The organism is Nonomuraea sp. NPDC050404 (assembly GCF_040655495.1).
GTDB lineage: Bacteria > Actinomycetota > Actinomycetes > Streptosporangiales > Streptosporangiaceae > Nonomuraea.
Genome location: NZ_JBFAKB010000017.1, coordinates 78718 through 136388 on the forward strand (window position 1 = coordinate 78718; position 57671 = coordinate 136388).

Annotated in this window: 36 protein-coding genes (1 of these 36 running past the window's edge); 8 read left to right on the top strand and 28 right to left on the bottom strand. The window is 71.6% G+C overall.

Features of this window, described 5'->3' with window-relative positions:
• Nucleotides 1-327 (top strand): tetratricopeptide repeat protein (locus AB0I81_RS38905; protein ID WP_360667837.1); only part of this gene is annotated, 327 nt, incomplete at its 5' end.
• 25 nt (nucleotides 328-352) lie between these two features.
• Here AB0I81_RS38905 and AB0I81_RS38910 read toward each other — a convergent pair.
• The gene (locus tag AB0I81_RS38910) at nucleotides 353-760 is read right to left on the bottom strand and encodes an SAM-dependent methyltransferase (protein WP_360667840.1); all 408 of its coding nucleotides are present in this window, start codon (nucleotides 758-760) and stop codon (nucleotides 353-355) included.
• Between the two features lie 83 nt (nucleotides 761-843).
• Here AB0I81_RS38910 and AB0I81_RS38915 point away from each other — a divergent pair, with 83 nt between their 5' ends.
• Nucleotides 844-2082, top strand: a complete 1239-nt coding sequence (locus AB0I81_RS38915) for an MFS transporter (protein WP_360667843.1) — start codon at nucleotides 844-846, stop codon at nucleotides 2080-2082.
• A gap of 3 nt (nucleotides 2083-2085) precedes the next feature.
• Here the strand turns inward: AB0I81_RS38915 and AB0I81_RS38920 are convergent, their stop codons facing one another.
• The 3 genes from AB0I81_RS38920 to AB0I81_RS38930 all read right to left on the bottom strand — a co-directional run bounded on the left by AB0I81_RS38920 (nucleotide 2086) and on the right by AB0I81_RS38930 (nucleotide 6411).
• Nucleotides 2086-4407, bottom strand: a complete 2322-nt coding sequence (locus AB0I81_RS38920; protein WP_360667846.1) for a transglycosylase domain-containing protein — start codon at nucleotides 4405-4407, stop codon at nucleotides 2086-2088.
• 251 nt (nucleotides 4408-4658) lie between these two features.
• Nucleotides 4659-4964, bottom strand: a complete 306-nt coding sequence (locus AB0I81_RS38925) for a hypothetical protein (RefSeq protein ID WP_360667849.1) — start codon at nucleotides 4962-4964, stop codon at nucleotides 4659-4661.
• A gap of 553 nt (nucleotides 4965-5517) precedes the next feature.
• The gene (locus AB0I81_RS38930; protein WP_360667851.1) at nucleotides 5518-6411 is read right to left on the bottom strand and encodes a helix-turn-helix domain-containing protein; all 894 of its coding nucleotides are present in this window, start codon (nucleotides 6409-6411) and stop codon (nucleotides 5518-5520) included.
• A gap of 77 nt (nucleotides 6412-6488) precedes the next feature.
• On the opposite strand from AB0I81_RS38930, the gene AB0I81_RS38935 reads away from it, so the two are divergent.
• The 3 genes from AB0I81_RS38935 (at nucleotide 6489) to AB0I81_RS38945 (ending at nucleotide 10816) form a co-directional block, all read left to right on the top strand.
• Nucleotides 6489-7289: an alpha/beta fold hydrolase gene (locus AB0I81_RS38935; protein ID WP_360667853.1), complete on the top strand. Its 801-nt coding sequence runs from the start codon at nucleotides 6489-6491 to the stop codon at nucleotides 7287-7289.
• A gap of 238 nt (nucleotides 7290-7527) precedes the next feature.
• A complete protein-coding gene (locus AB0I81_RS38940; RefSeq protein ID WP_360667856.1) occupies nucleotides 7528-9330 on the top strand; it encodes a BTAD domain-containing putative transcriptional regulator in 1803 nt (600 codons plus the stop codon).
• A gap of 100 nt (nucleotides 9331-9430) precedes the next feature.
• Nucleotides 9431-10816 carry an NB-ARC domain-containing protein gene (locus AB0I81_RS38945; RefSeq protein ID WP_360667859.1) on the top strand — a complete coding sequence of 462 codons (1386 nt, stop codon included), beginning with the start codon at nucleotides 9431-9433 and terminating at the stop codon, nucleotides 10814-10816.
• Here AB0I81_RS38945 and AB0I81_RS38950 read toward each other — a convergent pair.
• The 5 genes from AB0I81_RS38950 to AB0I81_RS38970 form a co-directional block, all read right to left on the bottom strand.
• On the bottom strand, nucleotides 10791-11462 hold the full coding sequence (locus AB0I81_RS38950; RefSeq protein WP_360667862.1) for a response regulator transcription factor: 672 nt from the start codon (nucleotides 11460-11462) through the stop codon (nucleotides 10791-10793). The genes AB0I81_RS38945 and AB0I81_RS38950 overlap by 26 nt on opposite strands.
• Nucleotides 11459-12550, bottom strand: a complete 1092-nt coding sequence (locus tag AB0I81_RS38955; protein WP_360667864.1) for a histidine kinase — start codon at nucleotides 12548-12550, stop codon at nucleotides 11459-11461. Before AB0I81_RS38955 ends, AB0I81_RS38950 begins: the two co-directional genes overlap by 4 nt.
• Before the next feature lie 21 nt (nucleotides 12551-12571).
• Nucleotides 12572-13651, bottom strand: a complete 1080-nt coding sequence (locus tag AB0I81_RS38960; protein ID WP_360667867.1) for an acyltransferase family protein — start codon at nucleotides 13649-13651, stop codon at nucleotides 12572-12574.
• The gene (locus AB0I81_RS38965; RefSeq protein WP_360667870.1) at nucleotides 13641-14588 is read right to left on the bottom strand and encodes an alpha/beta hydrolase; all 948 of its coding nucleotides are present in this window, start codon (nucleotides 14586-14588) and stop codon (nucleotides 13641-13643) included. The genes AB0I81_RS38960 and AB0I81_RS38965 overlap by 11 nt, the downstream gene beginning before the upstream one ends.
• Nucleotides 14589-14822: 234 nt before the next feature.
• Complete coding sequence (locus tag AB0I81_RS38970) at nucleotides 14823-15824, bottom strand: LuxR C-terminal-related transcriptional regulator (RefSeq protein WP_360667875.1); 1002 nt, start codon at nucleotides 15822-15824, stop codon at nucleotides 14823-14825.
• A 333-nt stretch (nucleotides 15825-16157) separates the two neighbouring features.
• Here AB0I81_RS38970 and AB0I81_RS38975 point away from each other — a divergent pair, with 333 nt between their 5' ends.
• Both AB0I81_RS38975 and AB0I81_RS38980 read left to right on the top strand, forming a co-directional pair.
• Nucleotides 16158-16307 (top strand): hypothetical protein, encoded by a 150-nt coding sequence (locus AB0I81_RS38975; protein WP_360667877.1) that lies wholly within the window; start codon nucleotides 16158-16160, stop codon nucleotides 16305-16307.
• 78 nt (nucleotides 16308-16385) lie between these two features.
• The gene (locus AB0I81_RS38980) at nucleotides 16386-17732 is read left to right on the top strand and encodes a helix-turn-helix domain-containing protein (protein ID WP_360667880.1); all 1347 of its coding nucleotides are present in this window, start codon (nucleotides 16386-16388) and stop codon (nucleotides 17730-17732) included.
• A gap of 103 nt (nucleotides 17733-17835) precedes the next feature.
• Here AB0I81_RS38980 and AB0I81_RS38985 read toward each other — a convergent pair whose 3' ends face one another.
• The 17 genes from AB0I81_RS38985 to AB0I81_RS39065 form a co-directional block, all read right to left on the bottom strand.
• Entirely contained in the window at nucleotides 17836-18642 is an 807-nt protein-coding gene (locus tag AB0I81_RS38985) for an SDR family oxidoreductase (protein WP_360667883.1), read from the bottom strand.
• A gap of 14 nt (nucleotides 18643-18656) precedes the next feature.
• Nucleotides 18657-19640: a ketoacyl-ACP synthase III gene (locus AB0I81_RS38990; RefSeq protein WP_360667886.1), complete on the bottom strand. Its 984-nt coding sequence runs from the start codon at nucleotides 19638-19640 to the stop codon at nucleotides 18657-18659.
• A 1-nt stretch (nucleotide 19641) separates the two neighbouring features.
• Nucleotides 19642-20565, bottom strand: a complete 924-nt coding sequence (locus AB0I81_RS38995; RefSeq protein ID WP_360667889.1) for an LLM class flavin-dependent oxidoreductase — start codon at nucleotides 20563-20565, stop codon at nucleotides 19642-19644.
• Nucleotides 20562-22241: a non-ribosomal peptide synthetase gene (locus tag AB0I81_RS39000; protein WP_360667892.1), complete on the bottom strand. Its 1680-nt coding sequence runs from the start codon at nucleotides 22239-22241 to the stop codon at nucleotides 20562-20564. Before AB0I81_RS39000 ends, AB0I81_RS38995 begins: the two co-directional genes overlap by 4 nt.
• The gene (locus AB0I81_RS39005; RefSeq protein ID WP_360667895.1) at nucleotides 22238-23254 is read right to left on the bottom strand and encodes a TauD/TfdA family dioxygenase; all 1017 of its coding nucleotides are present in this window, start codon (nucleotides 23252-23254) and stop codon (nucleotides 22238-22240) included. Before AB0I81_RS39005 ends, AB0I81_RS39000 begins: the two co-directional genes overlap by 4 nt.
• Before the next feature lie 8 nt (nucleotides 23255-23262).
• Entirely contained in the window at nucleotides 23263-24015 is a 753-nt protein-coding gene (locus AB0I81_RS39010; protein WP_360667898.1) for an alpha/beta fold hydrolase, read from the bottom strand.
• Between the two features lies 1 nt (nucleotide 24016).
• The gene (locus AB0I81_RS39015; RefSeq protein ID WP_360668283.1) at nucleotides 24017-24235 is read right to left on the bottom strand and encodes an MbtH family protein; all 219 of its coding nucleotides are present in this window, start codon (nucleotides 24233-24235) and stop codon (nucleotides 24017-24019) included.
• Between the two features lie 89 nt (nucleotides 24236-24324).
• Complete coding sequence (locus AB0I81_RS39020; protein WP_360667901.1) at nucleotides 24325-25215, bottom strand: tryptophan 2,3-dioxygenase family protein; 891 nt, start codon at nucleotides 25213-25215, stop codon at nucleotides 24325-24327.
• Nucleotides 25212-26354, bottom strand: a complete 1143-nt coding sequence (gene vioD, locus AB0I81_RS39025; protein ID WP_360667904.1) for a capreomycidine synthase — start codon at nucleotides 26352-26354, stop codon at nucleotides 25212-25214. Before vioD ends, AB0I81_RS39020 begins: the two co-directional genes overlap by 4 nt.
• A complete protein-coding gene (locus AB0I81_RS39030) occupies nucleotides 26335-27303 on the bottom strand; it encodes a TauD/TfdA family dioxygenase (protein ID WP_360667907.1) in 969 nt (322 codons plus the stop codon). The genes vioD and AB0I81_RS39030 overlap by 20 nt, the downstream gene beginning before the upstream one ends.
• Nucleotides 27304-27341: 38 nt before the next feature.
• Nucleotides 27342-48350 carry a non-ribosomal peptide synthase/polyketide synthase gene (locus AB0I81_RS39035; protein WP_360667910.1) on the bottom strand — a complete coding sequence of 7003 codons (21009 nt, stop codon included), beginning with the start codon at nucleotides 48348-48350 and terminating at the stop codon, nucleotides 27342-27344.
• A gap of 21 nt (nucleotides 48351-48371) precedes the next feature.
• The gene (locus tag AB0I81_RS39040; RefSeq protein ID WP_360667913.1) at nucleotides 48372-49883 is read right to left on the bottom strand and encodes a tryptophan halogenase family protein; all 1512 of its coding nucleotides are present in this window, start codon (nucleotides 49881-49883) and stop codon (nucleotides 48372-48374) included.
• Nucleotides 49880-50413, bottom strand: a complete 534-nt coding sequence (locus AB0I81_RS39045) for a flavin reductase family protein (RefSeq protein WP_360667916.1) — start codon at nucleotides 50411-50413, stop codon at nucleotides 49880-49882. The genes AB0I81_RS39040 and AB0I81_RS39045 overlap by 4 nt, the downstream gene beginning before the upstream one ends.
• Before the next feature lie 67 nt (nucleotides 50414-50480).
• Nucleotides 50481-51794, bottom strand: a complete 1314-nt coding sequence (locus AB0I81_RS39050) for a glutamate synthase-related protein (RefSeq protein ID WP_360667920.1) — start codon at nucleotides 51792-51794, stop codon at nucleotides 50481-50483.
• Nucleotides 51791-52783: an asparagine synthetase A gene (locus tag AB0I81_RS39055; protein WP_360667923.1), complete on the bottom strand. Its 993-nt coding sequence runs from the start codon at nucleotides 52781-52783 to the stop codon at nucleotides 51791-51793. Before AB0I81_RS39055 ends, AB0I81_RS39050 begins: the two co-directional genes overlap by 4 nt.
• Nucleotides 52780-54087: a methylaspartate mutase gene (locus AB0I81_RS39060; RefSeq protein ID WP_360667926.1), complete on the bottom strand. Its 1308-nt coding sequence runs from the start codon at nucleotides 54085-54087 to the stop codon at nucleotides 52780-52782. Before AB0I81_RS39060 ends, AB0I81_RS39055 begins: the two co-directional genes overlap by 4 nt.
• On the bottom strand, nucleotides 54084-54530 hold the full coding sequence (locus tag AB0I81_RS39065; RefSeq protein ID WP_360667928.1) for a cobalamin-dependent protein: 447 nt from the start codon (nucleotides 54528-54530) through the stop codon (nucleotides 54084-54086). The genes AB0I81_RS39060 and AB0I81_RS39065 overlap by 4 nt, the downstream gene beginning before the upstream one ends.
• Nucleotides 54531-54702: 172 nt before the next feature.
• On the opposite strand from AB0I81_RS39065, the gene AB0I81_RS39070 reads away from it, so the two are divergent.
• A complete protein-coding gene (locus AB0I81_RS39070; protein WP_360667931.1) occupies nucleotides 54703-56043 on the top strand; it encodes an MFS transporter in 1341 nt (446 codons plus the stop codon).
• Here the strand turns inward: AB0I81_RS39070 and AB0I81_RS39075 are convergent.
• Complete coding sequence (locus tag AB0I81_RS39075) at nucleotides 56018-56716, bottom strand: hypothetical protein (protein ID WP_360667934.1); 699 nt, start codon at nucleotides 56714-56716, stop codon at nucleotides 56018-56020. The two genes, AB0I81_RS39070 and AB0I81_RS39075, sit on opposite strands and share 26 nt — an antisense overlap.
• Nucleotides 56717-56785: 69 nt before the next feature.
• A protein-coding gene (locus AB0I81_RS39080; protein WP_360667937.1) for a hypothetical protein crosses the window boundary here: on the bottom strand, nucleotides 56786-57671 show its 3' portion. Its footprint extends 125 nt past the window's final position; the window shows 886 of its 1011 coding nt (coding positions 126-1011); its start codon lies beyond the right edge, outside the window — the gene reads right to left on this strand; it ends in the stop codon at nucleotides 56786-56788.

Here is a 57671-nt window from a genome sequence, read left to right on the forward strand (position 1 = left end):
CCGGTGGCTGAGGAAGCCGTGGCCATCCTCCGGGAGCTGGCGGCGGCCTACCCCGACCGCTACCGCCCCGACCTCGCCACCTCCCTGACCAACCTCGGCAACCGGTTCTTGGAGCTGGGCCGCCCGGCCGATGCGCTGCCGGTGGCTGAGGAGGCCGTGGCCATCCTCCGGGAGCTGGCGATGGCCTACCCCGACCGCTACCGCCCCGACCTCGCCACCTCCCTGACCAACCTCGGCGTGACCTTCGCGGAGCTCGGCCGCCCCGCCGAAGCAGAAGAGATGCAACGAGGAGCCGAACAGATCCGCGCGGATTATGGCGATTCCTGACGGCAGGTCTACAGACGATGGAGTACTACCGAGCAGGGCATCGACCTGGTGGGATGTTTGGGCTGTGCCTACGCGCCCGGTAGGCGTGCACACAACTCGACTTGTAATGGTCGTTGTCGACGTAGACGACCTCGGACTCGGGGCGCGCCTTCTGCGCCACCTCGTGGACGTTCTCCATCGTCGGCAGCCCGGCCCCCAGGTCCAGGAACCGCCCGATGCCGGCCTCGCCGGCCAGGAACCGCACCACCCGGCGCATGAACAGCCGGTTGTGGTACGCCATCAGCGGTATCTCGGGTACGACAGCCTTGACCCGGTCGCCCATCTCCCGGTCGGCCGCGAAATTGTCCTTGCCGCCGAGCCAATAGTCGTACACACGAGCGATACTCGGGACAGTGGGATCGACACCATTGGAGGGCTTCACATCGGGGTCCATGATCACGTACCCTAACAACCCTTTAGGCCGGTTGTGGCCGTTATGACTTGTTGAATTTCGCGGTCAAACCCCAAGATCTACACGTGCACATTCGATCGGACGGGGACGAGCGGCGGATGCCCGCCGGGTTGGTCGCGCTCGCGCTGGGCAGTTTCGGGATCGGCCTTACTGAGTTCGTGATCGCGGGCCTGCTGCCTCAGGTGAGCCAGAGCCTGGAGGTCTCCGAGGCCGCGGCCGGCTGGCTCATCTCGGGATATGCCCTGAGCGTCGCCATCGGCGCGATCCTGCTGACCGCCGCCACCAACCGCCTGCACCGCAAGACCGTCCTCGTCGCCCTGGTGGGCCTGTTCGTCCTGGGCAACCTGCTGTCCGCGATCGCGCCCACCTACGCCGTGGCGCTGCTCGGCCGCGTCATCGCCGCCCTGTGCCACGGCTCCTTCTTCGGCATCGGCTCGCTCGTCGCCCGCCGCATGGTGGCTCCCGAGCGGGCCTCGCGGGCAGTCGCGATGATGTTCGCCGGGCTGACGGTCGCCAACGTGCTGGGGGTTCCGTTCGGCGCCCTGGTCGGCGAGCGCTGGGGCTGGCGGGTCACCTTCTGGGCGATCGCCGGCATCGGCGTGCTGGCCCTGGCCGCCATCGCCGTGTGGGTCCCGGCCTGGGCGGGAACCGTGGACGAGGCTTCGCGGAGCACCGTGGACCCGGCTCGCCAGGGCACGGGCCTGCGCTCGCAGGTGCGTGCCTTCCGCTCCTGGCAGGTCTGGCTGACCCTCGCCGCCACCGCGCTCGGATACGGGGGCATGTTCGGCGCGTTCAGCTACATCGCCTACACCTTCACCGAGGTCACCGGCTTCTCCCGGGCCGACGTCGCCTGGCTGCTCGTCGTCTACGGCGCCGGCCTGGTGATCGGCAACGTCGCGGGAGGCCGGGCGGCCGACCGCGACCGGGACCGCACGTTGATCTGGTCCCTGGCGGGCCTGACCGCCACGCTGGCGGCGTTCGGGCTGCTGGCCGACGGTCGGGCCGCGTCGGTGGTCCTGGTCTTCCTGATGGGCGTCTTCGGGTTCGCCGCCGTCCCCGGCATGATCACCCGCGTCACGGACGCCGCCGGCGGCGCGCCGCTCGCCGCCAGCGCCAACGTCTCGGCCTCCAACGTCGGCAACGCCCTGGGCGCCTGGCTCGGCGGCCTGACGATCAGCGCGGGGCTGGGCTACACCTCACCGCTGTACGCGGGCGCGGTGATCGTGGCGCTCGGCCTCGCCGTGATGGTGATCGCCGCGCGCACCACTGATCGCACCCGCGAGGACGGGCTGGTGTCCAGGTAGCGCTCAGCCGTCCTCGAACGGCTGGGTGTCATCGGCGATGGCGCTGTCGTCGGGGATGCCTTCGTTGTCGGCCGTCTCCTCCTCGCCGGTGTCGATGTCGCCCGTGTCGATGTCCCCGGTGTCGATGTCGCCGTCCGGACTGGCGCAGGCAGGGTCGGCGGCGCAGTCCGGGGCGTCCCCGAGGTCGTCGCCGAGCTCCTCGGACGGATCCTTGGTCGGCTTGGGCGCCGGCTTGCGCACCAGGTCGTGCGTCTCACCGCCGAAGACGGGCGCGGGGAACGGTTCGACCGGCTTGCCCTCCATCGCGATCGCCATGAAGTCGCGCCAGATCTTGGTGGGCGTGCCGGCTCCCTCGATGCTGCCGAGGGAGACCTCCTTGTTCAGGGTGTAGCCGTTGGCGTCCTTGAGCACCTTCCCGGTCTTCGGGTTGGTCTGCGGGACCTCCTTGTACATCCCGACGGCCGAGGAGAGTTGCGGGGTGTAGCCGACGAACCAGGCTTCCTTGTTCTCGTTGTTGGTGCCGGTCTTGCCGGCGATCGGCCGCCCGCCGGGCAGCGCGGTGCCCCTGGCGGTGCCGGACCTGACCACCTGCTCCATCGCGTAGGTCGCGTCGGCGGCGGTGCCCGCGCTGATGACCGTCCTGCGCTGGCCGGCCTCCTTCATGACGGTCATCCCCTGGTACGTCTTCACCGACAGGACCACGTGCGCGTCGTGGTGCACGCCGCCGTTGGCGAAGATGCCGTACCCGTTGGCCTGCTCGACCGGGGTGACCAGGCCGGCGCCGATGGACATGCCGAACGCGTGGGTCCTGGTGGCCTGCTCCAGGTCCTTCGCGTCGATCCCGGCGCCCTCGGCGATCCTCTCGACCTCCTTCAGGCCGACCTCCTGCGCCATCGTGGCGAACGCCGTGTTCACCGACTCGGCGGTGGCCCGGTCGATCGTCACGGCCGCGCCCAGGTCGTGGGAGTTGCGGATCGGCTTGGTGCCCGGCAACTCGACCGGTCCCTTGCCGGAGACGTAGCTCTTGAGGCTGTAGCCCTTCTCCAGCCAGGCGGCCAGCACGTACGGCTTGAACGCCGACGCGGCCTGCTTGTTGGCGTCGAAGGCGTTGTTGGTGAAGCTCGTGAGATAGTCGCGGCCGCTGTAGAACGCGATCACCTGGCCGTTGCGCGGGTCCACGGCGGCCATGTTCGCGTGGATGCGCTTGTCCCCGAGGGCGGCGAGGTTGCTCTCGACCGTCTTCTTGGCGGCCCGCATCAGCTTCCTGTCGAACGTCGTGGTGACCTGGTAGCCGTTCTTGCGCAGGCTCTCCCTGCTGATCCCCCGCCGCTCCAGCTCACGCTGCACGATGTCGATCATGTAGCCGTTGATGCCCTTGAGCGTCTCCTTCTTGTCCAGCCTGGCGAGCTTGGGGAACTTCGCCGTCCTGGGCAGTTGCCCGTACGCCTTCGGGTCGACGATCGCCATGCCGCCTATGACGTACTCGAACCGCTCCTTGGTCGGAGCCCAGTTCTTCTTCGCCTCCGCCACGTCGAACTGGTCCGGGATCTGGACCCGGCCCGCCAGGTAGGCGCCCTCGGCGGGGGTCAGCTTGTCCACGTCCTTGTCGAAGAAGGCCTGGGCGGCGGCCTGGATGCCGTTCGCGCCCCGGCCGAAGTAGATCGTGTTCAGGTAGTTGGCCAGGATGTCGTCCTTCGACATCTCCTTGCCGGCGCGGATGGCCACGAAGATCTCCTTGACCTTCCGCTGGATCGTCCGCTCCTGGCTGAGGCCGTCGTAGTAGCCCCGGGCCATCTCCTGCGTGATCGTCGAGCCGCCCTGGACCTGCTGGCCGGTCACCGTGCTCCAGACCGCCCGCATGATGCCCGACACCGAGATGCCCGGGTCGGTGCGGAACGTGCGGTTCTCGGCGGCGATGAAGGCGTCCTGGACGTGCCTGGGGACCTTGGAGATCGGGACGATCTCGCGCTTGGTGCCGAGCCGGCCGATCTCGGTCTTGCCGTCCCGGTAGTAGATGACGCTGCCCTGCTCGACGGCGTGCCGCTGGGTCTCCACCGGTAACGGGGTGTTGGCGTACGCCACCATGATCATGCCGAACAGCCCCGCCACCAGGACCGTGCAGCCGACCAGCACGATCTTCCAGCCGGGGATGAAACGCTTCCAGCCGGTACGGCGGGAGCCGCCGCCCGGCCCGTCGGCGCCACTCCCCCGCCCGGCGGGACGTGGCTGCGGGGCCTGGGCTACAGGTACGGCGCGGCGGCGCCTCGGAGCACCGCTCCGGGAGCGGCGGGCGGGCAGTTCGGGGTCATGGCTGCTGGTACTCACGGGTCCTGGTTCACGTCATCGGCGGGCTTGCACCCCTAACGGTTAGCCAATAGATAGCGGTTAGCTGAGAGAGGTGTCAAACAAGGGGCCGCGCGCACCTCCACAACGTCCCGCATGCCGGGCGCACGGCGTCTACGGGCGCGGGCTCGCCGGGCTCCGGCCGGTGCCCTGCGTCGATCGCGCCGTGAACGACCACCTCGCGGGCGGCCCGTTGCCCCGCCGCGACCTCACCTGCTGACCCGTCGGCTCGCTCACAAGGGCGCCGCCTGTCCCAGCTTTGAAAGGTCGATGGACCCACTTGAGAGGCCCCAGTCCATGACGTGCCCTGTCCCGGCATCGATGAGGATCATCATGCGGGTGGCCAGCAGTGGCGCTGTTCTGAATCGGAGTCGCTTCTTGAAATGCCCGGCCATTTGGATCACGTACACGCTCGCGTCCCCGACCGGACGGGAGGCCCCGGTCGCGAACACCGCCTGCCGGGTGGATGCGACGAAGCGAATCTCGGTCGGGTTCTGCTCCTGGTGCGTGCGGGCCAGCTGCCGGGCGATGGCCATCATCTCGGCCCGCTGTTCATCGCTCGGCGCTCCAGGAGGGACCGCCTTCTGCGTGCTGAAAGGAGGCTTGCGGGTGGGGTCGGGGGGCGGTGGCGTGCTTCCGAGTCTGCGAACCGGTGGACGTGGGCGTTTGGGGGGCTCTGGTGGCTGCATGGACATCGCAACCTCCCTGTACCACGAGCGGGGTTGGTCCTCAGTCCAGGATAGGCGGCGTGCTCGTGGAGCCCCTGCCGTTTTTCTGGGTCGCACTGATCCGGACGGCCCGCGATGCGATCATCTTTTCTCATGACCGACGACCACAAACGGGACCGGCCGGGCGGCCTGGCGGACGCGGCACTCACACTCCGCCGGATGGCGGACCTGCCGGAGGAGGTGCCCGGACTGGCGGCACGGCTCGCGGAGCTCGACCTGGTGACACCGCTGACCCGGACGCTGCGGGCGGGGCCCTGTCGCCGCTGGCCGAACCGGGGCTGCGGCGGGGTCTGCTGGACGGCGCACAGCGGGCCGCGTCGGCCGACGAGAACGGCGCGCTGCTGCCGTTGCACATCACCATGCTTCATGGCGCCTGGGGCCGGTCCCATGCCGGTGCCGCCCGCCGCGACTGGCCGGCGGCGGGCTTGGATCGGGTGGGCCATGCGAGGTAGTCGACCGCCAGGAACGGCTCGGCGACCACGGTCGCGGGGGTCACGCCGGTGAACGCCATGACGTCTCGATGCAGGTGAGACTGGTCGGCATAGCCGGCGTCGGCCGCGACCCTGGCCGCATGCTCGCCCGCGACCAGGCGGTGGGCGGCATGGTCGAAGCGGACCAGCTTCACGGCCCGCTTCGGCCGCAGGCCGAGTTGCGCGCGGAACCGGGCCCACAGCCGCTTGCGGCTCCATCCGACCTCGGCCGCCAGCCCGTCCACCCGGACCAGGCCGTGGCTGGCGGCGATCCGGTCCCAGGCCCAGGCCACCTCCGGGTCCACCGGCGGCCCCGCCTCGTGGCGGCGGGCGAGCAGCGCGTCCAGCAGCACGAAACGCTCCTGCCACGACGGGACCTCACTCAGCCGCTCACGAATGCGCTCCGCCTCCCGGCCCCACAGGTCGTCGAGGGCCACCACGGCGCCGTCGAGGTCGGCTGGCGGGATGCCGAGGACCGCGCGGGCGATCGCCGGGGACAGCCGGATCTGCACGCACTCGACGTTCCGTCCCCGCGCCCACACCGCCCCGCCGGAGCCGATCCCCGGACCGGCGACGACACTGCCCCGCTGCCGCCGCCCGGCGCCGGTGTCCACGACGGGCGAGCCGGGCCCGAACTCCAGCAGCAGCGTCACGGCCGGGTGCGGGACCATCCGGAGCGCGTCCAGGTGGGGGACCCGGAAGCCGGCCATGGTGACACCGGCCAGCCGGCTGGGCCGCCGCGGGGACTCCACCTCCCAAACAGCCTCACCGTGTACGAACGTCGGCACCGTTCCATGGTAGCCAGCCGGGGCGAGGGGAACATTTGTCCAATACACCGGCGCCCACCGGCGGCGACAGTGGGCTCATGACTGATTCAGACGACCGCCTGCTGCCCCTGGACGGCGGCGACATCCACGTACGCCAGGACGGGCCGCGCGACGCCCCCGCGCTCCTGCTCATTCACGGGTCCGCCTCCTCGGCCCGATCGTGGGACTCACTGGTCCCGCTGCTGACCGGGTCCCATCGCGTCATCCGGATCGACCTGCTCGGGCACGGCCGGTCGGCCAAACCCGCAGGTCCCAGCTACGCGCTGCAGGACCAGGCGCGCAGGGTCGGCGCGGCGCTGGACCTGCTCGGCGTCGAACACGTCGTGGCGGTCGGCCACTCCAGCGGCGGCGCGGCCGTCACCGCCCTGGCCGAGGAGCGCCCCGACCTGGTGACCGCGCTCGTGCTCATCAACACGGGACCCAGTTTGGACGCCTTCATCGCCCCGGAGTCCGCCGCGATCTCGCCCGCGCAGTGGCCGCCGACCGACGAGCAGCTCCGCCAGTTCGCGAGCACCGGTTTCAACCCCGGCTACCAGGTGCCGCGAGAGCTCCTGGACGAGGTGCGCTTCATGACCTACCACTCGCTCACCGCGACGATGCAGGCCACCGCCGACTACCTGATGCGGCGGACGCTCCCGGACCGGCTGAAGGTCCTGGGCAAGCCGCTGCTGGTGATCTTCGGCGCGGACGACCGCAGGTGGCGATCCTCATCCGCCGCCGACTACCACGCCGTTCCCGGCGCGAAAGTCGAGTTGTTGCCGGGTCTCGGCCATTCGCCCATACTCGAGGATCCGCCGCGAACGGCCGCCCATCTCCTGGCCTTCACCGGGCACAACTAACGCCGAAGCCTCTGAATCTCGTCCCGGCCCTGGCGTCACCAGCCGGTCCAGATGCCGCCTGGTCGGCTGCGGCGGGAGCCCGGCCAGGGCGCCGGTCGCCGCCGCGCAGCCCAACAGGCGCCGGTGGACCGACGTGATATCGACGCCCAAAACCGGCCGGCGGACCGGTCGCGCAATGTCCGGCTAACGTCTAGCCGGTGCCCTGGTGCGGTTCCGAGCCGCTTGCGAGACTGCTGACGTGCCGATCAATGACAGTGATTTGGCGTTTGATCTGCTCGGGCCATTCGGAGTGCACGCACGGGGACGTACGGTAACGGTCAGTTCGCCCAAACATCGGGCGCTGCTGGCGGCGTTGTTGTTGCAGGCGGGCAGTCCCGTTTCCAACAACGAACTCGCGGTCGCGATCTGGGGTTCCGACCAGCCGGAGGCGCCTCGCCGTGCCGTGCAGTTGATCGTGGCGAGGCTGCGTGCGCTGCTGGGTACGGGGGTGATCGTCACCTGCGCGGACGGCTACCTGGTCGACGTCCGTCCCGAGCGCATCGACCTGGGGCGGTTCAGGTACTGGGTCAAGCAGGCGGAGCAGGCCGCCAGGCGGCCGGACCCGGCGATGGAGGCCGCCGCCCTGACCGAGGCCCTGTCCCAGTGGAAGGGGGAGCCTCTCGCTGACGTGCACTCGGACTTCCTCAGGCACCACGTGGCGCGGCTGGTGGAGCAGCGGCTGCAGGCGGTGGAGCGGCGCTTCGACGCGCACCTGCGCATCGGCCGCCATCAGGACGTCGTCGCCGAACTGCTGGAGGTGACCGGGCAGTATCCGCTGCGGGAGCGGTTCTGGACCCAGCTCATGACCGCGCTGCACCGCTGCGGGCGGCGGGCCGACGCGCTGACGGCCTTTCACACCGGAAGGCGGCATCTCGTCGAGGAGCTGGGCATCGATCCAGGTCAGGAGATGCGCCGGCTGCACGCGCTGATCCTCAACCATCCCCAGGGCGAGCCGGGGCTGCCCGCCGTGCCGCGGCAGTTGCCGCCGGCGGTGTCGGCGTTCGCAGGGAGGCGGCGGGAGATCACCGGCCTTGACGCGCTGATGCCGGGCGGCGAAGGGGATCCGCGCCCGACCGTGGTGATCAGCGGGACCGCGGGCGTGGGGAAGACCACGCTGGCGCTGCACTGGTCGCGGCGGATGGTCGATCATTTTCCCGATGGCCAGTTGTGGGTGAATCTGCGCGGGTACGACCACCGGCCGGTGATGAGCCCGCAGCGGGCGCTCAGGTTGTTCCTGCGGGCCCTGGGCGTACCGGAAAGGGCGCTCCCCGCCGATCTGGACGGTCAGAGCGCGCTGTACCGGTCGCTGATGGACGGTCGCCGCGCCCTCATCGTGCTCGACAACGCCTACAGCTCGGAACAGGTACGGCCGTTGCTTCCCGGCAGCCCCTGCAACACCGTCATCGTGACCAGCCGCACCCGGCTCACCGGCCTGATGGCCGCCAACGGCGCCCACAACCTGGCCCTGGACCTGTTCGGCGACAGGGACAGCCTCGAACTGCTGGCGAACAGGTTCGGCGCCCACCGGATCAACGCCGAACCCGTGGCCGCGCAGTTGATCGTGAACCGGTGCGCGCGGCTCCCCCTCGCGCTGGCCGTGGCCGCGGCCCGCGTGGTCCAGCAGCCCGCCCAGTCCCTGCGGGCGCTGGCGAACCGGCTGAACGCCGCGCGGTCGAGCCTGGACGAGTTCGCGGACGCCGACCTCGCCACCGACCTCCGCGCCGCCTTCTCCTGGTCCTACCGGACGCTCAGCGAGCCCGCGGCCCGGCTGTTCCGGCTGATCGGCGAGCAGCCCGGCACCGAGCTGACCGCGCCCGCCATGGCCCGCCTGTCCGCGGTGACCCTGGCCGAAGTAATTCCGCTGCTGGACGAGCTGACCAGCGCCCATCTCGCCACCGAGCACACCGCCGGCCGCTACAGGTTGCACGCTCTGCTGCACGCCTACGCCATCGAACTGGCGCGGAGCCACCAGGTCGTTCATGTCCCGCAAATGACCGGTTGATGACCTGGCTTGTGGCGATCCCGCCATGCATGCTCGGAGGTCCTGGAGCAGCAGGCGTACGGGGAACACGGGGCGGTTGGAACTGTGATCGGGGAGATCCATGTCAGCGACCGAGCGACCTTACCTCGACCCGATCCGGCCAGAGCGAGCGGCCTTGGGGAGGCTCTTGCGGGGCTGGCGGACGCGGTCACTACTTACTCAGGAGGAGCTGGCCGTGCGGTCCGGGCTGCACGCGCGGACCATCAGCCGGCTCGAAAGCGGCATCATGCTGCGGCCCCGCGCGACGTCGATCAAGGTACTGGCGGACGCTCTGGAGTTGAGCGATGAGGAGCAGCGGATCCTGGCCGCCGCCGTACGTGGGCTGTCGGCTGCGCAGGAGGCCGGCACCACCCCGGGTACGGCACCGAGCCGCGTGCCGGTCCTCCGGCAGCTGCCCGCGGACGTGCCCGTGTTCGTGGGACGAACAGCCGAGCTGACGACGCTGGCCGGGACGGCGGTCATTACGACGATCGACGGGATGGCGGGGATCGGCAAGACCACGCTGGCCGTTCACGCGGCCCATGCGCTGGCCGCGCGGTTCCCCGACGGGCAGCTGTTCATGGATTTGCACGGGCACTCCCCGGCGATCAGACCGGTCGGCCCGGCGGAGGCGCTCGAACGGATGTTGCGCGCGTGGGGCGTGGAGCCCGAGGACGTTCCCCGGCACGTGGACGATCGTGCCGCGCTGTACCGCAGCCTGCTGGCCGATCGGCGGGTGCTGATCGTGCTGGACAACGCCGCCGACGAGGACCAGGTACGGCCCCTGCTGCCGGGCAGTGCGGGCTGCCGGGTGCTGATCACCGGCAGGCGGCGGCTGGACGGGCTGGACGGCGCGCGCACGGTGTCGCTCGGGGTGTTGCCGGTGGCCGACGCGGTGGACCTGTTCGCCGGAACCGCCGGCGCGGAACGGCTGGCCGGCACGCCGTCCCGGCTGGTGCGGGAGGTGGTGGAGTTGTGCGGGCTGCTGCCGCTGCAGATCCGGCTGGCCGCGGCCCGGCTGCGCTCGCATCCGCGCTGGACGGTCGCCCACGTCGTGGAGCTGATGCGGGAGCACGACGGCAACGCGCTGGAGACCGGGCAGCGCGGCCTGAGCGAGGCGCTGGAGTTGTCGCGGCGCGAGCTGAACGGCGCCCAGCAGCGGGCCTACCGGCTGCTGGGCCTGCATCCCGGCAGGGACATCTCCGTCCAGGCGGCGGCGGCTCTGGTGGGCACGAGCGTGATCGTGGTCAGGCCGCTCGTGCAACAGCTCGCCGACCTGCATCTGCTGGAGGAGACCGAGCCGGGCCGCTACCGCTTCCACGTCCTGGTACGCGAACACGCCCGCCGTACGGCGTTGCGCGAGGAGAGCCCGGCCGATCGCCGCACCGCGCTGAACCGGCTGCGGGACCACTACAGCCGCACCATCGGCATACCCAAGAGCGCTACGCGCGCCCGTCGCCCGGCGTGACCAGCCCGGCCTCGTAGGCGACGATCACCGCCTGGGCGCGGTCACGGATGCCGAGCTTGGCGAACAGGTCGCTCACCCGGTTCTTGACCGTCGAGATCGACAGGCCCAGCTCCTGCGCGATCTGCGCGTTGGACAGGCCGCTGGCGATGAGCTCCAGCACCCGCAGCTCGCGCTCGCTCAGCACGGACAGTTCCGCGGACGGCGGCGCGACCGTGCGCGGGCGCGCCGGGCGTACGAAGGTGCCGATCAGGCCGAGCAGCAGCCGGGGCGCCACCGTCGCGTCGCCCCGGTGCACGATCCGGATGCCGTCGATCAGCTCCTCCGGCGACACGTCCTTGGGCAGGAACCCGGACGCCCCGGCCCGCAGCGCCGCGACCACGTGCTCCTGCAGGTCGAACGTGCTCAGCGCGAGCACCCTGGCCTCCGGCAGCTCGGCGGTGATCCGCTCGGTGGCGGCCACCCCGTCCAGGCCCGGCAGGTGCAGGTCCATCAGCACGACGTCGGGGCGCAGCTCGTGGCTGAGGCGGATCGCGTCGAGCCCGTCGGCCGCCTCGCCGACCGTGCTCAGGTCGGGCGTGGTGTCGAGCAGCAGGCGCAGCCCCGTACGGACCACGGCGTGATCGTCCACGAGCAGTACTCTGATCACATCTTCTCCGGCAGCGGAATACGGGCGGACACGGTGAAGCCTCCCCCAGGAGAGGGCCCGGCGCGAAACTCGCCGCCGCACAACGACACCCGCTCGGCCATCCCCGCCAGCCCGAACCCGGATCCGGTGACCCCGGAACGCGCCCGCCCGTCGTCATCGACCCGCACCTCCACCAGCTCGGCCTGGTACGCCAGCCGCACCCGGGCCCTGGCCCCGGCCGCGTGCTTGCGCGTGTTGGTGAGCGCCTCCTGCACGATGCGGTAGACCGCGTGGTCCACGGTCGTCGGCAGCTCGACGGCCTCGCCGGAGACCTCCAGCGTCGCGTTGCCCGACTCCCCGACCAGCGCCGGCAGCCCCGCCACCCCGACCTCCGCCTGGTTCTCGATCGGCTCGCCGTCGGTACGCAGCACGTCCAGCAGCCGGCGCATCTCCAGCATCGCCCGGCGGGCGGTGTCCTCGCCGGTGCGCAGGGCGAGCTGGGCGCCTTCCGGATCGGTGGGGATCGTCCGCCTGGCCACGCCCATGTAAAGGCCGACCACGCTGACGTGGTGGGCGATCACGTCGTGCAGCTCACGGGCGATGCGGCGGCGCTCCTCGCGTACCGCGTCCTCGGCGATCTGCTGCTCGCGCCGCTGGGACAACTCCGCCCGCAGGCGTAAGACGTAGCCGGCCGCCACCGGCAACGCCGGGGTCGCCACGAGGAGCAGGAGGGATATCTCGGGCTGGTCCATCACCCACGACAGGCCGCTGAGCACCCAGTGGGCGATCATGGTCAGTACCGCGGTGACGAGCGCGGGCAGTGCGGCGGCGTACCTGCCCGCGCTGTAGAGGGCGATGAGCATGGCGCTGACCGGCGTGTCGTAGAAGGACGGCTGTGCGCTCGCCACGTAGAGCGCGCCGACGAGCCCGACCACGACGATCGGATACCGCCGCCGCAGGAACATCAGCGCCGCGGCCACCACCGCGACCAGCACCACCCGGAGGTCCACCCCCCACTTGGGGTAGCCGAACAGCTCCGCCGCCAGCACCACCAGGGCTGCCGCGGCATCCCAGAACCAGGGACGGCGCCGCCAGATCGTGGCGATCATTCCTCCAAAGCGTCACCGGGTTCAGGGCTTCGGCGAGCGTAGTCGCCGTTCCCTCGGCCGGGCCAGCGCCACCAGGGCGATCAGCGTCACCGCGCAGAGCGGCAGCCAGGCGAGCCGCGACACCGGCCAGGCCGGGCCGACCGGTGGGCTGGTGAGCCCGGCGATCGGCCCGAACCGGACCGTGACCAGCGAGACGAGCGCGAGAGCCGTCTGGTGCCACAGGTAGAGCGGGACGGCCGCGCCACTGATCGCGACCGCGAGTCGGGAGCCGCCGGGCCGGTCGCTCACGATTTTGGAAGCGACAGCGCGGCGGCCGGGCCGGACGTTCGCCAGCAGTGCCACGAGCCCGCACTGCGCGCAGGCGAAGGCGAGCAGTGCCACGGTCGGTGGCGCGAGGTTCGACATCGGCGCGCCGGGCACGTTCACCATGCTCACCGGATAAGGGCCGAAGGCGGTCAGCGCCGCCGCCAGGATGCCGCCTCCGCCGAGCAGCCACGCACCGTTGACGCCACCCTGCCTCCAGGCCAGCCCCAGCAGGAACGGCACCGCCCAGGCCAAGATCGCGTTGCCGGCGCCCAGCCATGCGAACTGAGGCCAGGTGAAGCGGACAAGGTCCACCAGAACCACGCAGACGCCCGGGACAAGGGCCGCCTTCCAGCCGTACCGGAGCACCACCTGACGCAACCATGGCGCGACCGCGGTCAGCAGCAGATACGGCAGCACGAACCACAGCGGTTCGAGCGCGGGGCCGAGGATCCGCCGGACGGCCGCGAGGGAGAACCCGTTGACCGCCAGGACGGCCAGACCAACGCCCCAGGCGAGCAGGAAGGCCGGCAGCCACGACGCTGCCGGGCGCGACGCTGCCGGGCGCGACGCTGCTGAGTGCGACGCTGCTGGACGCGCCTGCCCGCCGTGTGCGTATCCGCTCGCGAAGAACAGGACAGGCACGGTCTGCAACAACAACGTGACGGGGGCCCACTGCGGCAGGGCCGTGAGCGGGCTCGCCACGTGGAGGTCGTCCGTGACGACGTACGTGGTGAGGAGCCATTGCCCGGCTATGCCGACCGTGACGGCCCCGGCGACCAGCAGCTCACGCCGCACGCGCGACCCCCGTCACCGCGATGTGGGCGATCCGTTTCAGGGTCTGGGAGCCGGGCCGGAGGTAGGTGTGGTGGCGGGCGTCGCCGCCATCGACGACCCGCGCCCCGAACCCGGTGCTCACCGGGTCGGTGCCGAACCCGAACGGCCCGATCAGCAGCCCGGCCCGCAGCACGTCGTCATTGCTGCCGAGCGCCGCCCAGACCCGCGCCGAGGTACGCAGCTCCGACACCTTCCTGACCCCGAGTCCCGGGCTGCCGGTGACGACGAGGTCATGGACCGGCAGCCCGGAGACGGCACGAGCGCAGACCACGGACCCGTAGCTGTGGCAGACCAGGCTGATCCGCGAGGCCGGCGGCAGCGCGGAGACGAAGGACCTCAGCCGGCGGGCGCCCCTGTCGGCCGCCCAGACGGTGGCGACCTCCGGGTTGATGAGGTCCGGCGTGTCGTAGCCGAGCCAGCCGATCACCGCGGTCCCCGGCCCCATCGTGGCGGCCTCGTCGTAGAGCGCGCGGGCCGCTCGCCCGGGGCTCTCCGGTGACCCGTCGAACGAGGCCAGGCTCTGCCCCGAGCCGGGCACGTACACGATGACCCGCCGCGCGTTCGCCAGATCCCCGATGACCTCGATCGCCTGGCCGTCGCCGGTGCGGTCCCACGCCAGGAACTGGCGGCCCGACCCGGCGTGCAGGGCGTAGCGCTCCTGGAGCGCGCGGGCGGTGAGCGCGGGAGGAGGAGGCAGCTCGGCCGCCGCCGGCCGCCCCGCGGCGGCCGTCCCCACGGCGAGCACCACGGCGGGCAGCAGCACTCGCAGGAGTGGCACGCGGGGGCGGGAGTCGCTTCGGCCGGGCTCGGCACGCGGGAACCGGCCCTGCACGGAGGAGGGAAGGAGAGGGACGGTGTTGGAGAAAGTCCGGTGCAGGTGATCGCGGATCCTGGACATGCCTTCCAGCCTGCTGATGTTCGCGCTCCGGTTCATCGACGCCAGGAACGATCTCTGACCAAGACCACGCTCCTGGCTCCGTGGTGTCCTTAGGACTTCAGGACCAGGACTCGGGCACCGTCTTCACAGCCGACTGTCCTCACAGACGGCCGTCTTCACGGCCGGCCGACTTCACACCGGCCGCCTTCACGGCCAACCGACTTCACAATCGGCCGACTCCACAGCCAGCCGTCTTCACAACCAGCCGCGTTCTGCGGCGCGCAGGCCGGCCTCGAAGCGGCTGCGGGCGCCCATGCGGCCCATGATGTCGGCCATGATGCGGCGTACGGTGCGCGGGGCCAGCCCCAGTTGGCGGCCCGCGCCCTCGTCGGTCATGCCCTCGGCGAGCAGCCGCAGGAGCTGGCGTTCCTGCGGGGACAGGCCGTCGCCGTCACGGACCGGGGGCGAGCCGATGGGGGTGCCGGTGGTCCAGATCTGCTCGAACAGCGCCAGGACCAGCGAGACGATGCCGGGACTGGTGAGATGCACGGCGCCGGCCCTGGTGTTGGCCGGGTCGAGCGGGACCAGGGCGGTCCGGCGGTCGTAGATGATCGTGCGGGCGGGCAGGCTGGGCACGGTACGGACCTGGGCGCCGATGCCGACCAGCCAGTAGGCGAAGGCCAGCGTGGGGCCGTCGCGCCGCAGGCAGTCCAGGCCCACGGTGCGGATCGCCACGCCCCGCTCGCGTACCTGCTGGTCGAGCGGCTTGGCGGCCTCGATCATGTCCGGGTCCTGCGGGCCGCCCGGCATCAGGGTGGCGACCTCGATGCGGGACCTGGCGGCCAGGGCCTCGATGCGGGACCTGATGGCGTCCAGGCCGATCAGCCGTTCCGCGTCGGGGTGCCCGTCGCCGGGGCGCAGGTCCGCGTACTGGCTGACCAGGGCGGTGATCGCGGCCTGGCTCTCGACGATGCTCTGCTGCTGGCGGAGCAGGTCCGCCTGGCGGCGCTGCAACAACATCTGGAGTCCGGCTTCCGGGTTGACCGCGCGCATGACGCCGGGCGTCTCCCAGGAGGGCCGCAGCAACGCCAGGTCGGCGAGTTGTTCCAGGGCCTGCCGGATCTGGTCGGCACTGGCTCCCAACTGCGCGGCCATGGCTTCCGCGTCGAGTTCCTGCCCGGTCAGCATCGACCGGTAGACACACTCGGCCAGCCTGCTCAGGCCCAGCGATTCGAGCCTGCCGTGTGCCGGCTTCATCCGGCCGGGACTGCAGGCCGCCACCACGTTGGATGCCCTCTCATGTGCCCGCTACGCATGAGTTTTGCTCCTTTCGTCCCGACTTAGTCGAGTTCGGCCGTGGTCGATTCGGCCGAGACCGGCCGACGGATGAGTCGCGGTCGCGACTTCCGCCCATAAACCGCGGGAGTGCCTAAATAGGTCAGGCCGCTTCAGGAGGCGGGCGAAACCTTTCTGCCGGACAGCAGGCCGACGCAGACTCGGGAACGCCGGGGAACGCCGCCGGGCGCACCCGAGCCGAGCGCGTCATCCCACGATCGCCAGCGGACACTCGCTGATCTCAAGGAGCAACACATGAACCCCGTATCTCGCGTCGCCATGCTGGGCATCGCCACCGCCTTCCTGATCGTCGCCTCGCCCGCCGCCGCTTCCGCGCAGATCGTCGCGGACGGCGTACCCCTCCCTCCCCCGACCGGTCTCGTGGACAGCAACATCTGGGGCTGACCGGCAGACGATCCCGACCACCACCCGGCCTGCCGCACGAGGCGGCGCGGCAGGCCACCACCAGCGAGGAGACGCGCAGTGCGCGACGAAGATCTGGGCTACCTGCTCCGCTCCTACCGGCATCGCGCCCGGCTGTCCCAGCAGGCCCTGGCGGACCTCAGCGCGGTCAGCGTCCGCGCCATCCGCGACCTCGAATCCGGCCGGGTCAAGAACCCGCGAAGGGAGACGGTGAAGCTGCTGGCCGACGGGCTGCGCGTCGAAGGGTCGCGGCGCGCCGCGCTGGAGGCCGCCACCGGTCCGCCGGACGTCGCCGGCGAGCCTTGGGCGCTCCGGACCGTCACCCGGGTTCCCGTGCCCACCAGCGAACTGGTCGGGCGCGGCGCGGAACGCGAGTTGCTGCGCGAGCTGGTCGGCTCCGGTGAGCGGCTGGTGGCGGTGGTCGGGCTGGGCGGGGTGGGCAAGACCCGGCTGGTCATGGAGGTGGCCAACGAGTTGCGGGGCGGCGAGCGGGCGGTGTTGTGGGCCGCGGGGCGCACGGCGGCCGACCTGCTCGACACGGAGGTGTCCGCGCTGGCGAGCGCCATCGGACAGCAGCCCACCGTGCTGGTACTCGACGGCTACGACACTCCCGGCGACCCCGCTGCTGCCGCGCACGCTCCTGGCGCACGCACTCCCGGCGCGCACGCTCCCGGCGCGCACACTCCCGGGCGCCACGCTGGCGTCGGGCACACTCCCGGCGATCACACTGACGCCGTGCACGCTCTCGGCGACCACGCTGACGCCGTGCACACCCTTCTGCATCGGTGCCGGCGGTTATGTGTGCTGGTGACGGCGCGGCGGCCGCATCACGCGTCGGGGTGGCGGTTGCTGCCGCTCGCGCCGCTGCGCGTACCGGCTGAGGCGGAGAGCGCCGTCCCCGAGCAGTCCGAGGCCGGGCGGCTGCTGGCCCGCCACCTCAGGCACGCGCGTCCGGGCTTCACCCTCGACGCCACGAACGCGACGATGATCGCCGACCTCTGCCGGCAGGCCGACGGCATTCCCGCGGCCCTGGAGATGGTCGCCCAGTGGAGTGTGGTGCACCGGCTCGAAGAGTTGCGGGAGGAGTTGTCGCGTGACCCCGCCGCGCTGTCCACCTGGCCGGCGTCCGAAGGCGGCGGGCAGGGGCCGGCCGATGCCATCCGGCAGGCGATCGGCTGGCTGGACCCGCCCACCTGGGAGCTGCTGGCGGGCGTCGCGCACCTGGCCGCGCCCTGGTCGGTCAGGGACGTCTCGATCGCGCTGAACCGGCCGGTCAGCAACGTCGCCAGGCAGGTGCACACCCTGCTGATGCTCGGGCTGGTCCGGCGCAGGGAGACACCCGGCGGCGTGTGCTTCGAGGCCCTCGGGAACACCCGCCGCCTGCTGATGGCCGGCCTCAGAGGGTGAGCCCGCCGCCAGCTGAGGGTGCCGACCTCAGAGGCTGAGCCCGCCGCCTGCTGAGGGTGCCGGCCTCAGAGGGTGAGCCCGCTGCCAGCTGAGGGTGCCGGCCTCAGAGGGTGAATCCGCCGCCGCACACGACGACCTGGCCGCTGATGTAGTCGGATTCGGGCGTACACAGCAGATAGACCGCGCCCGCGGCCTCCTGCGGCGTGCCCGCCCGGCCCAGCGGGATGTTGCCCTTCATCGCCTCCAGCAACTCGGCGCTGACGCCGATCCTGATCTGCCTGCCGTTCATGGTGATGGTGGCGCCCGCGTCCGCGGGCGTCTCGGTCAGCCGGGTGGCGATCAGCCCGAACGCCACCGCGTTGACGTTGACCCGATGCCGCCCCCACTCCTTGGCCAGGGTCTTGGTCAGCCCGACCACGCCGGCCTTGGCCGCCGCGTAGTTCGCCTGCCCCGCGTTGCCGCCCAGGCCGGCCACCGAGGAGATGTTGACCACCTTGCGGTGGTGCCCGGCCGGATGGGCCTTGATGTACGGCAACGCGGCCCGCAGGATCCTGAAAGGTGCCTTCAGGTGAAGGTCGAGAATGGTGTCCCACTGCTCGTCGGACATCTTGTGCACGATCGCGTCCCACGTGTAGCCGGCGTTGTTGACGATGATGTCCAGACCGCCGAAGGAGTCCACCGCCGTACGCACGAAGCGGGAGGCGAAGCCGGGCTCGGTCACGTCGCCCACGCAGGACACCGCCTCACCGCCCGCCGACTTGACCGCGGCGACGGTCTCCTCGGCCGCCTCCGGGTCGAGGCCGTTGACGACCACACCCGCCCCTTCGGCGGCCAGCTTCAGCGCGACCGCCCTGCCGATGCCGCGACCCGCGCCGGAGACGATCGCCACCCGTCCCGACAACTTGTCCACGTCGCCGCCTCCGCTCAGTACCAGCGCAGGATCGTGGCGCCCGCGCACATGCCGGAGCCCGCGGCGGCGAGCAGGATGCGCTCGCCGCGCCGCAGCGGCTGGAGCCGGTGCGACTCGTGCAGGGTGAACGGGATCGAGGCGCCGCCGATGTTGCCGTGGCGTCGCGTGGTGAGCGGCACCCGGTCCAGCCCGATGCCGAGATCGGCCGCCAGCCCCTCCAGCATCCGCCCGTTCGCCTGGTGGAAGACGAACCTGCTGATGTCGCCCAGGTCCAGGCCGCAGTCGTCGAGCACCTCCTCCACGAGCTTGCGCAGGGTCGGCAGCACCCAGTTCCTGACCGCCCTGCCGTCCATGTGCAGGTAGTGCTTGCCGCCCGCCCTGGCCTCCTCGTCGAGCGCCATCCGGGTGCCGCCCGCCTCCACGCCGACGACGTGGTGGTACTCGCCGTCGGTGAGCATCCGCGTGGTCAGGAAGCCGTACCCGTCGGGCACCTCGCCGAGCAGCATGGCGCCCGCGCCGTCGCCGAAGAGGCTGACGGTGCGGCGGTCCTTCCTGTTCGTGATCGTGGACAGGATGTCCGCGCCGACGACCAGCGCCCGGCCGCCCGGGTGGCGCACCTTGAGCAGGCCCTCGGCGACCGCCAGCGAGAACAGGAAGCCGCCGCAGGCCGCGTTCACGTCGAACGCGGGCACCGACTTCAGGTTCAGCTTGTGCTGCAGGATCGCGGCCGTGGCCGGCAGCGGCACGTCGGGCGTCGTGGTGGCCACGACGAGCACGCCGAGCCGTTCGCGGGCGTCATGCTCGCCGTCCAGCGCCTCGTTGGCCGCGACCATGGCCAGGTCGGAGGTGACCGTGCCCGCCGTGGCGTACCGCCGCTCGACGATCCCGGTCCGCTCCTCCACCCACTCTTCCGACATGCCGGTCCAGCGGCTGATGTGCGCGTTGGTGATCACTCGTTCCGGCGTGTACGCGCCGAGTCCCACTACTCCAACAGCCATCTCACAGTCCCCTTCCTCGTACGAGCGGCTCCTCGGCGACCAGTGCGGCCAGCCGGCGGTACTGCTTCGGGTAGTCGGCCGCGGCCGGCAACAGCACCAGCAGGTCGGCCCCGGCGGAGGTGAACGCGGCCAGCGCCTTGGCGACCTCGGCACTCGTGCCCGCGACGAGGTGACGCCGCGCCCCGGCCGCCGCCCCGCCGTACTGGACGTCCAGGAAGCGGGCGGCCTCGGCCCTGGCGTGCTCGGGGTCGCGGTCGTCCACGTGCACGAACACGATGACGCCGGCCTGCGGCTCGGGCCTGCCCAGCGCGCCGGCGCGGGCGTGCAGGGCGTCGCGCCGTACGGCGAAACGGTCCGGGTCGAACCACAGGCCGAGCCAGCCGTCGCCGTGCCGCGCGGCCCGCTCGATCGCCGCCGCCGAGCGGCCGCCGATCCAGACCGGCGGCATCGCCCCGGTGGGTGCCAGCGCGGGCACCTCGGCCTCCCATGGGGCGGGCAGCCGGGCCGGACGCCCGCCGAGCAGCGCGGGCAACGCGCCGAGCAGGGCGTCGGTGCGCAACCCGCGCTGCCACACGGGTACGCCGGCGGCGGCCCACTCGGCCGGGTTCTCGCCGCCCACGCCGATCCCGAGCAGGATGCGATCGCCGGAGAGCACCTGCAGGGAGGCGAGTTGCTTGGCCGTCCAGGCGGGGTTGCGCAGTGCGGCCAGCAGCACGCCGGTCCCGAGCCCGACCCGCTCGGTCACGGCGGCCGCGGCGGCCAGGACGGTGACGGGTTCGAGCATCCCGGTGTGGAAGGCGAGGTGGTCGCTGGCCCAGATCGAGTCGAAGGCCAGCTCCTCGGCCAGCCCGGCCGCCGCCACCACGCCGTACCGGCCCGAGTCGCCCGCGCCGGATGACGGCAGCACGATGCCCACGTCGGTCATGAGGTTCCTCCGCTCAGCCGTGCCACGTGGGCGGCCAGGTCGCGCAGCCGTGGGTGGCGGTAGACGTCCTTGGTGGGCAAGACGACGCCGAAGTGGTCGCGTACCCGGGAGACCACCTTGAGCGCCACCAGCGAGTGGCCGCCGAGGGCGAAGAAGTCGTCGTCGGCCAGCACCCGGTCGAGCCCGAGCACCCCCGACCACACCTTCGCGATCAACTCCTCCACCGGCCCTTCGACCGGCGGCCCCCCGACGCTCTCGACACCCGGCAGCGCGTCGGTGTCCAGCTTTCCGCTGACCGTGCGCGGGAACTCGGGCACCCAGGCGAACGCGGCGGGCAACATGTACGCGGGCAACCGGCGGGCCAGGTGCTCGCGCAGCTCATGAGCGGGCGTCTCGGTCCCGGTGTAGTACGCCACCAGCGCGTCGCCGCGCGTAACGACCACGGCGCGCGTCACCTCGGGCAACCCGGCCAGCACCGCCTCGATCTCGCCCGGCTCGATCCGGTGACCACGCACCTTGACCTGCCGGTCCAGCCGGCCCAGGAAGACCAGGTTGCCGTCGGCGTCCCACCGGACATGATCACCGGTCCGGTACATGCGCGAACCGTCCCGCGCCACGACGTCGGGCAGGAACCGCTGGGCGGTCAGGCCGGGCCGGTTGACGTAGCCGTGCGCCACCCCGGGGCCGGCGACGAACAACTCGCCGTCCTCCACCGGGCGCAGGCGCGGGTCCAGCACGTAGGCGCGGACGCCGGGCAGCGGGCGCCCGATGTGCGGCCGGGGTCCCGCGACGGTCGCGGCGGTGGCATCCACGGTGCACTCGCTGGGGCCGTACAGGTTCACCGCGGGCGGGCCGCTCGCCAGCTCGCGCCACATGTCGCCGGGGATCGGCTCGCCGCCCATCAGCAGCCGTGGCCGGCCGTGTCCGAGGTCGTCGCGCAGTGCGGCCCAGTGCGAGGGCGTCACGTCCAGCTCGGTGAGGTCATGGTCGCGTACGAACGCCGCCAGCGCCGGCGGGTCGGCCCGCAGCTGTTCCCCTAGCAGCACGATCGTGTCGCCCCGGCACACGCGGATCAGCTGCTGCACCGAGGCGTCGAAGGACATGCTGGCGTTCCAGCCGACCCGGGCCGGCTCGGCCGGGTAGACGCCCGCCCGCTCCAGGGAGGCCAGCAGCGCCGCCACCCCTCCCCTGCTGACCACGACCCCTTTGGGGCTGCCGGTCGAGCCCGAGGTGTAGAGCACATAGGCGACGTCGTGCTCGCCCACGGGAACGGGCGTGGTGCTGCCTTCCCCGTCCGGCGGGACGGTCACGACGGCCGGCGCCCAGCCGAGTTCCGGCCGGTCGGTGTAGACCACTTGCACACCGGCGTCGGCGACCGTGAACGCCAGCCGATGGGCCGGATGGACGGGATCGAGCGCGACATAGGCCGCGCCCAGCCGCCAGATCGCCAGCAGCGCCACGGGCAGTTCGGCCGAGCGCGGCAGGCAGACCCCGACCCGGGAGCCACGCCCGACACCGGCCACCCGCAACACCCGCGCCACCACGTCAACCCGAGCGTCCAGCTCGGCGAAGGTCAGCTCGCCGTCCACCGCCACCACGGCGGCCCGACCGGGATGAGCCACCACCGCCAGCCGGAACCGCCCCATCACGTCAACAGGCTCGGGGGTGGGAATCATCTTGGGGCTCCGTGGCGGAGAGGTGGGGTCGGGTGGCAGTCGTGGAGTGCGACCGGCTCGCCCATCGCCACGACGATCCGCCGGTCGCCACGGAAGGCGTCCCGGCCGTGCGCGGCCAGCAGGTTGTCCACGATCAGCAGGTCCCCCGCCTGCCACGACCTGCGCAGGACGGCCGCGTCGTAGGCGGCGTTCATGGCGCGCACGTCGTCCGCGCTGAGCGCCGTGCCGTCGCCGAACCCTGTTGTGAAGGGCAGACCGTCCCGTCCCAGCTCGTCCACGAGCACGTCCCTGACCTCGGGGTCCAGCGAGTGCTCGCTCCAGAAGGCGGCGTGGTTGAACCACACCTCCTCCCCGGTCCAGGGATGCCTGATGATCGCGGGACGTACCTGCGTGGTGCGCAGGGTGTCGTTCTCGCCCCAGCGGCAGTCGATCAGGTTGTCCGCGCAGTACCTCTCGACCTCCTCGCGCGAGTCGGTGCCGAACGCGGTGCGCCAGCCGAGCGAGATGCGCTCGCCGTAGTTGCGCCGTAGCAGCCAGCCAGTCACACGGAATCGTTCGACCAGGTCGGTCGGCAGGTTGCGGAGCACCTCACGGCAGTCGGCGACGGGCGTGGCGCCGCCGGTGTGCGGGGCGGTCAGGCAGCAGAAGAGCAGCACGCCGGGGAAGGTCAGCGTGTAGCTGTTCTCGTTGTGCAGCTTGATGGCCTGCGAAGGCGGCAGGTCGGTCGAGGAGTAGACGTCGTCGCCGAAATGGGTGCGGGGGGTGGCCTTCTCGCGGTAGGCCGCCCGCTCGGCGAGCACGACGTCCCGTACGGCGGCGAAGCCGGCGGCGTCGCGGATCGGCAGGCCGCGCAGGTAGAGCGCGCCGTGCTCGGCCAGCAGGTCGCGGATGCGCGGCAGGCGCCCGGCCAGCCAGGCGCGGGCGTCCTCGACGGTGGCGAGGCCGGTCACCGTGGCGGTCGCCGGTTCGCCGGCGGTGAGCCTGCGTTCGAGGTCGGGAGTTGTCACGTCCATGGGGTCCCTCACAGCGCATCGATGTGCGCGGGTAGCGCGCGCCAGACGTCGGGGGTGTAGAAGTGCCCGCCGGGCAGGGAGTCGCAGCGGAAGTCGCCGTCGCAGACCTGCCGCCACTGCTCGGCCACGGCCGGCTCGATGACCTGGTCGTCGCGGCCCCACAACACCTGTACGGGCACGCCGGTGGTGGCGCCCGGGGTGTAGCGGTAGGTGTCGCGAACCCTGATGTCGGCGCGCATGAGCTCGTAGGCCATCTCCAGCAGCCCGGGATCCGCCCGTACATAAGCGGGCAGCAGGCCGATCGTCTTCATCCAGTCCAGCAGCGCGGAGTCGGAGTCGGCGAAGGAGGGGAACCGGTCGCGCTCGGTCAGACCCCGGTTCGGCGCGTTGCAGGAGGAGACGACCAGCGCGTACGGAAGGGGACCGCCGCGCCGCTCGATCCGGGTCACCACGTCGAAGGCCATCCAGCCGCCCATGCTGTGCCCGAAGAGCAGGTAGGGCCGGTCGGCGGCGGACAACACGGCCTCCGTCGCGTCCTCGACGAGCTCGTCCCAGGTGCGGGCGAACCGCTCGGCGAACCTGCCCTCCCTGCCGGGGTAGCAGACGAGCGCGAGGTCGGTGCCCTGGTCGAGAACCGAGGTCCACGCCCGGTACGGCCCGGTGCCGCCGCCGCAGAATCCGAGGCAGACGAGTTGCCTGGTGGCCGCCGGCCGGGGGGCGGGCCGGATGACCGTCGTGTCCTGTACTCGTTGCGCGGTCACGTCAGGTCTTGATCTGGTCCATCTGGACCCGCAGGCTCTTCGGGCGCATGTCGACCCAGTGCCGCTCGATGTGCTCCAGGCACGACTGCCGGCTCTCCGGCCCGTGCACGACCGTCCAGCCGTCCGGCACGTCGATGAACGAGGGCCACAGGGAATGTTGCTCCTCGTCATTGACCAGCACGAGGAATATGCCATTCTCGTCGTCGAAGGGATTGCTCACCATGACCTCCGGTTATTCTTTCTTTCGGAAAAATCGTAGGTTCGGGAATTCAACTCGACCGGCAGTTGTCCAGGCAGCCGACCGGCGATTCAGAGGACGCTTCTGACCGACCACAATTCGGGAAAGAAGCGGTGTTCCGCCGCCCGGCGCAACCACTGCACGCCGCTGGTGCCGCCGGTGCCCGGTTTGCCGCCGAGCACCCGCTCGACCACCAGCAGGTGGGTGGCCCGCCACTTGCCGAACTCGTAGGCCACATCGACCAGCGCCTCGGCCAGCCGGTGCAGCGGGTGGTGACGCAGCGGGTCCTCATACACCTGGCGCCAGACCTGCTCGACCTCGGCGCGCGGCCGGTAGGGCGCCGCCAGGTCGCGCTCCAGGCAGTCGGCGGGGACCGCGAACCCGTTCCTGGCCAGCAGGCCGAGCGCCGCGTCGTACAGGCTCGGCCCGGTCAGGTCGCGCACCAGGTCGGCGTGCACGCGGGCGTCGCCCTCGTACGGCCGGATCATGGCGGCGTCCTTGTGGCCGAGCACGAACTCCCACCTGCGGTAGGCCGACGACTGGAAGCCCGACCCGCCGGCGAGCTGGTCGCGGAACTCGCGGTACTCGGCCGGGCTGAGCGCGCCGAACAACTCCCACGACGCGACCATCAGGCCCTGCACCAGGCGCAGCCGCCGCAGGGTGCGCAGCGCGGCGTCCACGTCGTCGGCGTCGAGCTGGTCACGCGCGCGGGTCGCCTCGACGTGGCCGAGCTTGAACATCAGCTCCATGAGCTGGGTGCCGATGAGGAAGGCGGGCTCGGCGGCCGACTTGGTGCGAAACTCCTGGAGGGACAGCAGCACCTCGGGGTGCACGTACCCGGCGAACGGGGTGCTGCCGTCGAACTCCAGGATCGGCTGGCCGCCGGTGGCTCGTGCCCGCTCTGTGCGCTCGTCGTCGCTCTGCATCCGGTACGCCGAACGATCGTAGTTTCCGGCCGTCATCGTCCCTCCTCGCGTATGACCTGGCTGATCGTGGCCAGCCCGGCGGACAGGACCCCGGTGGGCCCGCCGAAGCCGACGCGCATCCTGTCGGGATGGCCGAAGCAGAGGCCGGGCACGACCAGCACGCCCAGGGCCTCCAGCGCCTGGCAGATCTCGTGTGCGTCGGTGACGCCGCGTATGGCGGGGAAGGCGCAGACGCCGCCGGGCGGCACGGTCAGGTCGATGACCTCCCGGTTCCTGGCCGCCCAGCCCCGGAGGATCTCGCGGTTGCGCCTGGCCTGGCCGAGCCGCTCGGCGACGATCCGGTCGCCGTTCGAGAGCACCGCCGTGGCCAGGAACTCCGCCAGCGGCGAGGTGCTGATCGAGACGTAGTCCCGTACCCTCACCATCGCCCTGAGCAGGTCCGGCGGCGCCAGGCACCAGCCGACGCGCAGCCCCGGCAGCCCGTACGCCTTGGACAGGGTGCCGACGGAGATGGCACGTTCCAGGAAGGCGCGCGGATCGGGCAGCGGGTCACCGTCGTAGACGAGTTCGCTGAACGCGCCGTCCCACAGCAGGTGGCAGTCCCGCGCCGCGATGAGGTCCAGGAACTCGGCGTAGCCGGCGGGCGTCAGCGTGGCGCCCGTGGGGTTGTGCGGGAAGTTCACCAGCACCGCGCGGGTGCGGTCGGTGAGCAGGTCGCGCAGCCGGTCGAGGTCGGGGGCGAAGCCGTCTGCCGGGTCCAGCCGCCAGACCTTCAGCCGGGCGCCGAGCACCTCCGCGATCGAGTGCAGCGAGTGGTAGACCGGGTGCAGGACCACGATCTCGTCGCCCGGCCGCACGATCGCCGCCAGGACGAGGAAGAGCGCCTCGGTCGAACCATGGGTCACCATCACCGAGTCCGGCCGGCCGCCGAACCTGCGCGCGATCACCTCGCGCAGCTCGCGGGCGCCCACCGACGGGCTGTCGCGGAAGGCGATCTCGTCGAGCGCCCGCTGCGGGATCCCGAGCAGCTCCCTCAGGTGGCCGAGTGAGTAGGTCTCCACGCCGGAGCTGGAGATGTCCACGGGCAGGGTGAAGTACCGCTCGCGCAGCCAGTCCTCCAGCAGCGCCGGGGAGATCTCCCCGATGGTGCGGTGGTCAGCCGATCCGACGGTCATCGCCGCTTCTCCTGCCCGGTCTGGTACGCCTGAGGTCCACGGCCACGTTGACCCGCCGCAACCACCGGTCGCGGCCGTCGTAGCGGGCCAGGAAGGGACGCCGGCCGTGCACGACGTTCCGGTTGTCCACGAAGATCGCGTCGCCGGGGGTGAGCGCGAAGTCGTACAGGCCGGCGTCGAGCTGGCCGAAGATCAGCTCCAGCGCCTGCCTGGCCTCCTCGTCGCCCGGCACGGCGGAGGTGCAGTCGCGGTCGATGCGCAGCACGGCGGCGTCGGGCGGCCCGGTCAGCACCGGCCCGATCTCCGGCCTGGCCAGGTCCGGGTCGTGGGCGTCGTCGGGCAGGGTCAGGAAGCGGGGCTCGGTCAGCGCCTCGCGCGCCCAGCCGGGCAGCGCCGACGGGTCGGCGGCGGCCAGCGTCGTGGGGGTTCTGTCCGGGTTGCGCAGGCAGTACAGGCCCACGTAGTCGGCGCGGAACGGCGAGAACGCGTCCTCGGTGTGCCAGCTCAGCTCCTTGCGGCTGCTGGAGCTGACGGTCGTCTGCTCGTGCCCGGCCACCGGCAGCACATCGGTGAGGATGCGGCCCTCCTGCTGGGTGGTCCACCCGATGGCGTCGCCGAGCAGCGCGGCCCAGAGCATCAGCGTGAAGCCGGCCAGCCCGGCCTCCTCGCTCTGCGGGTCGCGCCAGTGGGCGGGGGTGTCGTCCAGCAAGTCGTCGCGCACGATGTTGCCGGTGACGAGCACGGCGTGCTTGGCGTCGTCGAGCCGCGCCCGGTTGACGGCCAGCCTTGGCGCGACCGGCAGTTCATGCGCGATGACATTGACCTCGGCGAGAAAGTCGGGGCTGTCCGCGGCGGCATATTCGTCGGCGCAGTTCCGGGCGAGCGCCCTGGCCAGTTTGGCCTCCTCGCGATCCAGGGAAATTCTGGTCACGGGCGTGCTGATGAGCATTTCTGATACCACTTGGTAAACCTCCGTGGGAACCTGATTCAGGGGGCGTCGAGCGCCCGGACGAGCACTTCGGCGATTTCACTGAGCGGCGCCGGGCGGGTCATGTCGAGGTGTTCGCAGTCGATGGGGTGATCGATGATCTGCCCCTCGACGAAGTCGGCCCAGTCGCCGCACGACTGCTCGTCCGGATCGCGGCCCTGGAGCGCGGTGAAGAACACCAGGTCGCCGCGGAAACGCCCGGGGGTCTGGCCGAACATCAGCTCCAGGTTGCGCATGGAGGCCGCGTACAGCTCCTCGATCAATGCGGGGTCGAGGTTGAGCTGCCCCGCGCCCTCGCGCTCCATGAGCATGGCCACCCAGTTGCCATCGGGCATCCCCTCCCGCCAGGTGTCCTCCGGCGGGTAGGCGTCCATCATGGCCAGCAGGGCGACCTCCTCCCCCTGCTCCTGCAGGCGGCAGGCGATCGCGTGCGAGATTCCGCCGCCGAGCGACCAGCCGAGCAGGTGGTAGGGGCCGGTGGGCTGCACCTGCCGGATGTGGGCGAGGTAGTCGTCGACCAGTTCGGCCAGGGAGGAGTGCCGTACGGTGTCGGTGCCCAGGCCGCGGGTCTGCACGCCGTACACCGGCCGGTCGGCGCCCAGGTGCTGCAGCAGCCCGGTGTAGCACCACGCCAGGCCGGTGGCCGGGTGCACGCAGAACAGCGGCGGTTTGCTCCCTCTCGTCCGCAGCGGGAGCAGGATGCCGCTCGGGCGCACACTGCCGGCCTGCCTGGCGTCGGCCAGCTCGCAGATCCCGGCGACGGTGGGCGCGTGGAACAACTCCTGCAGGCTGACCTCGATGCCCAGCATGGCCTTCATGCCGGCGGTCACCCGGGTGGCCGACAGCGAGTGGCCGCCCAGGTCGAAGAAGTTGTCGTCGATGCCCACGTGGCTCAACCCGAGCACCTCGGCGAACAGCCCGCAGAGCAGTTGCTCGCGGGAGTCGCGCGGGCCACGGCCGTCGGCCGCGCCGGCGAACTCGGGGGCGGGCAGCGCCCGGCGGTCCAGTTTGCCGTTGATCGTCAGCGGCAAAGACTCCAGCGGCACGAACGCCGCCGGCACCATGTACTCGGGCAACGACGCGGCCACGTGCGCCCGCAGCTCCGCGGCGTCCGGCAGCTCCTCGACCGGCACCAGGTAGGCCACCAGGCGATGGTCGTCCGGGCGGTCCTCTCTGGCGATCACGGCCGCCTGGGCCACCTGCGGATGGGCGGACAGCGCCGCCTCGACCTCGCCCAGCTCGATCCGGAAGCCGCGGATCTTGACCTGGTCGTCGCCGCGCCCGACGAACTCCAGCACGCCGTCCGCCCGCCATCGGGCCAGGTCGCCGGTCCGGTACATCCGCTCACCCGGATCGAACGGGCTGGCCACGAACCGGCTCGCGGTGAGCTCGGGCCGGCCGAGATAGCCCCGGGCCTGGCCGTCGCCCGCCACGTACAGCTCCCCCGTCACCCCGACGGGCACCGGGCGCAGGCCGCCGCCCAGCACGTAGGTGCGGTAGTTGGGCAACGACCGGCCGGCGCCCACCCTGTCGTGCCGCCTGACCTGCGACCACTCCAGGTCGTGGGAGGTGACGTGGACGGTGGTCTCGGTGATGCCGTACATGTTGACGAGCCGGGTCGTGGCGGCGGGGAACGACTCGTACCAGCCGCGCACGTGGTCCCGCTTGAGCGCCTCGCCGCCGAAGATCACCACTCGGAGGTCGGGCAGCGGCTCGCCGCCGCCCGCCGTGCGCAGGAGCTCGCGGAAGCTGGACGGCGTCTGGCTCAGCACCGTGACGCCGCGCTCCCGCATGAGCCGCCAGAACGCCTCCGGCTGGTGGATCACCTCGGAGGAGACGACCACCACCCGCCCGCCGGTGGCCAGCGCGCCCCACAACTCCCAGACGGAGAAGTCGAAGGCGTAGGAGTGGAACATCGTCCACGCGTCGCCGGGCCCCAGGCCGAGCTGCTCGCAGGCGGTCCACAGGAGGTTGACCACGCTGCGGTGCGCGACGACCACGCCCTTGGGCCGTCCGGTGGAGCCGGAGGTGTAGATGACGTAGGCGGGATGGTCGGCCGAGGCCCGGCGGCCCGGGTCGGTGTCCGGGTACGCGCCCAACGAAGGATCATCAAGGAGCAGCGTCGGCACCGCCGTGTGCTCGGACAGGGCCAGCAACAACACGGGCCGGGCGTTCTCCAGCAGGTACGCCACACGCGAGGCGGGATAGCCGAGGTCGATGGGCAGGTACGCGCCACCGGCCTTGAGCACCGCCAGCAGCGCCACGACCAGCTCCCCGGACCTGGGCAGCGCGACCGCGACCAGGGACTCGGGCCCGACGCCGAGCGAGATCAGCCGGTGGGCGAGCCGGTTCGCGCGGGCGTTCAGCTCGCCGTAACTCAGCTCCCGCCCGTCCGCCACGACCGCCACCGCCTCCGGCGCACCGGCGGCCCGCGCCTCGACCAGCTCGGTGAGCGTGACCTCGGGAACCGGCCACGGCGTGCCGTTCCACGTCGTCAGCAGAGTCTCGCGCTCCTGCGCCGAGAGCAGGTCCACCTCCTCGATGCGGCGGCCGGGATCGGCCACCATGGACCGGAGCATGCGCTGGAAGCGCAGCGCGAACCCGTCCACGGTCTCGTGGTCGAACAGGTCGGTGTCGAACTCGATGACGCCGGGCAGGCCGGCGGGCGTGCCGTCGTCCGCGTGCTGCTCGCTCAGCATGAACCCGAGGTCGAACTGGACGACCTCCAGCGCCACCTCTTCGAAGGAGGTGCGCAACCCGGCCAGCGGCAGGACGGACTCGCCGTCGTTGTGCAGCGTGAGGAGGGTCTGGAAGAGCGGGTGGTGGTTGCCGCGCGCCGGGTTGAGCTCCTCGACCAGCCGTTCGAAGGGCAGGTCCTGGTGCTCGTACGCGGCCAGGTCGGTCGCCCGGACCCGCTCGATCAACTCCTCGAACGTGGGATCCCCCGAGGTGTCGGTACGCAGCACCAGCGTGTTGACGAAGAACCCGACGAGATCGTCCAGCGCGTCGTCCAGCCGCCCGGCGACCGGGGTGCCGATCGGGATGTCGTTCCCGGCGCCCAGCCTGGACAACAACGCCGCGAGCGCCGCCTGAACCACCATGAAGAGGGTCGCTCCGCTGCGCCGGGCCAACGCCATCAACTCGCCGTGCAGTTCCGCCGGCACATCGAACCGCACATGACCGCCCTGGAAGCTGGGCACCGCCGGACGCGGCCGATCGACCGGCAGCACAAGCTGGTCAGGAAGACCCGCGAGCTTTTCCGACCAGAACTCCAGCTGTCCCTCCAGAGGCAACTCCCGCTGCCACAACGCGTAGTCGGCGTACTGAACCGGCAGGGGCGCCCAGTCCGGCGCCCGCCCTTCGACCCGAGCCTCATAGGCCATCGACAGATCCCGGCAGAACGGGCCCATCGACCAGCCGTCTGCCGCGATGTGGTGGATGACCAGCAGCAACACGTGCTCCTGCGGCCCCAGCCCGAACAGCCGGGCCCTGAGGGGAATCTCCCCGGCCAGGTCGAACGGCTGGTTCGCGGCCTCGATCACCGCCTGGCGCAGCTCCGCCTCGGTGACGTCGGTCTGCTCGACGTCCGGCCGAACCGCGTCGATGATCCGCTGGTAGGGCACGCCGCCGTCGGCGGGGAAGACCGTACGCAGCGCTTCGTGCCGTCCTGCGACGTCGGCGATCGCGTCGGTCAGCGCGGCGAAGTCCACCTCACCCCGCAGGCGGATGGCCATCGGCACGTTGTAGCTCGCGTTCGAGCCCTCCCACTGGTTGAGGAACCACAACCGCTGCTGCGCGTAGGACAGCGGGATCCGCTCCGGCCGGGCGACGGGCACCGGTGCGGGCCGTACCGGGCCCCGCTGCCGGGGGGAGGAGGGGTCCGGCGCGCGGAGCCGGGCGATGCCGGCCACGGTCGGGTCGGCGAACAACTGCCGCACGCTCACCTCCACGCCCAGCACCGACCTGATCCTGGAGATCAGCCGGATGGCCAGCAGAGAGTGCCCACCCAACTCGAAGAAGTCGTCGTCGGCGCCCACCTGGCTCACGCCGAGCACCTCGGCGAACAACCCGCACAACACCTCCTCACGCGGATCGCGCGGCCCCCGGCCCGCGGGCGGCCCGTCGAAGGAGGGCGCGGGCAACGCCCGGCGGTCCACCTTGCCGTTCGAGGTGAGCGGCAACGACGTCAGGGGTACGAACGCCGCCGGAATCATGTGGTCCGGCAGCACCATGGCCAGCGCCGCGCGCACGGCGGCCGGCTCGACGTCGCCGACCGGGTAACCGACCAGGCGGGCGACCCCGGAGGCGTCGTGGTGCAGACCGGCCGCGGCGCCCCGAACGCCGGGCACGTTCCGCATCGCCGCCTCCACCTCGCTCAGCTCGATGCGGAAGCCACGGATCTTGACCTGGTCGTCGGCGCGCCCGAGGAACTCCAGCACGCCGTCCGCCCGCGCCCTGACCGTGTCGCCCATCCGGTACATTCGCGTCCCCGCGGGTCCGAACGGGTCGGCCACGAACCGGCCCGCGGTCAGTCCCGGGCTGCCGATGTAGCCGCGCGCCACCCCGGCGCCCGCCACGTACAACTCGCCCGCGACGCCCGGTGGCACCACGTTCAGGTCCTGGTCCAGGACGTAGACCCGGACGTCGGGCAGCGGTCTGCCGATGGGCACGAACCGATCGCCGGTGGGCTCCGCCGCGAAGGCGGTGGCGTCCACGGTGACCTCGGTGGAGCCGTAGGCGTTGACCGCCGGCGATCCCGGTCGCAGCACCTCGAGGAGTTCCCGGCAGTCGGTGACCGGCCAGCCTTCCGATCCGACCGTGAGGTGGCGCAGCGGCGGGAACGTACGGCCCTGCCGCCTGACCTCCGCCACCAGCGTCCGCAGCAGCGAGGGGACGATCTCCAGGCTGGTCGCCGCCGAGCCGTCCAGGAGATCGAGCAGCCTGGCCGGATCGAGGGTGACCTCGATCGGGCTGATCGTGAGCGTCCCGCCGAAGAAGATCGACCTCATCAGGTCGGCGAAGAACAGGTCCACGGAGACCCCGGACACCGAGACGAACCTGGGCCGCAGCTCGGCGAGCCCGTACTGGACGTCGTAGCTGTGCGCGATCCCGAGCAGGTTGCCGTGCTCGACCATCACGCCCTTGGGGCGGCCGGTGGTGCCGGAGGTGTGGATCACGTAGGCGAGGTCGCCGGGGAGCACGCTGACCTGGGGGCTTCCGACGGGTTCCGCCGCGATGGCGGGCCGGTCGGCGTCCAGCAGGACCATCGGCGGGCCGGGCAGCGCGGCGGCGTGCCCCGAGCGGGTCACCACCAGGGACGCGCCGGTGTCGGCGAGCAGGAACGCCAGCCGGTCCGCCGGCAGGTCCGGGTCCAGCGGCACGTACGCGGCGCCCGCCTTGAGCACGGCCAGCAGCGCCACGACCAGGTCCACGCCGCGCTCCAGGTGGACGCCGACGACATGGCCGCGGCCGGCCCCCTTGCCCACGAGGTGGTGGGCGAGCCGGTTGGCCCGCCGGTTCAGCTCCGCGTAGGTGAGGGTGTCCTGGCCGCACACCACGGCCACCGCGTGCGGGGTCCTGCGCGCCTGGTGGTCGAACAGCTCGTGGACGGCCTGGTGGGTGGGTCGGTCGCCGGTGGCGGTGTCGTTCCACTCGACGAGGATGCGCCGCCGTTCGGTCTCCGCCAGCAGGTCAGGGCGGCCGATGGGCTGTCCCGGGTCGGCGGTCATCGCTTCGAGCAGCCTGAGGAAGCGCCCGATCATGGCCGCGACGGTGCCGGCGTCGAACAGGTCCTCGCCGTACTCGACCGTGCCGCGCAACCCCGCCGCCCGGCCGTCGTCGTCGCGCTCCTCGATCAGGTCGAAGGAGAGGTCGAACTTGGCCCCGCCACCGGCCGAGGGCACGAACGAGGCGCGCACGCCGGGCAGCTCGAACTCGCCCGTGCGGACGCTGCGCTCCACGCTGAGCATGGTCTGGAACAGCGGGTGGTGGCCGCCCGCGCGGTCGGGGTTGAGCTCTTCGACGATCCGCTCGAAGGGCAGGTCCTGATGCTCGTACGCGGCCAGGTCGGCGGCGCGTACCCGGTCGATCAGCTCACGGAAGGTGGGCCGGCCGCCGGTGTCCACACGCAGCACCAGCGTGTTGACGAAGAATCCGATGGCGGCGTCCAGCGCGTCCTCGTCGCGGCCCGCCACCGGGGTGCCGATCGGGATGTCCGTGCCCGCGCCCAGCCGGGTCAGCAGCGCGGCCAGTGCCGCGTGCAGCACCATGAACAGCGTCGCGTGCGAGTCGCGGCCCAGTTCCAGGAGCCGGGCGTGCAGGTCCGCCGGGATCGTGATGGGCAGCCGCGCTCCCCGGTGGCTGGGCTGGGACGGGGGTGGGCGGTCGGCCGGCAGCGTGATCCGGTGGGGCAGGCCGGCCAGTTCGGCCGACCAGAAGGCGAGCTGTCCCTCCAGGGGCAGGCGCCGCTGCCACAGCGCGTAGTCGGCGTACTGGACGGGCAGCGGGGCCCAGTCCGGTGCCCGGCCGCCGGCGCGGGCCGCGTACGCGCGGGCCAGGTCGTGTCCCAGCGGGGTCATCGACCAGCCGTCGGCGGCGATGTGGTGCAGCAGGATGAGCAGGACGTGTTCCCGCTCGTCCAGCGCGAACAGCCGCACTCTGACCGGCGGCTCGGCGGCCAGGTCGAAGGGCTGTCCGGCGGCCTGCTCGATCCGCTCGGCCAGGTCCTCCTCCGTGCAGGAGACGACCTCGACGTCCGGCCGGGTCTCGACGACCTGCTGGTACGGCACGCCGTCCACGGCGGGGTAGACGGTGCGCAGGCTCTCGTGCCGGTCGGCCAGGTCGCCGACCGCCTCGATCAGCGCCTGCCTGTCGAGGGTTCCCGACCAGCGCACCGCGACCGGGATCGTGTAGGCGGGGCTGGGTCCCTCCCATTCATGCAGGAACCACAGCCGCTGCTGCGCGTAGGAGAGCGGCACGGTCTCGGGGCGGGGAACCGCCGTCAGGGCCGGACGGGTCGTTCCCGCCACCGCGCGACGGGCGATGCCCGCCACCGTCGGGTCCGCGAACAACTCCCGCACGCTCAGCTCGACGCCCAGCACCGACCTGATCTTCGAGATCAGCCGGGTGGCCAGCAGGGAGTGCCCGCCCAGGTCGAAGAAGTCGTCATCGACGCTCACCCGGCTCACGCCGAGCACCTCGGCGAACAACCCGCACAGGATCTCCTCGCGCGGATCGCGCGGCCCCCGGCCTGCGGGCAGCCCGTCGAAGGCAGGCGCGGGCAGCGCGCGCCGGTCGAGTTTCCCGGTCCTGGTCAGTGGCAGCGCGTCCATCAGCACGAACGCCGCCGGCACCATGTACTCGGGCAGCACCGCCGCCACATGCGCCCGCAACTCCGCGACCTCAGGAATCCCATCGGCCGTCACGTAGGCCACCAGGCGCCGCTCGCCCGAGCCGTCCTCGGCCACCACGACGACCGCCTGCGCCACCTGCGGATGGGTGGCCAGCACGGCCTCGACCTCGCCGGGCTCGATGCGGAAGCCACGCAGCTTGACCTGGTCGTCGGCCCGGCCGACGAACTCCAGCACCCCGTCCGCCCGCCACCGGGCCACGTCGCCCGTACGGTACATCCGCGCACCAGGGTCGAACGGGCAGGCCACGAACCGTTCCGCGGTCAGCCCCGGACGGCCCGCGTACCCGCGGGCCAGCCCGTGACCGCCCAGGTACAGCTCTCCCGCCACCCCCACGGGCACCGGCCGCAGCCCGGCGTCCAGCACGAAGGCGCGGACGTTCGGCAGCGGCCGTCCGATGGGCAGCGACCGGTCGTCCCGGGTGAGTTCGTGCACGGTGGACGTGCAGGTCGCCTCGGTCAGGCCGTAGACGTTGAACAGCCGGGCCGTGCCGAGGGGCCGCCACCGCTGCAGGTGGTCGGGCGAGACCCGCTCGCCGCCGATGATGACGAACCTGAGCGACTCCGGCAGCCGCCGCCCTTCACGCGTGAGAGTGTCGACCCATTCGTGCCAGTACGGCGTGGTCACCTCGAAGCCGGTGACGCGCTGCGTCTCCAGATGTCCGGCCAGGTCGGCCACGTCGGTCAGCCCGGCGGTCCCCGGCAGGACCAGGCACGCGCCGGCCAGCAGCGTCGGCAGCACCTCTTCCACGATCACGTCGAACGAGACGCCGGCCACCTGGAGTATGCGGTCCTCGGGCGTGAGTTCCAGGACGCCGGACATCGCCAGGGCAAACCCGGCCAGCTCCCCGTGCACGAACATGGAGCCCTTCGGCCGCCCGGTGGAGCCCGACGTGAAGAAGACGCAGGCCAGTGCGGCCGGATCGAGCGCGGGAAGCGGCGAGGCGGTGACGGGGGCGCCATCGACGTACAGGACGGGGAGGTCCACGCCGTCCAGCCCGGCCGCCGCCTCAGGCATGGTGATCACGGCTTCGGCGGCGGCGTCGCGCAACATCGCCTCCACCCGTGGGGCCGGAGTAGCGGGGTCGAGCAGGAGGAACGCCTTGCCTGCCAGCATGACGCCCAGCATCGCGACGACGAGTTCCGGCCGCTGCCGCGTCATCACGGCGACGACCTGCTCGGGCGAGGTGCTCAGGCGGCGTAGCCGGTGGGCCAGCCGCTCGGCGCGGTCGACCAGTTCGGCGTAGCCGACCTGGCTGCCCTCGCAGCTCAGCGCGGGAGCGTCGGGTGTCAGTGCGGCGCGCGACCGGATCAGGTCGGCGACGTTGGCGTCCGTGTGGCCGGTCCGCTCGCCGTGCCACTCGACGAGGAGCCGGTGGCGTTCCCCGTCGCCGAGCACGTCGAGGTCGCCGATCCGGCGATCCGGGTCGGCCGTGACCGCGTCGAGCAGCCGGAGCAGGCGCTCGGCCATCGACCGCGCGGTGTCCTCGTCGAACAGGTCGGCGCTGTACTCCAGGCCGCCGCGCAGACCCTGCGGGCTGCCGTCGTCGCCGTAGCTCTCGGCGAGCCCGAGCGTGAGGTCGAACTTGGCGACCCGGAAGCCGACCGGGAAGTCCGCGACCCGCACGCCGGGCAGCTCGAACGGGGGCGGGTCGTCGTTCCGCAGCACCAGCATGACCTGGAAGAGCGGGTGGTGCGCGGCGGAACGGGCCGGGTTGAGCGCCTCGACCAGCCGCTCGAACGGCAGGTCCTGGTGCGCGAAGGCGTCCAGGTCGGTCTCGCGCACACCGGCCAGCAACTCGCGGAACGTCGGGTCGCCCGAGGTGTCGGTGCGCAACACCAGCGTGTTGACGAAGAACCCGACGAGGTCGTCCAGCGCGTCGTCGGTGCGCCCGGCCACCGGCGTGCCGATCGGGAGGTCGGTCCCGGCCCCGAGACGGGTCAGCAGCGCCGCGAGTGCGGCCTGCAGGACCATGAAGACGGTGCTGCCGTTCTGCCTGGCCAGCGCGACCAGCCTCGCGTGCAGTCCGCCGTCCACCTCCAGCTCGACCAGCGCGCCGGTATGACTGGGGGCGGCGGGACGGGCGCGGTCGGCGGGCAGGTCCAGCTCGTCGGGCAGCCCGGCCAGCCTGTCGGACCAGTGGGCGAGCTGGCGGGACAGGACACTGTCCGGATCGCCGTCACCGCCGAGCAGCCCGTGCTGCCACAGGGCGTAGTCCGCGTACTGCACGGGCAGCGGCGACCAGCCGGGGGCCCGGCCCTCGCGGCGCGCGGTGTAGGCGGCGGCGAGGTCGCGGCAGAGCACGTCGAGCGACCATCCGTCGGCGGCGATGTGGTGCACGACCAGCACCAGGACGTGCTCGTCCGGCGCGGTCGCGAACAACCACGCCCGGATCGGCGACTCGGCGGCCAGGTCGAAGACGTGACCGGCGGCCTCGTCCACAGCCGCCGGCAGTTCCTCCGGCGCGCAGGCGTGAACCGAGAACGACGGCCCGGCGTCCACGATCTCCTGGCGGGCCACGCCGCCCGTGGCGGGCAGCCGGGTGCGCAGGCTCTCGTGCCGGCCGACGACGTCGTTCAGCGCGCTGGTCAGCGCGTCCACGTCGAGCCGCCCGTACAGGCGGAAGGCCATCGGGATGTTGTAGGTCGCGCTGGGGCCCTCCCACTCGCGCAGGAACCACAACCGCTGCTGGGCGTAGGAGAGCGGCAGCACGTCGGGGCGTGGCACGGGCACGAGGGCGGGACGCGGGTCGCCGCCGACGTCCAGGCTCGCCGCGAGGGCCGCCACGGTGGGCGCGGCGAACAGTTCCCTGACGTTCGCCTCGACGCCGAGCGTCGAGCGGATGCGCGAGATCAGCCGGGTGGCCAGCAGCGAGTAGCCGCCCAGGGCGAAGAAGTTGTCGTCGATGCCGACCGAGGGCAGCCCGAGCACGTCCGCGAAGAGCCGGCACAGGATCTCCTCGCGGGGGCCGCGCGGGCCACGACCGGCCGGTTCCTCGGATTCGGGAAGCTCGGGGGCCTCGGGAGTCCACGCCGGCACGTCCACCGGCCCGATGGAGGTCGCGGGGTCGGCGACCATCGTTTCGATCGTGCTCAGGAATCGGTGCCCCATCCAGCGGACGGTCTCCTCGTCGAACAGGTCCGTGGCGTAGCCGATGACGATCTGGTGCTCGGTGACGGCGAAAGTGAGGTCGAACTTCGAGACGGGCAGCTCGACCGGCTGCTCGGTGGCCGTGACGCCGGGGAGGTCGAGGTCGTGCGCGGTGGCGTCGTCGACGATGAGGGAGACCTGGAAGAGGGGGTGGTGGTTGCCGCGCGCCGGGTTGAGCTCCTCGACCAGCCGTTCGAAGGGCAGGTCCTGGTGCTCGTACGCGGCCAGGTCGGTGGCCCGGACCCGATCGATCAACTTCTCGAACGTCGGATCGTCCGAGGTGTCGGTGCGCAACACCAGCGTGTTGACGAAGAACCCGACGAGATCGTCCAGCGCGTCGTCGGTGCGTCCGGCCACCGGCGTGCCGATCGGCACGTCGGTCCCGGCGCCCAGCCTGGACAACAACGCCGCCAGCGCCGCCTGGACCACCATGAACAACGTGGCTCCAGTGCGCCGGGCCAGCGCCACCAGCTCACCGTGCAGCTCCGCCGGCACCTCGAACCGCACATGGCCGCCCCGGAAGCTGGGCGTCGCCGGACGCGGCCGATCGACCGGCAGCACCAGCTGGCCGGGAAGGTCCGCCAGTTCCTCCGACCAGAACGCCAGTTGCCCCTCCAGAGGCAACTCCCGCTGCCACAACGCGTAGTCGGCGTACTGCACGGGCAACGACGGCCACATCGGCGCCCGCCCTTCGAGGCGAGCCCCATACGCGACCGACAGATCCCGGCAGAACGGACCCATCGACCAGCCATCCGCGGCAATGTGATGCATGACCAGCAACAGCACATGCTCCTGTTCGGCGAGCCGGCACAGCAGCCCCCGGACCGGCAGGTCGGTCGCCAGGTCGAAGGCGTGGCCGACGGCCCGCCCGATCCGCGCCGCCAACTCCTCCGCCGTGCAGGAGACGACCTCCACGACGGGCCGGGCCTCGACGACCCGCTGGTACGGCACGCCGTCCACGGCCGGGAAGACGGTGCGCAGGCTCTCGTGCCGATCGGCCACGTCACCGATCGCCGCGATGAGGGCCTCCTGATCCAGCGGACCTGCCAGCCTCAAAGCGATCGGGATGTTGTAGGTGGCGCTGGGGCCCTCCCACTCGTGCAGGAACCACAGCCGCTGCTGCGCGTAGGAGAGCGGCACCGCCTCGGGCCGGGGAGCCGCCGTCAGCATCGGACGGGTCGTCCCCGTCACGGCGCGCCGCGCGACGCCCGCGACGGTCGGGGCGGCGAACAGCTCCCGCACGCTCAGCTCCACTCCGAGCACCGACCTGATCCTGGAGATCAGCCGGGTGGCCAGCAACGAATGCCCGCCCAGGTCGAAGAAGCCGTCGTCGATGCTCACCCGGCTCACGCCGAGCACCTCGGCGAACAACCCGCACAACACCTCTTCGCGCGGGTTGCGCGGGCTGCGGCCGCCGACCGTCTCGAAGGCAGGCGCGGGCAGGGCTCGCCGGTCCACCTTGCCGTTCGGGCTCAGCGGCAGCGCGTCCAGCCGTACGAAGACCGCCGGCACCATGTACTCGGGCAGCAGCGCGGCGACGTGCGCCCGCAACTCCCGGGTGCCGGGCCCCGCGCCCTTGACCGTCAGGTACGCCACCAGCCGCCGCTCACCGGAGTCGTCCGCGTGCACCACGACCGCCGCGTGCCCGACCAGCGGATGCGCGACCACCGCCGCCTCGACCTCGCCCGGCTCCAGCCGGAGGCCGCGCAGCTTGACCTGGTCATCCGCCCGTCCGACGAACTCCAGCACGCCGTCCGCCCGCCACCGGGCCACGTCGCCCGTACGGTACATCCGCGCGGCCGGTTCGAACGGGCAGGCCACGAACCGGTCCGCGGTCAGCCCGGGCTGGCCCGCGTACCCGCGAGCCAGCCCGTCGCCACCCAGATACAGCTCCCCCGCCACTCCGGCGGGCACCGGCCGCAGCCCGGAGTCCAGCAGGTAGACGCTCTTGCCGATCAGCGGAGTGCCGATGGGCACCGGGTTCGGGGCGCGGCCGGGCTCGCACTCCCACATGGTCGCGCCGATCGTGGCCTCGGTCGGGCCGTAGCCGTTGAACAGCCTGCGGCCGACCGACCAGGTCGCCGCGAGCGCCGGGGCGCACGCCTCGCCGGTCACCGTCACCGCGAGGCCGGCGGGCAGCCCGTTGGCGGGCAGGTCCGCCACCACGGCCGGCGGGATCGCGACATGGGTGATCCCGTGGTCGGCGGCGAAGTCGATCAGGTCCTGGCCGAGCGGCCGCTCACCGGCGGGGATGACGAGCGTCCCGCCCGAGAGCACCGCGCCGAACACGTCCCACAGGGCCGCGTCGAAACTGGTGGACACGAGTTGCAGCACGCGGCTGCCGGGTCCCACCGCCTGGCGGTGCACCTGGCCCGCCACGAGGTCCCCCACGCCCGCGTGCGCCACCACCACGCCCTTCGGCCGGCCGCTCGACCCCGATGTGTAGACGACGTAGGCGGCGTTGCCGAGTTGCACGGGCAGGTGAGGGTCGCTCGCGTCGGCGTGCCGGTTCAGGTCGTCGAGCAGCAGCCGGGGCGTGCCGTCCGCCGGCAGAGTGTGTTCGGCAGTGGTCAGCACGAGCGCCGGGGCGCAGTCGGCGAGCATGTACCGGATGCGTTCGGCCGGATAACCGGGATCGATCGGTACGAACGCCGCACCGGCCTTGAGCACCGCGAGGAGCGCGATCACCCACAGGTCACCGCTCGGCAGGGCGATCGCCACCCGGTCCTCCAGCCGGATCCCGCGCTCGATGAGAAGGTGGGCCAGGCGGTTGGCGTGCGTGTTCAGCTCGGCATAGGTGAGCGTGCGCTCGCCGCAGGTCAGGGCGGTGGCGTCAGGAGTGGCACGGACCTGCTGTTCGAACAGGGTGTGGACGCAGGCCGGGTGGCCGTTGTCGGGTGTGGTGTTCCAGTCCTGCAGGATGAGGCGGCGTTCGTCCGGGGCTAGCAGGTCGGGTGTGCTGATGGGGCGGCCGGGGTCGGTTGTCATGGATTCGAGCATGCGCAGGAAGCGGTACGCGAGTCGTTCGACGGTTTCGCGGTCGAACAGGTCGCCGGCGTACTCGATCACGCCGCTCATCCCGCCCTGCTGCTCGGCCAGGGCTACGCCGAGGTCGAACTTGGCGGTGTGGTAGGTGATCGGCTGTTCGGTGGCCGTGACGCCGGTGAGGTCCAGGTGGTGGCCGGTGACGTTGTTCAGGGCGAGGGAGACCTGGAAGAGGGGGTGGTGGTTGCCGCGCGCCGGGTTGAGCGCCTCCACCAGCCGTTCGAAGGGCAGGTCCTGGTGGTCGTACGCGGCCAGGTCGGTGGCCCGGACCCGCTCGATCAGCTCCTCGAAGGTCGGATCGTTCGAGGTGTCGGTGCGCAGCACCAGTGTGTTGACGAAGAACCCGACGAGATCGTCCAGCGCGTCGTCCAGCCGCCCGGCGACCGGTGTGCCGATCGGGATGTCGGTTCCGGCGCCCAGCCTGGACAACAACGCCGCCAGCGCCGCCTGCACCACCATGAACAACGTGGCCCCGCTGCGCCGGGCCAGCGCCACCAGCTCACCGTGCAGCTCCACCGGCATGGCGAACCGCACCTGGCCGCCCCGGAAACTGGGCGTCGCCGGGCGCGGCCGATCCACCGGCAGCTCCAACTGGTCAGGAAGGTCCGCCAGCTCGGCCGACCAGAACTCCAGTTGCCCTTCCAGAGGCAACTCCCGCTGCCACAACGCGTAGTCGGCGTACTGCACGGGCAACGGCGCCCAGTCCGGCACCCGCCCCTCGGCCCGGGCCGCGTAAGCCACCGACAGATCCCGGCAGAACGGACCCATCGACCAGCCATCCGCGGCAATGTGGTGCATGACCAGCAACAGCACATGCTCCTGCGGCCCCAGCCCGAACAGCCGGGCCCTGATCGGAATCTCCCCGGCCAGGTCGAACGGCCGATTCGCGGCCTCCATCACCGCCTGGCGCAACTCCGCCTCAGTGACATCGGCCCGTTCCACCTCCGGCCGAACCGCGTCGATGATCCGCTGGTAGGGCACGCCACCGTCGGCGGGGAAGACCGTACGCAGCGCTTCGTGCCGTCCCGCGACGTCGGCGATCGCCTCAGTCAGCGCGGCGAAGTCCAGCCCACCCCGCAGGCGGATGGCCATCGGCACGTTGTAGCTCGCGTTCGAGCCCTCCCACTGGTTGAGGAACCACAACCGCTGCTGCGCGTAGGACAGCGGGATCCGCTCCGGCCGGGCAACGGCCACCGGCGCGGCCCTGACCGAGCCCCGCGACCTGAGAGACGAAGGGTCCGGCGCGCGCAGCCGGGCGATGCCGGCCACGGTCGGGTCGGCGAACAACTGCCGCACGCTCACCTCCACACCCAGCACCGACCGGATCCTGGAGATCAGCCGGATGGCCAGCAGAGAGTGCCCACCCAACTCGAAGAAGTCGTCGTCGAGGCCCACCCGGCTCACGCCGAGCACCTCGGCGAACAGCCCGCACAACACCTCCTCGCGCGGGTCACGCGGGCTGCGACCGCCGGCCGTTTCGAAGGCAGGCGCGGGCAACGCCCGGCGGTCCACCTTGCCGTTGGGGGTCAACGGCAAAGCGTCCAACGTGACGTACGCGGAAGGCACCATGTACTCGGGCAACACAGCCCCCAGCCCGGCCCGCACGGCACCCGCCTCGGCGTCGCCCACCAGGTAGGCCACCAGCCGACGACTGCCCGTGGCGTCCTCGGCCGCGGTGACGGCGGCGTCGCTCACGCCCGGCACGGCGCGCAGCGCGGACTCCACCTCACCAAGTTCGACCCGGAAACCGCGCACCTTCACCTGGTCATCCGCCCGGCCGACGAACTCCAGCACCCCGTCCGCCCGCCACCGCACCAGATCGCCCGTACGGTACATCCGCGCACCCGGCTCGAACGGGCAAGCCACGAACCGTTCCGCGGTCAGCCCGGGACGGCCCGCGTAACCGCGAGCCAGGCCGCCGCCGGACACGTACAACTCGCCCACCACACCCACGGGCACCACGCCCAGCCGCTGGTCGAGCACCAGAACGCCCTTGCCGGCCAGGGGCGTGCCGATCGGGATCGAGGCCCGCTCGGTGTCGGCCTCGACGACCTGGTGGCACGTGGTGAATCCCATGCTCTCCACCGGCCCGTAGCCGTTGAGCACGGTCAGGCCGGGGAAGCGCCGCAGCGCACGGCGCACGTGCGCGACCGAGGCGGCCTCGCCCGCCGTCATGGCCACCCGCAGCCCGGCGAAGACCTCGGGACGCTCGTCGAGCAGCGCGTTGAACAGGCCGGCCGACAGTTGCAGCACTGTCACGCCGTGCCCGGCGACCAGTCGCGCGATCTCGTCCGGGTCGAGCCGCTGACCCGACGGCAGGACACAGGTCCCGCCGTGCAGCAACGCGCCGAAGACCTCCAGCGCGAACGCGTCCCACGACATCGGCGAGGACTGCAACCACACATGCCCCGGACCGAAGTCCATATAGTTCTGGGCAAGAAAAGTGGTGGTCATCGCCCCGTGCGGCGCCACGACACCCTTGGGACGACCGGTGGACCCCGACGTGAACATGACACAGGCGACGTCACCGGGCCCCATGGAAAGCCCCGGACTCGACATGGGATCCCCAACGATCGCGCCCTCATCGACGAGCACGACGCGCGGCCCGTGCGGCCCGTGCGGCCCGGTCAGGCTGCCCGCGAGTTCCTCCGTGGTCACGACCGCCTCCGCGGCGACGTCACCGAGCATCAGCGCACGCCGCTCAGCGGGAAACGCCGGATCAAGCAGGGCATAACCCGCCCCCGCCTTCAGCACACCGAGCAACGCGGCGACCAGACCCACCCCACGCTCCAGACACACACCCACCACCGACCCAGGACGCACACCCGCCGCCACCAGATCACGCGCCACCCGACTCGCCCACCCGTCCAGATCCGCATAACGAACCCGCCGCTCCCCGAAGACGAGCGCCACGGCGTCAGGAGTGGCACGCGCCTGCCGTTCGAACAGGGTGTGGACGCAGGCCGGGTGGCCGGTGTCGGGTGTGGTGTTCCAGTCCTGGAGGATGAGGCGGCGTTCGTCCGGGGCGAGCAGGTCGGGTGTGCTGATGGGGCGGTCGGGGTCGGCTGTCATGGATTCGAGCATGCGCAGGAAGCGGAACGCGAGCCGTTCCACGGTTTCGCGGTCGAACAGGTCGCCGGCGTACTCGATCACGCCGCTCATCCCGCCCTGCTGCTCGGCCAGGATTACGCCGAGGTCGAACTTGGCGGTGTGGTAGGTGATCGGCTGTTCGGTGGCCGTGACGCCGGTGAGGTCCAGGTCGTGGCCGGTGACGTTGTTCAGGGCGAGGGAGACCTGGAAGAGGGGATGGTGGTTGCCGCGCGCCGGGTTGAGCGCCTCGACCAGCCGTTCGAAGGGCAGGTCCTGGTGGTCGTACGCGGCCAGGTCGGTCGCCCGGACCCGCTCGATCAGCTCCTCGAACGTGGGATCCCCCGAGGTGTCGGTCCGCAACACCAGCGTGTTGACGAAGAACCCCACGAGATCATCCAGCGCGTCGTCCAGCCGCCCGGCGACCGGGGTGCCGATCGGGATGTCGGTCCCGGCGCCCAGCCTGGACAACAACGCCGCCAGCGCCGCCTGCACCACCATGAACAAGGTGGCCCCGCTGCGCCGGGCCAACGCCACCAGCTCACCGTGCAGCTCCACTGGCACCTCGAACCGCACATGACCGCCCCGGAAACTGGGCGTCGCCGGGCGCGGCCGATCCACCGGCAGCACAAGCTGGCCGGGAAGGTCCGCCAGTTCCTCCGACCAGAACTCCAGCTGCCCGTCCAGAGGCAACTCCCGCTGCCACAACGCGTAGTCGGCGTACTGCACGGGCAACGACGGCCACACCGGCGCCCGCCCTTCGAGGCGAGCCCCATACGCGACCGACAGGTCACGGCAGAGCACTCCCATGGACCAGCCGTCCGTGGCGATGTGATGCATGACCAGCAGCAGCACGTGCTCCTCGGGCCCCAGCCGGCAGATCCGGCCACGGATCGGCAGGTCGGCCGACAGGTCGAAGGCCTGGCCGGCGGCCTGCTGGATCACCGCCGCCAATTCCTCCTCCGTGCAGGCGACGACCTCGACGTCCGGCCGGGCCTCGACGACCTGCTGATACGGCACGCCGTCCACGGCCGGGAAGACGGTCCGCAAGCTCTCATGCCGATCGGCCACGTCACCGATCGCCGCGACAAGGGCGCTCTGTTTCAACGGACCGCGCAGGCGCAGGCCGAGGGGCACGTTGTAGGCGGCGCTCGGCCCTTCCCACTCGCGCAGGAACCACAACCGTCGTTGCGCGTACGACAACGGCATCCTGTCCGGCCTGGGCACGGCCCACAAACGCGGGTTCGCGCGCCCGCGCCGGTTCGCCGACGCGGCGAGGGCCGCCACGGTCGGCGACGCGAACAGCTCCTGAAGGCTCACCTCGGTGCTCAGCACCGACCGGATCCTGGAGATCAGCCGGATGGCCAGCAGGGAGTGCCCACCCAACTCGAAGAAGTCGTCGTCGAGGCCCACCCGGCCCACACCGAGCACCTCGGCGAACAGCCCGCACAACACCTCCTCGCGCGGATCGCGCGGCCCCCGGCCTGCGGGCGGCCCGTCGAAGGAGGGCGCGGGCAGCGCCCGGCGGTCCACCTTGCCGTTGGGGGTCAGCGGCAACGACGGCAGCGGCACGAACACCGACGGCACCATGTACTCGGGCAGCACAGCCTCCAGCCCGGCCCGCACGGCACCCGGCTCGACGTCGCCCACCAGGTAGGCCACCAGCCGACGACTGCCCGTGGCGTCCTCGGCCGCGGTGACGGCGGCGTCGCTCACGCCCGGTACGGCGCGCAGCGCGGACTCCACCTCACCAAGTTCGACGCGGAAACCGCGCACCTTCACCTGCTCGTCAGCGCGACCGAGGTACTCCAGCACCCCGTCAGCCCGCCACCGCACCAGATCGCCCGTACGGTACATCCGCGCACCAGGGTCGAACGGGCAGGCCACGAACCGTTCCGCGGTCAGCCCGGGACGACCCGCGTAACCGCGCGCCAGGCCGCCGCCGGACACGTACAACTCGCCCACCACACCCACGGGCACCACGCCCAGCCGCTGGTCGAGCACCAGAACGCCCCTGGTGGCCAAGGGCGTGCCGATCGGGATCGAGGCCCGCTCGGTGTCGGCCTCGACGATCCGGTGACACGTGGTGAACACCATGCTCTCCACCGGCCCGTAGCCGTTGACCACGACCAGCTCGGGGAAGCGCCGCAGCGCACGGCGCACGTGCGCGACCGAGGCCACCTCGCCCACCGTCATCGCCACCCGCAACCCGGCGAAGACCTCGGGACGCTCGTCGAGCAGCACGTTGAACAGGCCGGCCGACAGCACCAGCACCGTCACGCCGTGCCCGGTCACCAAGCGCGCGATCTCGTCCGGATCGAGCCGCTGACCCGACGGCAGGACACAGGTCCCGCCGTGCAGCAACGCGCCGAAGACCTCCAGCGCGAACGCGTCCCACGACATCGGCGAGGACTGCAACCACACATGTCCCGGACCGAAGTCCACATAGTTCTGGGCAAGGAAAGTGGTGGTCATCGCCCCGTGCGGCGCCACGACACCCTTGGGACGACCGGTGGACCCCGACGTGAACATGACACAGGCGACGTCACCGGGCCGGACGGAGAGCCCGGGGCTCGGCGGGGCGGAATCATCCTCACGCATGAACACCAGGGGTCCGCTCAGCCCGTCCGCGAGTTCCTCCGTGGTCACGACCGCCTCCGCGACGACGTCACCGAGCATCAGCGCATGCCGCTCAGCGGGAAACGCCGGATCGAGCAGGGCGTAACCGGCCCCCGCCTTCAGCACACCGAGCAACGCGGCGACCAGACCCACCCCACGCTCCAGACACACACCCACCACCGACCCAGGACGCACACCCGCCGCCACCAGATCACGCGCCACCCGGCTCGCCCGCCCATCCAGATCCGCATAACGAACCCGCCGCTCCCCGGAGACGAGCGCTACAGCGTCAGGAGTGGCACGCGCCTGCCGTTCGAACAGGGTGTGGATCCCCTCTTCCGCCGGATGCCCGGCCGGGCCCGCACTGAGCGCGCGCATCTGCTCGCCCGCGGCCGGGCTCAGCAGTTCGATGTCTCCGATCCGCCGATCGGCCGCGGAGCCGAGCAACGAGCGCAGAAAGATCAGGAAATTGCGTCCGACGGCGTTGAAGTCCGCGACGTCGTACGCGTCCGGGCTCGCGTCGAAGTCGATGCGCAGCCCGTCGTCGCCGCTCCGGCCGTCCACCACGACCTCGACGTCCTCGACCCGCCCTGTCATGAAGTGGTGCATCGTACTCGGCCGGTCGCCGAACCGGACCTGCTGCCGGAACCGCATGATGTTGATCAGGGAGCCGAAGAACGTCATCTGCCCGCCGGGCAGCGAGAGGTGCCTGCGCATCTCCTCCACGCGGTAGCGCTGGTGGGCCAGCACGTCGTCGACCTCGGCGGCCACCCGTGCGACGAGTTCGCGCAACGTCAGGTCCGGATGGACGGCCACCCGGAACGGCACGACCTTGGACATCATGCACGGCACGTTCAGCGCCGTGGGCGTGGTGCGCCCGGTGACGGGCAGGCTCATCACCACGTCCTCGGTCCCGCTGACACGGTGCAGGTAGGCCACCATGATCGCGACGAGCAGCCGGGACCACTTGACGCCCAGTCCGCCGGCCAGCTCGCGCAGCCGGTCGTACTCGTACCTCGTCAGATGGTGGGTGCGGCGCAGGATCCTGATCGTGCCCTTGGCCGTCGGGCGGCCGAGCGTGACGGGAACCGGGTTGCCGGACAGCCGCTCGCGCCAGAAGTCGCGGTCGCGGTCGATCTCGGGCGAGGTCAGGTAACGCCGGTCCTCCTCCAGCAGTTCGGCCAGCGAGCCGAACGGCGCGGCGGGGACCTGTTCGCCGCGCTCCATGGCCGTGTACACCTCGGCCACCCGCCGCACGAACATCGCGTGCCCGAACCCATCGATGACCAGGTGGTGGAAGCGCCAGTACCAGAAGTACCGGTCCTCCTCGATCCTGAACAGCACCTCGTTGAACAGCACGTCCCTGCCGAGGTCGACGGCCTGCTCGACATCGGCCCGCATCCACGCCACGGCCGCCGCGGCCGGGTCGTCCCGGCCGGACAGATCGTGGAAGGCGAAGGGCAGCGGGCGGTCCCGCTCCACCACCTGGTACGGCTCACCGTCCGCGGCCACGGCGAAGCGAAGGTTCAGCGCATCGGTCTCGCGCACCGCCTGACGCAACGCGGACTCGAACAGCGCCACCTCGACGGCTCCGTGAATCTCCAGGTACTCGGCTGCGTTCCACTGCTCGTTCGACGAGCCGAACTGACAGGCGAACCAGACGCCCCACTGTGAGTTCGACAACGGCAGTCGTGACATCTCGCACTCCATCCGATCCGGTCAGCCGTTGAGCTGCTTGAGGTAGGCGTGACAACTCGGCAGCTCCTCGATGAGCTGCCCGGCCCTGCGCGGGACGCTGTCCAGCAGGGCCATGGCCTGGGCGGGGTCCGCGTGCGCGAGGGCCGGCAGCGGCGCGCCCGGCTGGGCGCCGAGGCCGATCAGCATGACCCGCCACGAGTACGGCTCGAACCCGTGGAACTGCGGCTGGATGCTCGCCGCGTCGGGCAACATCGAGCGCCACCCCGCCAGGCGCCGCTCCAGCCCGTACGGCACGGCCCGGGTCTTGGCCGCCTTCCAGTACGGCGTGTCGTCCCTGGCGGCGGCCCGGTAGTGCAGCACGAGGAACTCGCGCACGCCGTCCATCACCCCGGCCACCCGGGCGTTGTAGGCGTCGGCGAGCCCCTGGTCCCACCTGGCGTCGGGGAAACAGTTGACGAGCTGCTCCACACCGTGCTGGATGAAGAAGATCCCGGTGGACTCCAGCGGCTCGACGAACCCGCTGGACAGGCCGATGGCCACGCAGTTGTGCACCCAGGAGCGGCGGTTGCGGCCGATCCGCATCCTGATGTGGTTGGCCTCCAGCTCCGGCATACCGGGCGCGGCGAACGCGCGCAGCGTCGCCTCGGCCTCATCCGGTGAGCAGAACCGGTCGGAGTACACGTAACCGGTGCCGACCCGGCCGAACAGCGGGATCGTCCAGATCCAGCCCGCGTCCATCGCCGTGGCGGTCGTGTACGGGTCGATGCCGTGCTTGTCGAGGTCGCGCGGCACCCTCAGCGCGACCGCGCGGTTGTTCGGCAGGACGTCCTCGAAGGACAGGAACTCCTCACCGAGCACCTTGTTGATCAGCAGGCCGCGGAAGCCCGTGCAGTCGATGAACAGGTCGCCGTGGATCTTCCCGTGCTCGCCGGTGACCAGGTGGCTGATCCAGCCCCGCTCGTCCTGCCTGATCTCCGTCACGTCGTCCAGGACGTGGTGCACGCCCCTGGCTGTGCCGAGCCTGGTCAGGTACCTGGCCAGCAGCGCGGCGTCGAAGTGGTAGGCGTAGGGGAACTGGGTGCCCTGTTCGAGGGTGCCGGTCAGGAGTTCGCCGTCGAGGCGGCGCGGCGCCCGTTGCGCGTCGCAGATCGCCGGCATGACCAGGCAGCGCCGGTCGAACTCGGCCACCTTGCCGTCGAGGTGCAGCCACCAGTCGGCCAGGTCGAACCCGCCGGCGACGGGCAGCCGCTCGAAGGGGTGGTAGAAGGAGGTGCCCGGTTCGCGCCAGTTCTGGAACTTGATGGCCAGCTTGTAGCTGCCCGCGCACTCCGGCATCCAGTCGTGTTCCTCCACCCCCAGGTAGGCGAAGAAGTGGCGGATGGTGCTGAAGGTGGCCTCACCCACGCCGATGGTGGGCACCCGGGCCGACTCGACCACCGTCACCGTCACCGAGTCGCCGAACGCCCGGTTGAGGTGGGTGGCCGTCATCCAGCCGGCCGTGCCGCCGCCGACGATGACGACGTTGCGGATCATTGCGGTCCTCCTGCGGGTACGGGGTACGGCTCCGGCCAGGACGCGTAGCGGCGCCGGCCGTACAGCAGCGGGGTCGTCTCCGAGGTGCGGGTGACGTGCGAGACGCGGCCGATGACCACGACGTGATCACCGATCGTCCTGCTCTCGGTCAGCGCGCAGTCGGCGATCATGTGGGCGGCGGCGTCCAGGTGGGGGCCGCCGCAGCCCGGCGGAACGCTCCAAGCCACCCGGTCGAACCGGTCGGCCGTCCCGGAGGCGAACAGCTCGGCCGTCGGCCGCGCGTCGCGGTGCAGCAGGTTGACGGCGAAGGTACGCACGTTCAGCAGTGCCGCCAGGGTCGGGCTGGTCTCGCGCAGGCACACGAGCAGGGTCGGCGGGGTCAGCGTGACGCTGCACATGGAGGTGCACGTCATGCCCCACGGCCGCCGGTGGTCGGCCAGGGCGGTGACGATCGCCACGCCCGTCGGGAACTCGGTCATGAACGGGCGCAGGTCGATGGGGTGCGCGCCGTTGCGGGGTGTGTGCTTCACGGAAGTCGTGCGCCTTTCGTGCTCAGGCTCTTGGGGGGCAACGTGATCCTGATGGCCGCCAAGGCGGTCACGACCCGGCTCCCCGGCCCCGGCCGGCGTCCGGACCCGAGCCGGCGCCCGGGGGGCCGCCCTCCGGATCCGAGCCGACGTCCGGGGCCCAGCCGCCCTCCGGATCCCAGATGTCCTCGGGGCCCAGCCGATCGGGGGTGTACTTGCCCAGTGCGCTGATCAGCATCCGCATCTCGAAGGCCAGGCATTCGACCAGGCTGACCAGGCCGTTCTCCGGGTCCTCATCGGCCGCGACGAGCGCGGCGCGGCCCAGTCCGACGGCCGTGGCCCCCAGCGCCAGGCACTTGACCGCGCGGGCGCCTTCCCACATCCGCCCGGACACCAGCACGCACGACGGCGGCGGGCCGAGGCGGCGCAGGCACTCGGCCAGCGGCAGGCCCACCTGCCGCAGGAAGACGAGCGGCGCCCAGCCGGTGCCCGCCTCGCCGCCGTCCACCGTGACCGAGTCCGCGCCCGCCGCCCACGCGGTGTGCGCGGCCGCCCGGACGTCACGTACCGGCGGCAGCTTCACCCACACCCGGGCGCGCGGGTAGTTGTTGCGCATGAGACGGACCTGCTGGCCGAGGATCTCCTCGGTGAAGGTGCCCGGGCAGCCGCTCCGCAGCAGCGCGGCGCCCGGGCCGATCGTGGTGTCCAGAACATAGCGCCCGGCCACGCGGGCGGCGTCGGCGGGATCCAGAACGGTCATGCCGCCGAGTCCCGGCTTGGCCCCCTGCCCGGCCTTCAGCTCGAACGCCAGCCGTCCGGAGTCGAGCAGGTCCGCCACGGCCGGGTCGCTGTACACGAGGTTCCACACCTCGGAGTCGGCGTCCTCGGTGCTCTGCTGGACGACGATCCCGCCGTACCCGTCCCGCAGCTCCGCGAGGTAGGTCTTGATCCGTAAGAGCAGGCCGGCGGCGGTCTCCGTGTCGCGGTAGCCGTCCATCGAGGCCACGTTCTCGCCGATGACCAGCGGCACGCCGAGCCGCGCGGCCTGCCTGATCACCGCCAGGCCCAGTACGGAGCCGGCCACTTCGGTGGAGCCCAGCGCCGACACGTACACGGGCAGGCGCGAGGGCAGGCCGCCGATCGCCGTCGCCAGCTCCACGTCCGCGTAGGTCGGCTCGCGGCCGAGCTCGATCAGCTTCTCCAGCCGTTGTGGCATGAAGATCGGGGGCGCCAGGCGCATGCGGTCGAGGAGGTCGTCGCCGGGCTCGGCGCCGAAGACCGCGCGCCCGTACTCGCTCCAGTACGGGAACGCCGCCGCCTCGCCCGTCCTGGCCCTGGCCCTGATCGGCTCCTCGGGAAAGCCGGGGGCGTGCAGGCGGGTCACGGGGACATCACCCCCGCCAGCTTCGGGAACGGCGTGACCTGCCAGATCTCGCCGAGTCCCGTGATGTACCGGACGAGCCGCTCCAGCCCGAGGCCGAAGCCCGCGCTCGGCCGCAGGCCCTCCCTGGCCAGCTCCAGGTACCAGGCGTACTTGGCCGGGTTCTCGCCGGTCTCGCGCATCCGGGTCACCAGCCTGGCGTACTCGGACTCGCGCTCGCTGCCGCTGGACAACTCGCCGTACCCCTCGGGGGCGATCAGGTCGAAGTTGCGCAGCACACCGGCGGACGTACGGCTCTCGCGGTCGTAGAAGCCCCGCGAGCCCTTGGGATAGTCGATGACGAAGAACGGCCGGGTGGCCTTGCCCGACAACACCCGCTCCCCCGACCAGGCCAGCTCGGCGGCGCCCCGCTGCGGATGTCCCGCGCTTTCCAGGCGCTGCACCGCCTCGGTGTGCGAGATCCGGTCGAAGGGCTGGTCGAGCAGTTCGGCGAAGGCTCCGGTGTCGCGGCCGAGCGCCTCCAGCTCCCCGGCCAGGTTGCGGATCACGACGGAGACCGCGTGGGCGACCAGCCCTTCCAGTACGGCCATCGCCTCCTCGCGCGACGCCTCGGCCATCTCCACGTCGATCTGGTGGAACTCGACGAGGTGCCGCCCTGTCGAGGCCGTCTCCGGCGGTTCCAGGCGGACGTTGGGCGCGACGCAGAAGATCCGGTCGCAGGCCAGCAGCGCGGCCTGCTTGTACAGGATCGCGCTGGACATCAGCTTGTAGCGGGCACCGTAGTAGTCGATGTCCACCTGCTTGGCACCGCGTACGCCCGGGTCGGTCACCGGCCCGATGATCGGCGCCTGCAACTCGGTGAACCCACGGGCGTTGAGGAAACCGCGCACCGCGCCGAGCGTCTCCTGCTGGACCCGCAGCGCGGTCCTGGTGACCGGGGAGATCAGGTGGTCCCGCAGCGGGCCGGGCAGCCGGGGCTCATCAACGATCATGTGCTCACCTCGATCGGGTCGTATTTCCTGCGCACCCGGGTCAGGCACTCCAGCAGGTCCGCCGTGCCGAAGTGACGCCCTGCGGCGCGGCGGGGCTCCGCGACCGGCAACCGGCCGGTGTCCCGCCAGCGCAACCGGTCGTCGTGGTCGAGATAGCTGCTGGTACGCCCGGCGTTGTCCGGATGCGGGCAGTAGGGGATGTCCAGGTAGCCACGGCGGAAGGCGCGCTCCATGGCCTTGCCGACGTCATCGTCGAGATCGAGCACCGCCTCCACGATGGCGGTCGCCTCCGCCAGCACTCCGGTGTCGGACGCCGGGGGCGCGACGACTCGGGCATTCTGCGCGACGGACGCGGCAGCGTCGTACACGGCAGCGTCGTACATGACGGACGTGGCAGCGTCGTGGGCGGCGGACGCGGCGTGGCGGAGTGCGGCGACGTTCTCGGCGATGGTCGGGATGCGCGCCGACTCCGCCGTGGTCTTCACGATCAGCCGCGTCGCGCCGCCCCGGACGGCCAGCCCGGCGGCGTCGGCGAGCAGCGCCTCCGCGCCGGAGCGGGTCCTGGGGTAGAGGCCCATGTAGGCGTACAGGACGATGTGCCAGTCCAGGCCGGACAGGAAGCGGTCGCCGAGGTGCCGCAGGGCGTGCAACGCCTCGTGGTCCTGGGCGGGGCTGGCCTGCTGGGCGTAGCTGAGCGAGACGCTGCGCAGGCCGTACCGGCGGAAGAACAGCGCCTCCAGCACGCTGATCGCGACGAGCAGGCCGGGCGGGCAGAGCTGCCCGAGCATGCAGCCGCCGAACGTCTCCAGATGCGGCTCCACCCCGCTCTCGCCCGTGTCGGCGAGCATCCGGCAGCAGCGCTCCCAGCTCCGCCTGCTCTCGCGCAACGGCGTCCGGCCGTAGGGCAGGCAGTACGACACCGGGCCGCCCTCGGTCGCGGTCAGGCCCAGGTCGCACAACCTGCGGAACAGCCGGTCAGGCGTTGGCGAGCCGTGCCGCACCTGCACGGGGAAAGCGTCGTCGCGGATCCCGTCCAGCATGGCCAGCGTGGTGCCGGCGTCGTGGGCCACGATCGGGTACCCGTTGAGCTCCACCCCTGCCGCCAGCATCCGCCGCGCGCCGTCGTGGTCGCCCAGCCTGGTGTAGCTGTCCAGCGTGATGGTGCCCACCGTGGCCGGCGCGGCCGTCTTCGTCGCGGCCAGACCGCGGCGCATGTGCGCGGCGTCGCCGAAACCCATCCGCGGTTGCAACACGAGCCGGCCCGCCGCGCGGACGTCCGCCACGAACCGTCCGAACGCGGTCAATTTCCCACCCTTACCGAGACGGAATTCTCCAGAAAGGCTTCGAACAGCAATAAGTCAATGTCGGTGTCCCCGAAAACAGCGGTGAAACCGGCGGCGAGCAACGCCTGCGTATCCTTCGCCCGATCGGATCCGGCAATTCCGAGTTTCCCCCCGATGACAATGGGGACGTCCCGCAGGAGCAGTTCCCGGCGCAACAGCCGCACCGCTCGCGCCCCGTCGGCCAGTCCGTGCCCGTTGACGGTGCTCATCACGACGAGGTCGGGCTCCAGCCGGACGGCCTCACGGAGCAGCAGGTCATCCGGTACGCAGCAGCCCAGATTGCGGACGTCGTGGCCCAGCTCCTGAATGAACAGGTGCATATAGGCCAGGTTCCAGACATGCGAATCCGACGACGTACCGGTCAGCAGAACTTCAAATCGGGACCTGTTGATGGGAACCTCCACCGTTAAGTGTCTGGAATCAACGAGGGAAGGCTACTTCCGGCCGTTGTACCGGACCGGCAGTTGTGTCCGGCAGCATGCAGGCAGTTGCCGGTCACGCCCGGAAAGGCCGTCCGGAATGACGCCAGAATGCTGGAAGTTCACGCAGCCCAGGCGATCCGATCGGACGGGATTCATGGAAATCGACCGCGCGACGCCCGCCATCACCCGCGACCTCGGCCGGTACTTCGCGCTCTTATGGTTCGGGCACGCCACCAGCAAGCTCGGCAGCGCCGTGACCACCGTCGTCATGCCGCTGATCGCGATCAGCGTGCTGGGTTCGAGCACCTTCATGATCACCGTGCTGGAGGCGTCGGTCTGGCTGCCGTGGTTGCTCATCGGGCTGCCCGCCGGCGCGTGGGTCGATCGCATGCGCCGTCGCCGGACCATGATGACCTGCGACGCCGTCGCGGCGCTGGCGCTGGCCACCGTGCCGGTCGCCGCCTGGTTCGGCGTGCTGACGATGACCCACCTGATCGCCGTCGCCCTGGTACTCGGCACGGCGGCCGTCTTCTTCGCCACGGCCGCCCAGGCGGTCCTGCCCGCGCTGCTGCCGAAGGAGCGACTGCCGGGCGCGAACGCCAAGCTGCAGGGCACCGACGCCGGCGCGCTCATCCTGGGCCCGGCCGTCGGCGGCGCCATCGCCCAGGCCGCCGGGGCGGTGAGCGGCCTGCTCATCGACGCGTTCAGCTTCGTCGTCTCCGCGCTGTGCCTGCGTGGCATCCCGGTGCCGGAGTCACACCTGAACGAGCGCGCGCGACGCACCACGACGCTGCGCGAGGAGATCGGCGAGGGGATGAGGTTCGTGTGGCGCGATCCGTACCTGCGCGTCTTCACGATTCACGCGGGCGTCAGCAACCTGCCCGCCGCGGCGCTGCAGGCCATTCTGATCGTGTTCATGGTCCGCGAGGTCGGGCTGTCACAGGGGCTGGTGGGGCTGGTGCTGGGGGCGGTGAGCGTGGGCGGGGTCATCGGCGCGCTCATCGTGACCGCCCTGGCCGCGCGGGTCGGCACCGCTCGTACCATTCTGGCGGCCGAGCTCGGCGTCACGCCGCTGGCCCTGCTCGTCCCGCTGACCACCGACGGCTGGGGCCTGGTCTTCCTGCTGGTGGGCGGCCTCACAGTGAGCGTGGCCATCGTGGCCAGCAACGTGCTCATCGGCAGCTTCACCCAGGCCTACACGCCGGCCCCCCTGATGGGCAGGGTCGCGGCCAGCCAGCACTTCGTCAACTTCAGCACGCTGCCGATCGGCGCCGTGCTGGGCGGGGCGGTGGCCGAGTTGGCCGGGCTGCGCACCACCATGTGGATCATCACTTCGATGGCGGTGCTGAGCGGCCTCATCCTGCTCGCCGGGCCGCTGCGCAAGAACAAGTTCCTGCCCACCGAACCCGCCGCTGTTCCGCCTGCCGAACCCCCTGCTGGTCCGCCTGCCAATCTCCCCGAGGGTCCGCCTACCGTGCCCCCGGCAGTTCGGTGATGACGATCCGGCCGGCGGAGGCGTGCGCGGCGATCTCCGGCGCGACGCTGCCGTCCACGACCACCGTGACCTCGGCGGTCGCCCGGTTGTTGCTGACGACCGAGCTCTCCACCAGCGCGCTCTGCGCCAGCACCCGGTAGCCCTGCCCGGTCGCGCCGGTGCCCCCGCTCTGGACCAGGACGACCTGTACCCGCTGGCCGGCCTGCACCGCGTTGGGCATCTGGCCGGGCTTCAGCGCCAGGCCGACGCGCGCCTTGCCGGGCACGAGCTCCTGGTTCCAGGCCACGGTCATGTCCGTCGTGACCACGGTGCCCGGCAGCAGGGTGGCCGCGGCGACCGTCCGTGACACCTGCTCGCGGTGCGCCCACAACTCGTACGTCACCCCGTCCTCGACGACCCGCGTCTCCCGCATCGACCCCGGGTCGAGCGCCTGCCCGGCGCCGATCCGCTTGGTGATGAGGATGGCCGAGACCCGCTCGTCCGCCCGCATGATCAGGACCATGGTGGCCAGCGCGCCCCCGAGGATCAGCAGCACCGCGAGCGCGGCCAGCGCCGGCTTGCGCTCCCGGGCGGGACTCGGCAACCCTCGCGAGGCCACGGTGGTCAACCTGTCGGCCGGGCTCGCGGCGCCCGCGTCCTGAGAGCCACGTGCGGGGCCGTCTTTCGTCCACATGAACGCAGAGCTTGCCGCAGGTCACGTCCGCGCAAGCGCTGATCGGCCGATGGAACTCCAGGTAATCCGTCAACCGTCGCGGCGGGCCGTGATGGCGGTGCTCCTGGCCAGCAGGGCGAGCAGGAGAACCGTGATCGCGGCGAGGACGACCTGGCCGACGCGGTCGAAGGTGGTCTGCGCGAAGACGTAAACGGCCACGACGGAATGGGACATGAGCGCGCCGCCCGCCGCCCAGATCCGGTGCTGATCGCTCCAGCCCTCGGTGACCGTCCAGCGCAGGAAGTGCCGCCCCGCAGCGACCGCGATGACCGCCGCCAGAATCATCGGCACCAGGGACCACGCGCCCTCACCGAAGGCGGGCGGATCGCCTGCCGGGATCAGCAGGCCCAGGAAGGCGAGGGTGGCCAGCAGGGCGAACAGGCCGGACACGGCGGGCCGGGGCACCTCGCGCACCGGGGCCAGTGACGGCGTACGGCCCGGGAGCACGCGCAGGGCGAGCACGGCCAGGACCGCGACCGCGAGCAGGATGCCCGCGATGACCACCAGGGGCGCCTGATAACCGGGATCCTGCGAGGGCGGCACGGTCACGCGCACCATCCCCACCCCGAGCACCGCGAGCACGGCGACGCCGATGAGCCCGCCGCGCCGCAGGTAGGGGCGGTCGCGGTGGGCCGGGAACAGGAGGTCCACGAGCATGATCGGGATCAGCACGCTGAAGACGACGTGGTATCCGGCCTGCGCCTCCCAGTAGCCGGTGTTGATGCCGAGCACGCGCGGGCCCCACTCGGCGGCCCGGTACAGGTTGGGGCTCGACAGTGCCTGCAGCCCGATGCCGTCCTCGACCAGCTCGTACGCCAGCCCGAGCAGCAGCAGGCTCGGCCAGCCGCCCTTGAAGCGGCGCACCAGTTCCCGCACCAGCAGCACGCCCGCCCCGTACATCGGGATCAGGACCGGC

What these genes read in the sequence shown, in the direction of transcription:
- AB0I81_RS38910 (WP_360667840.1), bottom strand. Translation starts at nt 760, where the DNA reads ATGGACCCCGATGTGAAGCCCTCCAATGGTGTCGATCCCACTGTCCCG.
- AB0I81_RS38925 (WP_360667849.1), bottom strand. Translation starts at nt 4,964, where the DNA reads ATGATGGCCATCGCCCGGCAGCTGGCCCGCACGCACCAGGAGCAGAAC.
- AB0I81_RS38935 (WP_360667853.1), top strand. Translation starts at nt 6,489, where the DNA reads ATGACTGATTCAGACGACCGCCTGCTGCCCCTGGACGGCGGCGACATC.
- AB0I81_RS38945 (WP_360667859.1), top strand. Translation starts at nt 9,431, where the DNA reads ATGTCAGCGACCGAGCGACCTTACCTCGACCCGATCCGGCCAGAGCGA.
- AB0I81_RS38955 (WP_360667864.1), bottom strand. Translation starts at nt 12,550, where the DNA reads ATGATCGCCACGATCTGGCGGCGCCGTCCCTGGTTCTGGGATGCCGCG.
- AB0I81_RS38965 (WP_360667870.1), bottom strand. Translation starts at nt 14,588, where the DNA reads ATGTCCAGGATCCGCGATCACCTGCACCGGACTTTCTCCAACACCGTC.
- AB0I81_RS38970 (WP_360667875.1), bottom strand. Translation starts at nt 15,824, where the DNA reads ATGAAGCCGGCACACGGCAGGCTCGAATCGCTGGGCCTGAGCAGGCTG.
- AB0I81_RS38975 (WP_360667877.1), top strand. Translation starts at nt 16,158, where the DNA reads ATGAACCCCGTATCTCGCGTCGCCATGCTGGGCATCGCCACCGCCTTC.
- AB0I81_RS38990 (WP_360667886.1), bottom strand. Translation starts at nt 19,640, where the DNA reads ATGGCTGTTGGAGTAGTGGGACTCGGCGCGTACACGCCGGAACGAGTG.
- AB0I81_RS38995 (WP_360667889.1), bottom strand. Translation starts at nt 20,565, where the DNA reads ATGACCGACGTGGGCATCGTGCTGCCGTCATCCGGCGCGGGCGACTCG.
- AB0I81_RS39000 (WP_360667892.1), bottom strand. Translation starts at nt 22,241, where the DNA reads ATGATTCCCACCCCCGAGCCTGTTGACGTGATGGGGCGGTTCCGGCTG.
- AB0I81_RS39005 (WP_360667895.1), bottom strand. Translation starts at nt 23,254, where the DNA reads ATGGACGTGACAACTCCCGACCTCGAACGCAGGCTCACCGCCGGCGAA.
- AB0I81_RS39020 (WP_360667901.1), bottom strand. Translation starts at nt 25,215, where the DNA reads ATGACGGCCGGAAACTACGATCGTTCGGCGTACCGGATGCAGAGCGAC.
- vioD (WP_360667904.1), bottom strand. Translation starts at nt 26,354, where the DNA reads ATGACCGTCGGATCGGCTGACCACCGCACCATCGGGGAGATCTCCCCG.
- AB0I81_RS39030 (WP_360667907.1), bottom strand. Translation starts at nt 27,303, where the DNA reads ATGCTCATCAGCACGCCCGTGACCAGAATTTCCCTGGATCGCGAGGAG.
- AB0I81_RS39035 (WP_360667910.1), bottom strand. Translation starts at nt 48,350, where the DNA reads ATGTCACGACTGCCGTTGTCGAACTCACAGTGGGGCGTCTGGTTCGCC.
- AB0I81_RS39040 (WP_360667913.1), bottom strand. Translation starts at nt 49,883, where the DNA reads ATGATCCGCAACGTCGTCATCGTCGGCGGCGGCACGGCCGGCTGGATG.
- AB0I81_RS39055 (WP_360667923.1), bottom strand. Translation starts at nt 52,783, where the DNA reads ATGATCGTTGATGAGCCCCGGCTGCCCGGCCCGCTGCGGGACCACCTG.
- AB0I81_RS39070 (WP_360667931.1), top strand. Translation starts at nt 54,703, where the DNA reads ATGGAAATCGACCGCGCGACGCCCGCCATCACCCGCGACCTCGGCCGG.
- AB0I81_RS39075 (WP_360667934.1), bottom strand. Translation starts at nt 56,716, where the DNA reads ATGTGGACGAAAGACGGCCCCGCACGTGGCTCTCAGGACGCGGGCGCC.